Genomic DNA, 56,561 nt, shown 5'->3' on the forward strand with positions numbered 1-56,561 from the left:
CCTCTTCTCCTTCTCGCTCTTTGTTTGGTTGTTGGTTGGTTTTTTTTTTTTGTATATCCGCCGGGGCTAATCCCGGGGCCCGTCTCCGGTTTTGGGCCGGCGCGCCGAGGTGTGAGGTCGGGGTCGAGGTGATTCCCCTCGGATCAGTGATGACGGCCGTGGCCGGGCTGGGGAGCGGTGAGGGTGAATGCTGCGGTTCGGACTACTTCGTTGTGTTCGAAGTCGAGGAACAGGCGGTAAGTTCCGGGGCCGGGAACCGCTGTGTGGAAGGTGATTTCGGGGCCCGCGGGCGTGATTCCATCGCCGGGTTCGCCGTTGGGGTGGACATGGACGTAGGCGAGGTCGCCGGCGCGCAGGATCACGAGGTGGCCGAAAGCTGCCAGGTAGGGCTGTAGATCTGTCACCGGCTCGCCGTCTTTGCGTACGGTGAGCGTCAGTAGATCTCCCTCGGCGCGCAACTCGCCGTCCACGGTCACCTCGTAGCCGTCCACCTCGGTGACGCGGTTCACTGGCGGAACCGGTTGTGGCGCATAGTGTCCCGAGATCGCCAGGTCGGCGCCGAGGGTGACGGTGCGGCCGAGTGCGCGGGGGGCGATGTCGGTGAAGACCCGGTAGGCCCCGGCTTCGGGCAGATCCAGCTGGATCACCCACGTGCCGTCCGATTCTAGTCGCGGGTGTACGTGCCAGAAGCCGGTCAACTCCCGCCGCGCCACGATCAGGTGCAGTTCCCGGTCGTGAATCGTGTCGAACTCGGTCACCGCCGACCCGTCCGGTCCGAGGATTCGGAACCGGAAGTCGATCCGGCCGGGCTCGGCGATCGTGGTGTCGAGGTCGAGGGTGTACCCGTCCTGCGAAATCTGTAGTCCCCCAGGCAAACCCGCCCCGTGCCCGGCATGCGCACCGCCGTGTTCGCCGTGACCTGCGTGCGCCTCGAGCGTGGTGACACTGCCGGTGGCGTGATGGCGCTCGTGATCATGGTGTGCCGCATGCCCATTGGCATCGAATCCGGTGGCGGCGTGGTTCAGGTGATTGTCGGTGGCTGTGTGCTCGACCGTGTCGGTGGTGTGGTGGGCGTGGGCGTTGGTGGTCATCGTTTCGCCTCTCTCGGATCGCTCTGCGTTGATACGAACATATACCCCATGGGGGTATTCAGTAAAGAGGAATGTCCGCGTGAGCTACATCACTGATATCTCTGATGGACGGCGCGGAGAATCTGTCCGCCCGCGAGCCGAGCAGGGGTGATCTACCTGGTCGAACGGGATCAGGCGGAGAGTTCGAGATCCGTCGCGACGAAGTTGTCGTACCGCGCCCAGATCACGTCGACCAACGCGGCGTGCGCCCCGATGACGTCGGCATGGACGACCTCGGGGGCGGTGGCGACCAACCGGTCGGTGAGCAGCCCCGGCGCCAGGAACCACGGCGCGACCACGATGCGTTCGGCTCCGCGCGTCAGCAGACGCTCGACGGCCCGCGAAACACCGGGTTCGACTGTGGCGAAGCAGATTTCGGCGGGGCATCCGGTCAGGGTCGCCAGTCGTCGCGCCACCACTGCGGTCCGTCGATTGGCCGCGGCATCGAGGGAACCGACAGCGGCAACGGCGATTCCCAGCATCGGATCGCCCGACGATCCACTCGCAGGTGTCACCACGCTCAGCGGTGCGAGACCGGAAGGAACTGTCACCGGGGCCAGGGGGTCGGTGACAGTCGAGCGATTCAGCGGGTCGCGACCGGAAGGAGTGGCCGCCGGGAACGGAGAGTGGGTAGCAGTCGGGAGACCGCCCGGCAGGTCGAGTCGGTCGCAGGTCGGCGGCGGGAGGTCCGTGGCCGATGAGCCCCGAGCGCCAGCGGCCGACGCGATCAGCTGAGCCGGGCGGTGCGCGGTCGCGACTCGGTCGGCGAGGGCCGAGATGAGCAGGGGGTCGGGGCCGAGAACCGCTGCTTGGGTGAGGCGCAGGTGAGGATGGCGCCGGGTGGCGTCGGCCAGCAGGGCGGGCAGGTCGACGCGGGCGTGGAAAGCGTTGCCCAGCAACAGGGGAACGACGATCACGTCGACGTGACCCTGGGCGGCGAGGTCGTCGACCACCTCGTCGACAGAGGGTTCACTCAAATCCAGAAATGCGAGACGGACACAGCTGTCCGGCCGAGCAGCGGCCACTTCGGCGACTACCGCCGCCATCGTCGCGGCCGAGCGCGGATCACGACTGCCGTGGGCGACCGCGATCAACGCGGGCCCACCACCGCCGCGCGGCACCGAAACGGCACCACGCGGCGGGGCGGGCAGGCGATACATCAGACCGCGGTACCGACCTCGACCGAAGTCAGCACGTCGCCGACCAGGCCGGCCGCGAGGGTGTTGCCACCGGCGGGGTCGATCAGCAGGAACGAGCCGGTGTGCCGGTTGGTGCGGTAATCGTCAGCCGGGATCGGCTCGGCCAGCCGCAGCGACACGCGACCGATGTCGTTGAGCTCCAACGACTCCGGGCTCGGCTGCGCGGTCAGCGTCTGCTCGTCGAACCGCTCCACGAGCGCGCCGACGATGGCCTGGGTGGTCTTGGCGCCGTGCTTGAGCAGCAGGCGAGCGCCGGGACGCAGACCCTTGTCGCCGAGCCAGCAGACGGTCGCGTCGAAGGTGTCGATCGACTCCGGTGCGTCGTGCACCGAGGCGATGATGTCGCCGCGCGAGATATCGACCTCGTCGGCCAGGATCAGCGTCACGCTGCGCCCGACCTGCGCGACGGCCAGTTCACCGTCGGGGGTGTCGATGCGCTCGACCGTGGTCTTCTTGCCCGAGGGCAGCACCACGATCTCGTCACCGGGCGAGACCGAACCGGCCGCGATCTGACCAGCGTAACCCCGGTAATCGGGGTATTCGGCGGTGCGCGGACGGATCACGTACTGCACGGGGAAGCGCAGACCCAGCGCGTGCGTGCCGGTCGAATCAGCATCGGTCGGAACCGATTCCAGGTGCTCGATCAGCGAGGGGCCGTCGTAGTACGGGGTGTTCTCGGAGCGGCTGGCGATATTGTCGCCGTGCAGCGCCGAGACCGGGATCTCGATGACGTCCTCGCTGGCCCAGCCCAGCTTCGAGGTGAGCTCGTTGAACTCGGCGGAGATCTCGGCGAACACCTCGGCCGGGTTGTCGACCAGGTCGATCTTGTTCACCGCGAGCACCAGCCGCGGCACACCGAGCAGCGCGAGCACCGCGGCATGACGACGGGTCTGCTCGATGACACCCTTGCGCGCATCGGTCAGCAGGATCACCAGCTGCGCGGTGGACGCACCCGAGACCGTGTTGCGCGTGTACTGCACGTGCCCCGGGGTATCGGCGAGCACGAAAGACCGCTTGGGCGTAGCGAAGTAGCGGTACGCCACATCGATGGTGATGCCCTGCTCACGCTCGGCACGCAGGCCGTCGACGAGCAGCGACAGGTCCGGCGTCGACAGCCCACGGTCGACCGAGGCGCGAGTGACCGCGTCGATCTGATCGGCCAGCACGGACTTCGTGTCGTAGAGCAACCGTCCGACCAGCGTTGACTTGCCGTCGTCGACAGAACCGGCGGTGGCCAGCCTCAATAGGTCGGACATCAGAAATAACCCTCTCGCTTGCGGTCTTCCATGGCGGCTTCGGACACACGGTCGTCGCCACGAGTAGCGCCACGCTCAGTAAGTCGTGAGGCCGCGACCTCGGCCAGGATGGCCTGGTTGTCGGCGGCGTCGGAGATGATGGCGCCGGTGGTGGAACCGTCGCCGACGGTGCGGTAGCGCACCGAACGGGTCTCGAGGACCTCGTTCTCGTTCGGGCCACCCCACACGCCGGGCGTCATCCACATGCCGTCGCGCGAGTACACCGGACGCTCGTGCGCGTAGTAGATCGACGCCAGGTCGATGTCCTCGCGGGCGATGTAGCGCCAGATGTCGAGCTCGGTCCAGTTGCTCAGCGGGAACACCCGCACGTGCTCACCGGGAGCGTGCTTGCCGTTGTAGAGGTTCCACAGCTCGGGACGCTGCCGCTTCGGATCCCACTGCCCGAAGGCATTGCGCAGCGAGAAGATCCGCTCCTTGGCGCGCGAACGCTCCTCGTCGCGACGGCCGCCGCCGAAGACCGCGTCGAAGCGGTGCTCGGTGATGGCGTCGAGCAGCGGCACGGTCTGCAACGGGTTGCGAATGCCGTCGGGGCGCTCGGTCAGGCGGCCGTCGGCCAGGTACTCCTCGACCGAGGCCACGTGCAGGCGAAGGCCGTAGCGTTCCACGATCTTGTCGCGGAACTCGAGCACCTCGTCGAGGTTGTGCCCGGTGTCCACGTGCAGCAGCGTGAACGGCAGCGGCGCGGGCCAGAAGGCCTTGAGCGCCAGGTGCAGCAGGACGGTGGAGTCCTTGCCGCCGGAGAACAGGATCACCGGGCGCTCGAATTCGCCCGCGACCTCACGGAAGATGTGGATCGCCTCGGATTCCAGCGCCGCGAGGGTGTCGAACTCGGACAGGCCGAGTTCGCGTTCGGTGGTGTTGGTACTCACAGGCTCACTCCCAGTGGTGGTGATGGTCATGATTGGTGCAATCCGCACTCGGTCTTGGCGATACCGGCCCAGCGGCCGCTGCGCGGATCGGACCCCGGCTCGGGCTTGCGCGTGCACGGTGCGCAGCCGATGGACGGGTAACCCTCCTCCACCAGGGGATTGACGAGGATGCCGTTGGCCTCGATGTAGGCGGCCATCTCCTCGTCGGACCACGGTGCGATCGGGTTGATCTTCACCAGGCCGAAGGCTTCGTCGAACGAGATCAGCGGCGCGTTGGCGCGGGTGGGCGCCTCGACGCGGCGGATGCCGGTGATCCACGCGTTGTAGCCGCTCAGCGACTTCTTCAGGGGCACGACCTTGCGCAGCCGGCAGCATTCGGCGGCGTCACGGGCGAACAGATCCTTGCCCAGCAGTTCGTCCTGCTCGGCGACACTGGCCTCGGGACGCACGTTGATCACGTTCACGCCGTACACGGCCTCGACCGCGTCGCGGGTGCCGATGGTCTCGGCGAAGTGGTAGCCGGTGTCGAGGAACAGCACGTCCACGCCGGGGCGGGTCTGCGCGGCCAGGTGGACCAGCGCACCGTCCTGCATGTTCGACGCGACGATGTAGTTGTTGCCGAAAGTGCGGTCCGTCCAGGCGATCAGGTCGGCGGGCGAGGCGTCGGGGCCGAGTTCGGCCGCGCCCTGCTCGGCGAGCGCGCGCAGTTCGTCTTCGGACAGTTTCGCCGCGAGATTCGTTGTCACAGTGGGGATCTCCTCATCGACTATCGGAGGTCGGCTTCATCGGCGCGAACAGCCCACACCGCGAAACGTTCACCGGATTCCCGGTTCTTGACGAAGTTGCGCACCACGCGCTCGATGTAGTCACCGAGCTCGACACTGGTCACCTTGTGCTGGCGCAACTTCCGGCCGAACGCACTGTCCAGGCCGAGGCTGCCTCCCAGGTGAACCTGGAAACCCTCCACCTGATTCCCGGTGCCGTCGTCGACGAGCTGGCCCTTGAAGCCGATATCGGCGATCTGGGACCGGCCGCACGAGTTCGGGCACCCGTTGATGTTGATGGTGATCGGCACGTCGAGTTCGGCGTTGATGTCGGCGAGGCGCTGCTCGAGTTCGGGTGCGAGCACCTGTGAACGCTTGCGGGTCTCGACGAAGGAGAGCTTGCAGAACTCGATCCCGCTGCAGGCGAGGAGGTTTCGGCGCCACACCGACGGACGGGCCTGCAGGCCGAGCGGTTCGAGCTCGTCGATCAGCGCGTCGACCTGGTCGTCGGCGATGTCGAGGACGATCAGCTTCTGGTACGGGGTGAAGCGGATGCGGTCGGAGCCGTACTTCTCGGCAGCGTCGGCGACCTTGCTCAGGATGGTGCCCGAGACACGACCGGCGATGGGGGAGAAGCCCACGGAGTTCAGACCGTTGCGCAGCTTCTGCACGCCGACGTGGTCGATGGGCTTGGCGGGCTGTTCGGGGGCAGGGCCGTCGATGAGCTTGCGCTTCAGGTACTCGGTCTCGAGCACTTCACGGAACTTCTCGATGCCCCAGTCCTTGATCAGGAACTTCAGGCGGGCCTTGGTGCGCAGACGGCGGTAGCCGTAATCGCGGTAGAGCGCGACGACCGCTTCCCACACATCGGGCACCTCGTCGAGCGGCACGAACGCGCCGACTCGCTGGGCCAGCATCGGGTTGGTCGACAGACCGCCACCGACCCACAGGTCCAGACCCGGGCCGTGCTCGGGATGGTTCACGCCGACGAAGGCGATGTCGTTGATCTCGTGCACCACGTCCTGCTGGCCCGAGATCGCGGTCTTGAACTTGCGGGGAAGGTTGGAGTACTCCTTCTTCCCGATGTAGCGCTTGACGATCTCGTCGATCGCCGGAGTCGGGTCGATGATCTCGTCGAGCGACTCACCGGCCAGCGGCGAACCGAGGATCACGCGCGGGCAGTCGCCGCACGCCTCGGTGGTGTGCAGGCCGACCGATTCGAGGCGGCGCCAGATCTCCGGGACGTCCTCGACCTCGATCCAGTGGTACTGGACGTTCTCGCGGTCGGACAGGTCGGCGGTGTCGCGACCGAACTCGGTGGAGATGCCACCGATGGTGCGCAGCTGGGCGGCACTGAGCGCGCCTGCGTCGCAACGGACCCGCATCATGAAGTACTTGGCTTCGAGCAGGTCGATGTTGTCATCGTCGGTGTAGGTGCCGTCGTAGCCCTCTTCACGCTGGGTGTAGAGACCCCACCAGCGGAAACGGCCACGCAGGTCGGCCTTGTCGATCGAGTCGAAGCCGCCCTTGGCATAGATGTTCTCGATGCGCGAACGCACGTTGAGCGGGTTGTCGTCCTTCTTGGACTGCTCGTTGGGGTTCAGCGGCTCGCGGTAGCCGAGGGCCCACTGGCCTTCGGAACGGCGGCGGACCGGCTTGCCGGTGCGGGCGCGCGGCGCGACCGGTGCCTCGGCGGTGGGCCGGACGGGGCGCTTGGCTGCGTTGGCCTGCTCGGTCGAACCGGCGTCGGTGCTCGACGTCATGTGGGGTCGCTCCTGCGGGGTGGTGGGTCCGTACTGAAGGCGCGAGGGGCTGGCTCGCGTCAGGGAGTCAGCGGGCCGATGAAAGTCGAAGGCACCGGGGGATACCCGGGCGTGGACGCCGCTGCGCTACCGGTGGAAACCGGGCCGACAACAGGCGCTACAGACACGCTGGAAGTCGACGTGGCGACGGGCCACGAGTCGTACTCCAGTTGCGTGCATGTGCCTATTGTGCCACGTCAACCGGGTCGTTCCGACCGCAAGGAGATATTTCCCGCACTTTTGGGGGAAATTCCCTGGACGCTCGTCCCGTTCTGTGACGGGGGTCATAGGACGCCGTACGAAGGCGACCCGTGATACGCACGCCGGTGCGCGTGTGCGGTGCGGCACAGCGGATTGACCTGGATCCTTGTTGAGGTTGCACAGTGATGGCATGAGCAACGACGCCACCGTCACGGGCCAGACCCCCACCGACCTCGACACCGAACTCGCGGCCATCCGCGCCGTCGTGGACACCATCGCGCACGCCCAGGCCAACGAACTGGCCGAGGAATTCGTCGCGGTCTTCCGCGAAGACGCGATCTGGACCACCGGCCACGGCAAGCGCCTGTTCGGCCGCCCGGCCATCGCCGAGTTCACCGCGCAGGTACTGCCCGGCGCCACGACCCACGGCTCCGCGACCTACGAGGTCGAACACGTCCTGTTCCTGCGGCCCGATGTCGCCGCCGTGAAGATCCGGCAGAGCTACTTCACCCTCGACGGCGAGCTGTCCGGCCAGGGCACCCCGATGTACGTGATGACCAAGGAAGACGGCGCCTGGGTACTCACCGCCAACCAGAACACCCCCGTGGTGCCGGACTGACTTTTTCGGTTCGGCGAAGGGGCCGGGCGGGGCGGTCGCACCGCGCCCGGGGAGACTGGAGGGGTGACTACCAGCGCTGCTTCCGGGGCTTCCGGCGTGACACCTGCCGACGCCGATCGGCCGGTGCTGCGCGATTTCGGAGGCGGCGCGTTCGGCGTGTACGTGCACGTGCCGTTCTGTGCAACCCGCTGCGGTTACTGCGACTTCAACACCTATACGGCGGGGGAGCTGGGGACTTCGGCCTCGCCCCAGTCGTGGCTCGAGGCGCTGCGCGGTGAGCTGGCGACCGCCGCTGTCGAGTTCGGTGCCCTGCCGAGCGCAACCCCCGAGGTGTCGACGATCTTCGTCGGCGGCGGAACCCCGTCGCTGCTCGGCGGTGACGGGCTGGCCTCGGTGCTCGACGCCGTGCGCGCGAACTTCACGCTGGCGCCCGATGCCGAGGTGACCACCGAATCCAATCCGGAATCGACGTCGCCGGAGTTCTTCGAGCGGTTGCGCGCGGCCGGCTACACCCGGATCTCGCTCGGCATGCAGTCCGCCGCACAGCATGTGCTGAAGGTGCTCGACCGCACGCATACCCCGGGCCGCGCGGTCGCCGCGGCGAAAGAAGCGCGCACGGCGGGGTTCGAGCACGTGAACCTCGATCTGATCTACGGCACGCCCGGCGAGACCGATGCCGATCTCGATCTGAGCCTGGACGCCGTGCTGGCCGCCGGTGTCGATCATGTGTCCGCCTACTCTCTGATCGTCGAAGATGGAACTGCCTTGGCGCGCAAGGTTCGTCGCGGTGAGCTCCCTGCTCCCGACGACGATGTGCTCGCCGCCCGATACGAGCGCATCGACGCCCGTCTCGCCGATGCCGGTCTGTCCTGGTACGAGGTTTCCAACTGGGCCGCCGACGATTCCGCGCGCTGCCGCCACAACCTCGGCTACTGGGACGGCGGCGACTGGCTCGGCGCCGGCCCCGGCGCCCACAGCCACGTCGGCGGTGTCCGCTGGTGGAACGTCAAGCACCCCGCCCGCTACGCCGACCGCGTCGCCCTCGGCGGCCTACCCGCCGCGGGCTGGGAAGCCCTCACCGACGACGAGCGCTACACCGAACACCTCATGCTCACCGTCCGCCTGCGCACCGGCCTTCCCCTCGCCGACCTGGCCCCGTCGGCGACCCCAGTCCTCGACCGCGTCCTCGCCGAGGGCCTCGCCCACATCACCGACAACAACCTGGTCCTCACCGACCGAGGCCGCCTCCTCGCCGACGGCATCGTCCGCGATCTACTGACCTGACCGCCGCTGTACGCGTTCGCGAACACCACGAGAATCCGGCTGACGAGCCGATGACCGGGTGGGCCGCGAACAATGCCCGATACAGCTCCCCGCACGGGCTCTCGTATTACGCAATGGTGGTGACGCGATCCCCACTGACGCCCTGTTCCGCGATAGCCGTCGACGGGTTCGAATCGCGCGGGTGGTGATGTCATCGTGATCTGAATTTCGAGACTTTTTCGGCTTGGGATCGAAGACAAAGAATGCCCGGTCATCGTGGTGTATTCGACCAATGCACACCTGGTGGGAGGCCTGCAGCAGTGGGGTGCTCTAAGGGTATGTTCGGTGGGTTCGGGGTGGAAGATAACGATTAGGGGCGTAGGCTTCGATTCGATCCTAGGGAGTTATATGTCCACCGAACGGCACATCACCCTCGTCCACGAGCAGAGCGAATTCGCCGAAGCGCGCTCTGCCGAGAAGGCGGAGAACGCTCGTCAGTGCGCGGTCGCCGCGCGGACGGTCGCCTCGCACTCGAACGACGCCGAAGACTGCACGTCGCTGCTGGCGATGCTCGGTCTCGACGCCCTCGCGGGCAAGGAAGTCGGCGCCCCCGACTCCGCCGCCCGCTGTGGCGCAGCTGCCCGCGTCTGATCCGGCACCGGCCGCCCGTCACGGGCGGCCACCGCCGAGCCCTTCGCCGACCCGCTGACCTCACCGTCAGCCCGGGTCGCCGTCGAGTGCTACGCACCGGGCAAGCCATCATCTTCACCACCGATCACCCCACCGGCCACCGCCGGTCGCTGACGGCCGAGCAGTTCCTCGCCGTTCGCGAGCGTGATCAAGTACTCCGGTAGATCGCGCGCGGCATCCTCGCCCGGCGAGCATGTCGTCGGTGCTGCTCCGACGCAGTGAAAGTAGCGATCGACCAACCGGCCTGCGGTGTGCGCTGCTGACGGATTCGCACCGATAACCGACCCCGCTGTGCCGGGACCACCGTGCGCGACCCCTGGCCGCTGCGCATCGTTCGGACCCGACGCGTGGTAGCGCGAGCCACCATCCGACGTCCGATCACCGGTACCCCAAATGCCCGCCGCGGGCGATGACAGTCCGGTGTACGGGCTTGTCGACGCACTGCGCCCGGCCGAGGTGGTCGACGGATCGATAGCCGCGGCGGAATTCCCCCACACCGGTGTGACCGAACCTGCACCTGCCGGGCCCGATATGCCGGTGCCACCCGGCGACGCCATCGCTCCGGTCGCACCGATGGGCGTCGAGGTCACCGCCGTCGCGCTGCCCGGCTGCGCTACTCCGGCCGCGATGGCACGGTCCGGCGGCGCAGACGCCGGCACTGTGCCGCCACCGTGCTCGCTTGCCTCCTCCACAGCGCCACCGTCAAGGTCGGCAGACAACGCCGTTGCGTCGCCATCGAAGCTCGTCGCCTCGCGGTCGGGCTCCGCCTCGCCACCGTCAGGTTCCGTCAGCTCGCGGTCAGGCTTGACGGCGTCGTCCGCGAACGTATCCGCACCGGGAGGCGGATCCTCGGTGCCGTGCACGCCGAGCCCTGCCGATACTGCGTCGGCCGAATCCGCGAGAGCTGAGTCTTCCCCGACTGCGCCGGACCCGATCGGCCCGACCTCCGCGGATCCGTCCGAATCGACCGCTGCCGGTCCACGCCTTTCGCCCGTCGATCGCCCGGCTTCGTCGCTGGAAAGCCGTCGATCGCCGGCTTCGCCCACTGCACCGAAACATCGAGTCGGCATGGGCAGCAACGGAATACGGTCGATCAGCTCACCGAACGGCATCACATATCGCCGCCGCATCTGCGCCCGCGCGTCCTCCTCCGCAGCCGACGACGCACCGTGCTCCGCGGCCGAACCCACGTCCTGCAGCATGCCGCTCACCGACAACGCCGACCCAGTGTTGTACGCCATATTGCCGGCCGACAACGCCGACCCCGCGATGTGCGTCATGCTGCCCGTCGACAACACCGAACCCGTCCCGTGCCCGGTCGCCGACACCGCGTCGACCACCCGCGTAGACGCGCCCACCTCGGCGGCAACCAGTGGCGGAATCGCGTACTTGGTCGCCACGATCGCCTCGGCCGCAGACCGAACGACCTCCGGCAACTTCTCCAGCGCCACACCCAATTCGCGCGCCTGCGCAATATGAGCGTCGACCGCGGACCTCGCCGCCGAGCCACCCGCACTCGACCAAGCCTGCGCGAGCGACTCGCCCACCGCGTCCTGGAAAGCCCGCAATCCCTCGTCCCACCACCGCGCGATCTGTTCGAACAACTCAGCCTGCGCAACTGCGTCGGTCACCTCGAGCGGCGTGAATGCCGCGACGATCTCCCGGTGTCGCCACGAGTGCGTGTTCTCCCCACCGCCGGGAACACCCCATTGCGTCGGGCTCGGCTTCTCGCGTCCGGTCATGCCGACACCGAAGGCGATGGAAGAGATTGTCCCGCAGTTGATTCCACCGAACTGAGCTGAAAGCCCCACTCTTCGTCGGCTTGCACGATCCGATCACGCGCGTCGCGCAATATCCGCCGAATATCCTCGACAATCCGCGAATGCGCATCCAGCGCGGTGACGACGCTGTTCTCCGGCGCCCCTGCCAGACAACGCAATCGCGTCACCAACGTGGCAGCGGATATCAGCCGCGCATTGCCCTCACCGAGCCCCCACTGCGTGTGATCGCCGATCCCGACGGCAAGCGCCCGAATCCGCGTGATCGCCCGCAGGAATTCGTCACACGCATCATCGATCCCCGCGAACTCCGCCGGCCGCACCGCGAGTGCACCCGACCCGAGATTCCACGTTTCGCCACTCGAATGCGCCACAGTTGCCCCCTCGATGCTTGAAAAGTGCTGGTAAACCCCCTGATTCGATTCCGAACCTACGCTGACCACCCGGACCTCGACAACCCCCGATATCCCATCTGTGGATAACTCGGGCCTGTGGATAACTTTCCACCGACCCGCACTGAGCCGACACCGTGAACGCCGCCCCCGAAGCGGGAATTCCCCCACATGACAGTTCGATGCCGGACGACCTTGCGGTCCGGCGATCGGGATCAAGACAATTAGACTGGACAACAAGACGCCCCGAGCGTCGGCGTGCAACCCTGTGCCAACGGGTAGGCATGACATACCGGGCACGAGCGAGGAAGGTGGGGTCGATGGCGTCGAGTACCGAGGATCGGCGTTTCGAGGTCCTGCGAGCGATCGTCGCGGATTACGTCGCCACCAAGGAACCGATCGGCTCCAAGTCTCTCGTGGAGCGGCACAACCTGGGCGTTTCCAGCGCCACCATCCGCAACGACATGGCGGTGCTGGAGGCTGAGGGCTACATCACCCAGCCGCATACGAGCTCGGGCCGCATCCCCACCGACAAGGGCTATCGCGAGTTCGTAGACCGGATCGCCGAGGTGAAACCGCTCTCCGGTGCCGAGCGCCGGGCGATCATGGAATTCCTCGAATCCGGCGTCGACCTCGATGATGTCCTGCGCCGTGGCGTGCGCCTGCTGGCCCAGCTCACCCGCCAGGTCGCCGTCGTGCAGTACCCCACGGTCTCGGCCTCGATCGTGCGCCACATCGAAGTCGTCGCGCTCAATCCGGCCAAGCTGCTGCTGGTGGTGATCACCGACACCGGCCGCGTCGACCAGCGCATCGTCGACCTGGGCGCGGTGATCTCCGACGAGGACCTCGCGGCCGTGCGCGGTGTCCTCGGCAACGCGATGGACGGCAAACTGCTGTCGGTGGCCAGCGCCTCGGTGGCGGGCGTGCCCGAACGCGCACCGGCCAAGATCCGCGACGTGCTGGTCCGGGTCTCCACCGTCCTGGTGGAGACGCTGGTCGAACACCCCGAAGAACGCCTGGTGCTCGGCGGCACCGCCAACCTCACCCGCAATGTCGCCGATTTCGGCTTCCCGGGCTCCCTGCGCAGCGTGCTGGAAGCCCTGGAAGAGCAGGTCATCGTGCTCAAACTGCTCGCCGCCGCGCAGCAGCCGGGCCAGGTGATGGTGCAGATCGGCGAGGAGACCCAGGTCGAGCAGATCCGTGGCGCCTCGGTGGTCTCCACCGGCTACGGCGCGGCGGGCGCCGTACTGGGCGGTATGGGTGTGCTCGGCCCGACCCGGATGGACTACCCCGGCACCATGGCGTCGGTCGCGACCGTCGCCCGCTATATCGGCGAGGTGCTCGCCGAAAGGTGAAGCCAGCTCGGGAACCACGAGTACCGGACTGTTAAGGTCGAGACTTCGGCCGGTAAAGTTGAGTGGATTCGACTAAAGGATGCGCCCGGCGCTCGGCCGGCCCACACCGACCAAGGACTAGAGAACTCACGTGGCACGGGATTACTACGGACTGCTCGGCGTCGGCAAGAACGCCACCGACCAGGAGCTCAAGCGCGCCTACCGCAAGCTGGCACGCGAACTGCACCCCGATGTGAACCCGGACGAGGGTGCGCAGACCCGCTTCAAGGAAGTCTCCACCGCCTACGAGGTGCTGACCGACCCCGAGAAGCGCCGGATCGTGGACCTCGGGGGAGACCCGCTCGAAAACGGCGGCGGCGGAGCAGGATTCAACGGCGCGGGCTTCGGCGGCCTCGGCGATGTCTTCGAGGCCTTCTTCGGCGGGATGAGCGGCCAGGGCGGTGGCCAGCGCAAGCCGCGCGGTCGCGTGCAGCCCGGCGCCGACTCGCTGATCCGCACCCGGCTGAGCCTGGCCGAATGCGCGGTCGGCGTCACCAAGCACCTGACCGTCGACACCGCGATCCTCTGCGATGTCTGCGTCGGCTCTGGCACCAACGGCAACTCCAAGCCGGTCCGCTGCGAGACCTGCGACGGCGCCGGTGAAGTGCAGTCGGTGCAGCGCTCGTTCCTGGGCCAGGTACTCACTTCGCGTCCCTGCCCCACCTGCCGTGGTGCGGGCGAGACCATCCCCGACCCCTGCGGCAAGTGCGGAGGCGACGGCCGCGTGCGCGCTCGTCGTGAGATCGCCGCGCCGATCCCGGCCGGTGTCGCCAGCGGCATGCGGGTTCGCCTGGCCGCCCAAGGCGAGGTCGGCCCCGGTGGCGGCCACGCCGGTGACCTCTACGTCGAGGTCGTCGAGCAGCCCCACGACACCTTCGTGCGCGACGGCGACGACCTGCACTGCACGGTCCGGGTGCCGATGGTCGACGCGATCCTCGGCACCACCGTGGTCGTCGACACCATCCTCGACGGCCCCACCGAACTCACCATCGCGGCGGGCACCCAGCCCGGCGAGGTCATCCAGTTGCGGGCGCACGGCATGCCGCGGCTGCGTTCGGGTGCGCGCGGCGACCTGCTCGCCCACCTCGACATCGTCGTGCCGAGCAAGCTCGACGGCAAGCAGACCGACCTGCTCCGCAAGTTCAAGGGCCTGCGTGACAAGGATCGCGCCGAGGTGATGTCGACCCAGTCCGAGCACAACAGCGGCCTGTTCGCCCGGCTGCGCGCGTCGTTCAGCGGACGCTGAGCCCGTGGCCGCGACGGTCTTCTACCTCGACGAGGTGCCAGAGCCGGGCGCCGTCGCGGTGCTCGACGGTCCGGAAGGTCGCCATGCCGCGACCGTGCGCCGGATCAAGGTCGGCGAGCCGATCACCCTGTCCGACGGACACGGTGTGCTCGCCGACTCCGAGGTCGTCGCGGCCCAGAAAGACCGCTTGGAGCTGGCCGTGCGCAACCGTCGTACCGCCACACCACCCACCCCACAGGTGACCGTGGTGCAGGCCTTGCCGAAATCGGATCGCTCCGAGCTGGCCGTGGAGTTGATGACCGAGGCGGGCGCGGACCTGATCGTCCCGTGGCAGGCAGCGCGGTGCGTCGCCAACTGGGAAGCCAAGGCCGCCAAGGGGATCGAGAAATGGCGTGCGGCGGCCAAGTCCGCGGCTCGCCAGTCCCGTCGCGCCTACATCCCGGAGATCGCAGGCCTGCACCGCACCCGTGACCTGGTGGAACTGGTGCGCGAAGCCAAGGCCGACGGCGCGATCGTCGCCGCCCTGCACGAATCCGGCGCGGGCAAATTCACCGAACTTCCCCTCGACAAGGCGAGCGAAGTGGTGCTGATCGTCGGCCCCGAAGGCGGCCTCGACGACGCCGAACTGACCGCCCTCGAAGAGGCCGGTGCCGACATCGTGCTCCTCGGCCCGACGGTTCTGCGCACCTCCACCGCGGCCGCTGTCGCGCTCGGTGCGCTGGGGGCGTTGACCACGCGCTGGTGAGCAGGAATGGACTGTCGAGGTATCGGGTATTCCCACCGAGGTCGCGCACGGCATACCACGGGCCCGATTTTTAACCGCTGTGCGGTGTCGGTACCCAGCGGTAAACTGATCTCATCGAACACCAGGTCGAAACCGGAAGCAGGCTGTAGCCACTTTTGAAGAACTCAGGCGAGATCGGCAACCCCACCAACCCCGTAGCAGACATCGGCGCAGGCGGTAACAGTGCTGGTCCCGCGCCGCGTTCCGTGCGATCCAGCATCGAGCTCGCCCCCGAGTCGGTGTTCGGCTTCCTCGGCTCGGCCGACCAGAACCTCCGTCAACTGGAGAAACTGCTCCCGGCCGATATCCACGTTCGTGGCAACACCGTCACCATCACCGGTAAAGCGGGCGATGTGGCGCTGGCTGAGCGCGTGATCGAGCAGCTCGTGGCGATGACCGGCCGCAGTCGGGTACTCACCCCGGAGACGGTGCGCCACACCATCTCCATGCTCACCGACGAGGGCATCTCCGAATCGCCCGCCGAGGTACTGAGCCTGGACATCCTGTCGCGGCGCGGCAAGACCATCCGCCCCAAGACGCTGAACCAGAAGCGCTATGTCGACGCGATCGACGCCAACACCATCGTGTTCGGCATCGGCCCCGCCGGCACGGGCAAGACCTACCTGGCCATGGCCAAGGCGGTGCAGGCCCTGCAGTCCAAGCAGGTCACCCGCATCATCCTGACCAGGCCGGCGGTCGAGGCGGGCGAGCGGCTCGGCTTCCTGCCCGGCACGCTCAACGACAAGATCGACCCGTACCTGCGCCCGCTCTACGACGCCCTGCACGACATGATGGACCCCGAAGCCATTCCCAAGCTGATGGCCTCGGGCGTCATCGAAGTCGCGCCGCTGGCGTACATGCGTGGTAGGAGCCTCAACGATTCGTTCATCATTCTCGACGAGGCGCAGAACACCACGGCCGAGCAGATGAAGATGTTCCTCACCCGCCTCGGCTTCGGCTCGCGCATGGTGGTCACCGGTGACATCTCGCAGGTCGACCTGCCGAACGGGCAGCGCTCGGGCCTGCGGGCGGCCGCGGAGATCCTCACCGATATCGACGACATCCACTTCTCGGAGCTCACCAGCGCCGACGTGGTCCGCCACCGGCTCGTCTCCGACATCGTCGACGCCTACGACCGCTTCGAATCCGAGACCCGCGCGCTCCCCGGCCCGCACTACCCGGGCAATCGCGCCCAGCGCAGGGCCGCCGGTCGAACAGATCGCCGGTAACCTACGCAGTGCCCATGGCCGGGCGGGCCGGCGATCGTGTCCCTGACGGGCCCCGATCCTTCCCTCCCGCCGGGCACTCCTTCGTCGCACCCTCCGGTCAGTCCAGAATCGAGGCGGGACACGATCAAGCTGGCCCGATGCCGCTCCCGGCGGCGTCGGGTCGGCACCGTACCCTGAACAGGTGAGCATCGAGATCGCCAACGAATCGGGTATGGACATTCCCGAAGAAGACCTGGTCAGCGTCGCACGTTTCGTGATCGCCCGGATGGATGTGCATCCGGCCGCCGAACTGTCGATGGTGCTCGTCGATCTCGACACCATGGCCGATCTGCACGTACGCTGGATGGACCTGCCCGGCCCCACCGACGTGATGTCGTTCCCGATGGACGAGCTAGAGCCCGGCGGTCGCCCCGACAGCCCGGAGCCCGGCCCGTCCATGCTCGGCGACATCGTGCTGTGCCCGGAATTCGCGATGGGTCAGGCACAGAAGGCCGAGCACTCGCTCGATCACGAGCTGGCCCTGCTCACCGTGCACGGCGTGCTCCACCTGCTCGGCTACGACCATGCCGAGCCGGAGGAGGAGAAGGAGATGTTCGCGCTGCAGGGCCAGCTGCTCGAGGAGTGGTATGTGAGCCTGAGCGAACAGCAGCGCCTCGCCGAGCTGGCCGAGCGCGACGATCGACTACTTGGCAAGGCAGGTTTCACCGCACCCGGTGAAGGACCCGCGTGAGCGCACTGACCCTGATCCCGCTGGCGATCGTGTTGATCGGCATCGGCGGGGTGTTCGCGGGTGTGGACTCGGCACTGAACACGGTGTCACGAGCCAGGCTCGACGACATGGTCCGCGAGGATCGTCCCGGTGCCGCGCGCCTGCGCAAGATCGTCGACGATCGTCCACGCTATGTGAATCTTGTTGTCCTGCTGCGCATTCTGTGCGAGATCACCGCCACCGTGCTGCTGGCCGCGGCGACCTTGGAACTGTGGACCGAGAGCACGGCGCTGTTGGTCACCGCCACGCTGATGGTCCTTGTCTCCTACGTCGTGATCGGCGTCGGCCCGCGTACCCTCGGCCGCCAGCACGCGTACTCGATCGCTCTCGCCGCCGCCGTGCCGCTGCAGATCATCGGCGCGGTACTCAGCCCGGTCAGCCGACTGTTGATCCTGCTGGGCAACGCGATCACCCCCGGTAAGGGATTTCGCAACGGCCCCTTCGCTTCCGAGATCGAGCTGCGCGAAGTGGTCGACATGGCCCGCGAGCGCGGCGTGGTGGCCGACGACGAACGCCGGATGATCCAGTCGGTCTTCGAACTCGGCGACACCCCCGCCCGCGCGGTGATGGTGCCGCGCACCGAGATGGTGTGGATCGAAGACGACAAGACCGCCGCCCAGGCGATGTCCCTAGCTGTGCGTTCGGGCCATTCCCGCATCCCGGTGATCGGCGAGAACGTCGATGACGTGCGCGGCGTGGTCTACCTGAAAGACCTTGTGCCTTACGCCGATCGAGCCCGCAAGGTGTCGGTGCGCGATGTCATGCGGCCCGCGATCTTCATCCCCGACTCCAAACCCCTGGATGCACTCCTCGACGAAATGCAGCGCCACCGCAACCACATGGCGCTGCTGGTCGACGAATACGGCGGCATCGCGGGTCTGGTGACCATCGAGGACGTGCTCGAGGAGATCGTCGGCGAGATCAACGACGAGTACGACACCGACGAAACCCCACCCGTGGAAGACCTGGGCGAGGGCCGCTACCGCGTCTCCTCGCGGGTATCGGTGGAAGACCTGGGGGAGCTGTACGGCCTCGAGATCGAGGACGACGACGTCGACACCGTCGGCGGGCTGCTCGCGCACGAACTGGGCCGCGTCCCACTGCCCGGTTCCAAGGTGACCGTCCACGGGCTGGTGCTGCGCGGCGAAGGCGGCGCCGACGCACGCGGTCGCATGCGGGTCAACACCGTGCTGGTGCGCCGAGCCTCCGACAAAGCCGACAAGAAGACCGACAAGCCCCGCAGGGGCACGACCGACGAGGCAACCGCCGACACCGACCAGGTGCGCGTGCCTGACGACAACGGAGAAAACCATGAGTGAACTGGACGCCGAGGACAACAAACTGCTGGTACTGGCGCGTGGCGCGCTGGGCCGCACCGGGGGCGCGAGCGGCGCCGCGATCCGCGACACCGACGGCCGCACCTACGCCGCAGGCGAGGTGACGCTGACCGCGTTGCGCCTGACCGCACTGCAGGCCGCCGTGGCCGCCGCGATCTCGAGCGGCGCAGAGGGCTTCGAGGCGGCAGTCGTCGTCGGCGGTGACTCCGACGACGCGGGCATCGAAGCGGTCCGCGAGGTCTCACCCTCGGCTTCGATCGTTCGTACCGACCGCAGCGGCGCCGTCCTGAGCGAGGTGCACGGTGGCTGACTCCGGCAAGGAATTCCATTCCGGCTTCGTCTGTTTCGTCGGCCGCCCCAACACCGGCAAGTCGACGCTGACCAACGCCCTGGTCGGCACCAAGATCGCGATCACCTCCTCGCGCCCGCAGACCACCCGCCACACCATCCGCGGCATCGTGCACCGCGAGGACGCCCAGCTGATCCTGGTCGACACCCCCGGCCTGCACCGCCCGCGCACCCTGCTCGGCCAGCGCCTCAACGACCTGGTGCGCGACACCTATTCCGAGGTCGACCTGATCGCCCTGTGCATTCCGGCCGACGAGAAGATCGGTCCCGGCGACCGCTGGATCGTCGAGCAGATCCGTATGATGGCGCCCAAGACCAAGATCCTCGGCGTGGTGACCAAGATCGACAAGGTGGGCCGCGACGAGATCGCCCATCAGTTGATGGCGCTGTCGAAGCTGCTCGGCCCCGAGTCCGAGGTCATTCCGGTGTCGGCCGTGAAGGGCGAACAGGTCGAGGTGCTCGTCGACCTGATCGCCTCGCAGCTGCCCGTGGGCCCGGCCTTCTACCCCGACGGCGAGATCACCGACGAGCCGGAGGAAACCCTCATGGCCGAGCTGATCCGCGAGGCCGCCCTCGAGGGTGTGCGCGACGAACTGCCGCACTCGCTGGCCGTGGTGATCGACGAGATCGAGCCGTACGAGGCGAACGAGGACATGCTCGAGGTGCATGCCCTGCTGTATGTCGAGCGGCCGAGTCAGAAGGCGATCATCATCGGCAAGAACGGTGCCCGCCTCAAGGAGGTCGGCACCAATGCCCGCCTGCAGATCGAGAAGATTCTCGGCACCCGCATCTACCTGAACCTGCACGTGAAGGTCGCCAAGGATTGGCAGCGGGACCCGAAACAGCTGGGGAAGCTGGGCTTTTGACCGTTTGAGTGTCGGTCCTTCGGGGTATCGTTCGGCGAACACGTCGGTTCTTCCGGCGTGCTTCGCTGATCGCCCGGGGAGGCCGAAGAAGTGCCCGATGCCAATGATGTCGGCAAGCTGCTGGAGCTGCTGCGGGCGCTCGAGATTCCCGATACTCGCCCGCGCGTGCTGCGCACCCTGGTACACGGGCGGCGTGCGTTGCCACGCCCGATCGTCGAGGTGGTCGGTGTGCCCGAGCACACGGCGCTGGTCGGCGAAATCTACAACTGGCTCAGCGAAACCGGTGGCAGCCGGGCGGCGCCGCGGGCCAGGGTCGATCTGCACGCGCTGCCGCCCATGGTGCTCACGCCTGATCTCGCCGCGATCGACGCGGGCCCGACCGCCGGTGACTCGGAGATCTCCGGGCACTGCCTGCCGATCGTCCAGCATCTGGTGGCGAATTTCGCCGCCGACGACACCGCGATGGGAGCCATCAAGTTCCCGCGCTATCGCACCGCCGATTGGCTCACCCGCCAGCGGGTGACCTCCGACGAGTCCGAGGCGGCCGACGAACTGCGCCGCAGGCTCCCCAAACTGCTCCGCAGCGGTTCGTCGTCCAACCGCTCCGACGCCACCGAAGGTGTTGCGGGCGGCATGGTTTCGAGCGTGGTCTTCGCTGTGCTGGCGCTGTGGCCGGTGCTGCGGTTGTGGCTGTGGGTGTCCGGGCGCATTCCAGGGATGTCGAAGGTGACCCGGTGGTTTCTGCATCAGCGCTATCTGGCACCCGAATTGTCGGGCAGTTTCCTGGGTTTCGCGTCCCGGCTCACCCTGCCGCACCGGATCGACGAGAACGAGGATCAGGTCGGCAAGCTCCTCGTCCACGCCTTTCTCGAGGACCTGCGCGATGCCTACAAGCGCCGGATCTGGCGGCCGTCGAGCTGGCGGCGCACCGCCTACCCGGTGGCTCTGTTCAGTGGCCTGAGCGAGGGCGGCGACGGTGCCCGCATCCTCACCTGGATCAATGAAATCCGCAACGAGACCGGCCTTTTCGATCCGCTGGTGGTGCTGGCGTTGCGCAACGAAGGGCCGAACCGCGAGGTAGGCGAGATCTCGCACATCAGCGATCTGCGTCCGCTACGCACCCTGGACAGTCTCGCCGACGCCCCGACTCCGCAGCCGCCCGATCCGCTGCAGGAGTGGATCCGCGAGATCGACAACCGGCGCACCCACCGCCGGGCCGACGCCTGGTTCCTGCCGTTGCGCGCGATCCTGCCGCCCGGTAGCACGCCCCGCGTGACCGACAGCCGATTCCGTGGTCTGGCACTGCCGCCCGCGCCGCCGCTGGCCGCGCGCAGCTGGTTCGTCGGACTGTGCGTGCTGATCCCGATCGCGCTCGCCGTGGCCGCGACACTGGTCTACTTCCCGCCGCTGCGGGGTGTGGAGTGCTCGCACTGGCCGTGGACCGGCGGCGTCTCGGTGAGCATGCGCGACGGGGAATGTGTCGGCTACAGCGACAACCCCCGCCAGACCTTCGCCGACGACCCCGAGCTCTCGGCGATGCAGCGAGAAGTGTTCCGGCTCAACGCTGATGCGGTGCGAGCGCGCGAGAGCAACCCGAACCGGCCTCTGATCTCGCTGGTGTATTTCGCGGGTCTGAGCTACGTCGACACCAATGTGCGTTACCCGCATGCCCAGGTCGAGGAACTGGCCGGGCTGGCGGTGCAGCAGCGTAGCGCGTTGCTTGCCTCCGACGAATCGGAACCGTTGCTGCGCATCATCATCGCCAACGGCGGTTCCGATATGCGCCATGCCGGGTGGGTGGTCGACCACCCGTTGCGCGAGCTGGTAGCCGATGACCCCAGCGTGCTGGGAGTGGTGGGAATCGATCGCAGCAACGACGAAACCCGCAGTGCCATCACCCGTCTCGGTGAGCTCGGTGTTCCCGCCGTGGCCACGACCTTGTCCGCCGACGGCCTCGAACAGGCGTCGCCGCTGTATTTCCAAGCGGCACCGAGCAATAGCGTGCAGGCCCGCCTCGTCGCCGACTATGTGCAGGGTGCTCGCGATCTCAATGGCGGCCGCCGCTACGACAGGGTGACGATCTATCACCCCGAGGCCGAGGGCGATCTGTACGTGACCACGCTGGTCGAGGACCTGCAGAAGGAACTCACCAAACGCGGTGTGGCGCAGGAGAGTAAGAGCTGGCGCGAACAACAGCAGCTCTACCGTTTCCCCGCGCCCTGCGAGACCGCCGAATTCGACCGCAACACCCTGCTGTTCTTCGCAGGCCGCAACGACGACTTCCCGACCTTCGCCAAATCGGTGAGTCGCGGCTGCGTGAGCGGCGCGGGCCCGGCGATCCTCGGCAACGACGCGGTGACCAGGCTGATCACCGACCCGAAGGCCACCGGCGCGCTGCCCGCCAACCTCACCGTTCGCTTCGTGTCCAAGGCCTCGACGGTGATGCTCGGCGGCGCCGATTGCGTCAACGGCATCGGCAAACTCGGCGACCAACCGGTGCCGTTCGAACACGAACAGCTGTGCACCGAGCTGGCCAGGCTGATCGAGGACCTGCGCGGCTATCCCGGCCTCACCGACTACCGCCCCACCTGGGCAGGCGACCGCACCGGCCTCGCCTTCGACGTGAGCGGCCTGTTCCTGCAAGCCGTGCGCAACAGCCGAGGCGTCCTCGCCGAACCGAACCGCACCGCCATCGCGGTCCAATTGCGCGAGTCCGACTTCCGCGGCATCACCGGCACCCTCGGCTTCTCCACCAGCCGCGTCGCCGACGGCTCCTCGATCGCGGTCCTGGTCACCACCGCGGTCGGCGGTGGTGGTCCACAGCGCTGCCTGATGATGTTTCCCCGGCAGCCCGGCCAGGACGGATGTCCCTCGGGCACGAAGAGCAACCTCGAAGGGTGGACCGAACCGGGGCGGTAGGGCTCGAACATCGCAATTTACCCACCGCACAGCCTGATTGGTGCTGTTATAGTCGCTCGAAAGCGGCCGGGAGCAGCGATTTCCGGGCGCCGCCGCCGGAAGGGTCCCGGCGGCGCGTTGGACTGTGGGAGACCGGCGGGTGAGTATTGCCGAAGGCGCGGAATTCGCCGGCTATCTGATCGAGCGGCGACTCGGCGCGGGCGGGATGGGCACCGTCTACCTGGCCCGTCATCCGCGTTTGCCGCGCTACGACGCGGTGAAGGTGCTGGCCGAGGACAACGCCACCGACGCGGAATTCCGGGCCAGATTCCTCCGCGAAGCCGAACTGGCTGCCGCACTGCAGCATCAGAACCTCGTGGCAGTACGAGACCGTGGTGAGTTCGACGGCAAACTCTGGATCGCCACCCAGTACGTAGCGGGATTCGATGCCGCCGAGCTGTTGCGTCGCGCGGGTGCGGGGCTCGAACCTGCTCGTGCGGTGCACATCATCGGTGAGGCCGCGCGCGGTCTCGACGAAGTCCATCGCGCCGGATTGCTGCACCGCGACGTGAAACCGGCCAATATCCTCGTCGCCGAGGAGCCGGGGCAGCCGGATCGGGTGCTGGTCACCGACTTCGGCATCGCCCGCCGCGCCGAGGACACCGCCACCCTCTCCGCCGGCGGTCTCACCGCGACGCTGTCCTATGTCGCACCCGAGCAGCTGGCGGGCGGCCGCGTCGATCACCGCGCCGACGTCTACTCCCTCGGCTGCACGCTGTTCCAATTGCTCACCGGCACAGTGCCGTTCCCTCGGCAAACGCCGGCTGCGGTGATGTACGCGCATCTGCACGAGCCGCCACCCCGCCCGTCGTCACTGCGTCCGGAACTGCCCGCCGCATTCGACGAGGTGATCACGCGGGCCATGGCCAAGGACCCCGCGCACCGGTACCCCTCCTGCGGTGCGTTGGCCGCGGCCGCTCGTGATGCGGTAGCGGCCGGGCAGGATCGGCCGGCTCCTGACCCGGTCGGCGCGATGCCCAACGCCTCCAGCCAACCGCCGCCCGCCGCCGACATACGGCCGCACGACGCACTCGATGCTCGCGCGAGCGTGGGTATCAGCTCGGCGGACCCGTTCGCTGTCGCGCTCCTGCCGCGCCGCTCGGCTTTCGGTCGGTTCATCCGCCGCCGTGCGTTTCTGACCCTGACAGCGGTATTGCTCGTCGGTATCGTGACGGCCGCCGCGTTCGGCGCCAGCCGATCCGACGAAGCGTCGACGAGCGCGCTGGTCACCACCTCGCCTCCGCCGCTGCCGCCCGCCACCGCGTGGGGAGTCCACAGCTTCATCGCCGACACGTTCCCTGATCTGTTGCCCGCGTTCCAATTCGGTGCCGGCTATCAAGAGCTGACCGGCTGCTTCGTCTACGACGAGAAGTTCACCACGCTCGCGCTGGACAAGGCCGCGCCGGTCGCCGTGCTCGGCTGCGCGGGCAACCGGGATCCGGCGCTGACGGTGAAGGCGGTCTGCAATTCCGATCGATCCCGGATTCTCGCGCCGCTGAGTACCGATCAGGTCGAGGGCAGCCGGCAGTGGCAACGGCCGACCGGTAGCGGAACAGTGCAGTGGGGCACCAACGTCGGGATCGAGAAGATCCGAATCGGTTTCCTGCACGTATTTTTCGACGATCCGGCTCGTTCGTTCTGCCGGATCGAGGTGACGGGCGGAGATTCCGGCGTCCAGCTGCGAGAACGGTGGTGGACCGATGCGCCGCTCTGACATCTGCGACGGATTCGGCGCGCTGATGGTGGTGGCGCTGCTGAGCGCGTGTACCGTGCCGGGGTCCGCGACCGCGCTACATCCCGATCTCGACCGGCTGGATTATGGCTCGTATCAACATATTCCACTGGTGGCCCCGGTCGATCACGATCTCTACACCGGCAAGGTCGTGGAGTCGATGCGGCTGGGGGAGGTGATGATCAACCCGGCAAAGGCCGACGTGGCCTTGTCGCAACCCGCCGACACGATGGCCGCGGTGCCGCTGCCGACTCCGGCCAAGGTCGCGGGCGTGCTGTCCGAGCAGGCGCGTGCGGTATTGGAACGGCACGGCATGCTCGCCGGATTCGCTGTCGCGGGCAAGGATTCGGCAGGCACGCGCAGCTTGACGATCGTGGCACTGCGGATGCCCGACGCTGCCGCGGCGACGAAGGCCGCGGCAGAAATCGATGCCGCCGATGCCGCTGTCAACCATGAGAACGTCGCTGTGCAGATCGCGCGACATCCAGCCGCCCACGCACACTGGCGTCCGACCGTGCCCAGCGTCGCCGCCACCGTCGTCGAGGGCGCCTACGTCGTGAGCGTGCTGGCACAGCACCCCACGACAGATCTCGCCGCACTGACCACTTTGGTTGGCAAGGCGTTCGATGCCCAGCTCCCCGAACTGGGCCGTTTCGTCGCCACGGCGCCCGAGCAGCTCACCGCCCTGCCGGTGGATACCGACGGCATGCTCGCCAGGTTGGTACCGGAGAAGCTCGGCCGTTGGTCCGCACCGGCGGTCCTGCTGATGGATCTCGACCGGATCGCCGGGGGAAAGGTGCTGCTGCAGGCCAGCGGCGTGGTCTTCGGCCCGAATGCCGCCTACCTGTGGGGTAACCGCGAATCACGCTCGACGACCGAGCGTTTCGCGATGATCGGATACGACGCACTGAAGCGTGAGCCCGACGCGGTGACGGCCCGGCACGCGTTCGAGCGCAGCAAACGGGCGTTCGCAGCCGAAGGTATGCGCTCCTGGCCCGGCCCTGCGGGCACCGACGACATCCTGTGCTTCAACGACGCGGGCAGCCTCGAACACGTTCGATACTTCTGCCGGGTGCTCCATGGACGTTATGTCGCAACAGTATTCGCGCCGACCGAGCAGCAGGTGATGCAGAAGGCGGCCGCCCAGTACAGCCTGCTCGTCCGGGCGCAGTGACGGTGGTGAACTTGCGGCCCGGCGCGGTTTTCGCCGGATACCTGATCGAACGCGTGCTCGGCAGTGGCGGAATGGGAACGGTGTACGCCGCGCGCCACCCTCGGCTTCCCCGACTCGACGCACTGAAGGTGCTCAGCGAAATACACAGTGCTGAACCGGAATTCCGTGCGCGCTTCATCCGCGAAGCCGAGCTGGCTGCCCGGATCGACCACCCGAATGTCGTCGCGGTGCACGATCGCGGCCTGGACGAGGGCGCCCTGTGGATGACGATGCGGCTGGTCGCGGGTACCGACGCTGCCGCATTGCTGCGCACGGGCCCACCCGATCCCCTGCACGCCGTCCACATCGTCACCGAAGCGGCGGCGGGCCTGGACGCCGCACACCGCGCCGGGCTGCTGCACCGCGACGTCAAACCGGCCAACCTCATGCTCGAACGACGCCCCGGCGAGCCGGACCGGGTGCTGGTCGCCGATTTCGGCATCGCCAAAGCAGGCGCCGACAGCACCGCCCTCACCGAAGCGGGCACCTTCGTCGCCACCCTTGCCTACGCGGCCCCGGAAGTGATCGTGATGGGTCACGTCGACCACCGCGCCGACGTCTACGCCCTCGGCTGCACCCTGTTCGAACTTCTCACCGGTCGCAAACCCTTCCCGCGCGAAACCCCGGCCGCCGTGATCGCCGCCCACCTGTACGAACCCCCGCCGCACCCCACAGACCTCAACCCCGACCTCCCACCCGATGTCGACGCGGTGCTCACCCGGGCACTCGCCAAGGACCGCGACGCCCGCTATTCCACCTGTGGCGCCCTCGCGGCAGCAACGAACGCAGCCTTCGGCACCCCTGTCGCGCCGACCGCTCGAGCCCCGCACAGTGCGCCACCGCTGCCGCCGGATGCTCGGTCGGGTTCGGCTTCGAGGCCGACCGCGATATCGGTCAGCGGCCAGGCCGCGACATCGAGTCCCGTGTCGGTGGCGCCGAACGGCGGGCCAGGGGCGCAGGCGCCGGGGAGCACGCGTCGGCCTCGTGCTCGGCTGACGATGGCGCTGACCGCGGCGATCTGTCTTTCGGTGGTGCTGGTGGGTGTTGTCGTGGCGAACCGCGATGCGGGCACGGTGACCCAGCCTCCCACCCCGCCAACGACAACGGTCGCCACCGAACAGGGTTGGGAGCGTTATCAATACGTCGCGAACGCGCTGCCGACGCTGCTGCCCAGCGGCCCTTTCGCCAGCGGATACCAGGGAATCCGTTGCGTCGCAGTAGATCGCGAGCACAAGCCGGTGCCGCTGAATCAGCATCCGGACCGGGTCGGCACCCTCACCTGCAATGGTGACCGCAACCCAGTCGAGCGAATCTCGGCGAACTGCAACGCCGATCGCACACCGACCACGGCCGCTCCGCTACCGGAGAACTCGACGGTTCTCGACGAGCCATGGGAGCGGTCGTCGAGTCGCGGGCGCGTCATCGTCCAGGACGCCGAGGGCCTGACCGCGAACACCACGGTCGGTGTCATGTTCGTGACGTTCGAGGACGTGGCGAGGAACTTCTGCATACTCACCGTGTACGGCGGTGCGTCGGGCCGCGATCTCTACGACCGCTGGTGGCCGTACGCACCGCTGTGACTCACCACCACTGCGCGGGTCGTTCCCGATCCCAGTGCAACGCCGATTCCAGTTGCGCGGCAAGCGAAATCAGCAGCGGTTCGGTGTTCGCCGTGCTCATCAGTTGCGCGCCGATCGGCAGTCCGGTGTCGGTGAATCCGGCAGGTACGTTCACACTCGGCCAGCCGAGAACGTTCCACGGCCACGTGTACGGGCACGCCGCGGTGATCAGGTTGTTGGTCGCACCGGCTCCGATTCCGTCGATCTCCTCCACGCGTGGGGGAGGGGTCGCGGTGGTGGGCGCCAGCACCAGGTCGTAGTCGTCGAAGAACGAACCGATCCGCTTGTGCAGCAACGGTTCCGCCCGCCGTGCCGCGGCGAGAACGGGCCCGCCGAGAACGCGGCCGATGCGTGCATTGGCCGTGGTCCGTGGGTCGACGACGGACCCCGGCATGTTCCGGTGCACCCGGCTGATCCCCGCCAGCGAGCGCGGCAGGAAGGACGCGCCGATCATCAGCCCGTAGTGCAGGTCCGTCACGGTGACGCTATGGCCGAGCGAGCGAAGGGTGGTGGCGAGCGCGTGTACCGCCGCCGCGATCTGTGGATCGAGCGCGGTCTTGGTCGCGGTGTACGGAATGTTCAGGGAGAGCGCGATTCTGAGCTTGCCGGGGTCGCGCCCGACAGCCGCGCTCGCGTCGATCGGCGCGGGCTTGTGCCGGTCGCCGTCGTGCGGTCCGGCGGCGATGTCGAGCAGCAGTGCCGCGTCGCGCACGGTGCGCGCGAGTGGTCCGTTGACGGTGAGCCCGTTGAACGACTCCGCCAGCGGCCAGGTGGAAATCCGCCCACGCTGCGGTTTGATCCCGACCAGATTCGTCCACGCCGCCGGAATGCGCACCGACCCCGCACCGTCGGAACCCAGTGCGGCAGGGACCAATCCGGCCGCGACCGCCGCCGCCGACCCACCCGATGATCCACCCGGCGTATATGCCTGATCCCACGGATTGCGCGTATAGCCGAACGCATCACCACTGGTGAACGGCAACTGCCCCAGTTCACAGGTATTGGCCTTGCCCACGATCACCGCGCCCGCCGCCCGCAACCGGCGCACCGATTCGGCGTCGGTGGTTTTCGGCGCGAACTCCCCGCCACAGCCGAACGCGGTGACCTCGCCGGTGATGTCGGTGTCGTCCTTGACCGCGATCGGCACGCCGAGCAGCGGCAGTCGCACACCCGCGGCCAACCTGGCATCGGCCTCGGCGGCCTCCTTCAGCGCCGCCGCGCGACGCACGACCCGAAACGCGTTGAGCGTCGGCTGCGACGCCTCGATCCGGTCGAGCGCGTCGGTCACGGCCGCAACCGAGGAAACGCTGCGCTCGGCGAGGGCAGCGGACAGTTCGGTGAGTCCGAGATCGGCCGGGGAATTCGGCGCGATGGGGTCGGGCGCGGACATGTGAGCTCCGTCTCTGCAGGTGGTGGCTCGACCGTAACGCGAAACTGGTCACTCGTCCACATCCCCTAGGGTGGGTATAGACATACATACTGCATGTATGTAACAGTGAGTGGGCCCAGCATTCGACCAGGGGAGGACCCCATGGGAATCAGCTCAGCACTCGGCCCGGCGCACGAAATCGCCCTGTCGTCCGGCCGGATCCGCTATCACGACACCGGCACGGGATCGCCGGTCGTGTTCGTGCACGGCTTGCTCGTCAACGCCGATCTGTGGCGTGGTGTGGTGCCCGGCGTCGCCGCGGCCGGACATCGCTGCCTCACACCGGACTGGCCGCTCGGTTCGCATTCGATCCCGGTACCCGACGCGGACCTCACGCCCACCGGCCTCGCCGACCTCATCGCCGAGTTCCTCGACGCACTCGACCTCACCGATGTCACGATCGTCGCCAACGACACCGGCGGTGCGCTCACCCAGATCCTGATGACGCGCAGACCGGAACGGATCGGCCGCGTCGTCCTGGCCGCCGTCGATTGCTATGAGATCTGGCCGCAGCCTTTTACGACTCTGCTGAAGATCGCGAAGATCCCGGGCACGATCGCCCCGCTACTGGCTCCGATGCGGTGGCGGTTCGCGCAGCGGTTGCCGCTCGGCTTCGGCTGGCTGACCCAACATGATCTGCCGCAAGAGATCGTGGAGTCTTTTCTGCAGCCGGCTCGGCGTAGCGCCGCGATCCGCGCGGACCTGCGCCGCTTCGCCGCCACGGCCGACAAGGGATGCACCCTGTCCGCCGCCGAACACTTCGCCGAGGTCGACCTCCCGGTGCTCGTCGTCTGGTCGACCGAGGACAAACTGTTCCCGATGACCCTGGCCGAACGGCTGGTCGCCGAGCTACCCCGGGCGACCCTGCGCACCGTCGACAATTCCTACACCTTCCTGTCCGAGGACCGCCCGGAGTTGCTCACCGAACTGATCGTGGAGTTCACTCGGCTGCATGCAGCGCCGTAGTCAGGAGGATCGCTCCCGCACCACCCGAGCCGCGCTCGAGCTGGCAGGTCGCACCCTGTTCGCCGAGCGCGGCTTCGCGGGTACATCGGCCGAGCAGTTGGTAGCTGCCGCCGGGGTCACCCGCGGCGCCCTGCACCATCACTACGCCGACAAGCGCGGATTGTTCCTCGCCGTCCTCGAACAGATCGAAACGGAGGCCACCGCGGAGATCGAGGCCGCTGTCGCCGCTGTCGACCGTGCCGACGTCATCGGGGGCATGACCGCGGGTCTGGCGCGTTTCCTCGAGCTCTGCGGCCGCCCGGAAATGGTGCGCATCGTGCTGATGGACGCCCCCACCGTGCTCGGCTGGCCTGCCTTCCGCGAGTTCGAGGCCCGCCACGGCCTTGGCCTGATCACCGCCGAACTGCAACGCGCCACCGACGCGGGCCTGATCCCGGCCGCCCCCGTTCCGGTGCTCGCGCAACTGCTGCTCAGCGCCATCACCGAAGCGTCGCTGATCGTCGCCCATGCCGCCGACCCCGACCGCGCCCGCGCCGAAACCCAGCAATCCCTGCTGCTGTTGATCGGCGGACTGCTCCGCCAGGACTGACTGTTTGCGCGCTCGTGCGGGACTTGATGGCGACGACCGCACACGCGGGTCGCGACCGCACTGTCGGGCCCGCATGGAAGACTGGCCCCGTGCGTTTGTATCGGGATGAGGCGGTGGTGGTTCGCCAGCACAAGCTGGGCGAGGCCGATCGCATCGTCACGCTCCTGACCAGGCAACACGGCCTCGTCCGTGCGGTGGCGAAGGGGGTGCGCCGCACCAAGTCGAAGTTCGGCGCGCGGCTGGAGCCGTTCTCCTACATCGACGTGCAGCTGCACCCGGGCCGCTCACTCGACATCGTCACCCAGGTCATCACCGTCGAGGCGTTCGCGTCCGACATCATCGACGACTACGGCCGCTACACCACCGCGTGCGCGATCCTCGAAACCGCCGAACGCCTCGCGGGCGAAGAACGCGCCCCCGCCCCGAAACTGCACGTCCTCACCGCGGGTGCCCTGCGCGCCATCGCCGCCAAGCAGCGCCCCCACGAACTGATCCTCGACGCATACCTGTTGCGCGCCATGGGTTTCGCCGGTTGGGCGCCCGCGCTCGACGAATGCGCCCGCTGCGCCACCCCCGGCCCGCACCGCGCCTTCCACGTGGCAGCGGGCGGCGCGGTGTGTGTGCACTGTCGCCCGCCCGGTGCGAGCACGCCGGTCACCGGGGTGCTCGATCTGCTGGTCGCCCTGTTGAAGGGGGAGTGGGCCTACATCGACAGCGTCCCCGACAATGTCCGCCGCCAGGCCAGCGGTCTGGTCGCCGCCCACCTGCAGTGGCACCTGGAACGGCAACTGCGGACGTTGTCGATGATCGAACGGTCCGGCGCCCAACCCACTGTCGTCGCCGGCTGATCGCAGCCGGGCCGGCGTAGTCGTGCACTCTGCCTGCGTTCGGTCGAAATACTGATTGCTCGGCCGCGGATTGCGCGATTACGCCGGTCTTGGACCGCCCTCAGGCCCGCACCCGGCGATCAGGCAGGATGGACGCCGTGATCCTGCGTCGTGACCCCGCCCCCGCGAGCAAGGCCGGCCGCACCGTGCGCCCGCCGTCCCAGCATCCCTCCGGCGCGCGCCCACCCGCGATCCCGCCGGAGCTCGTGCCCAACCACGTCGCGCTGGTGATGGACGGCAACGGCCGCTGGGCCCAGGAGCGTGGCCTGCCGCGCACCGCCGGACACGAACGTGGCGAGGCCGTGCTCATGGACTCGGTCGAAGGCTGCATCGAGATCGGCGTCAAGTGGCTCTCGGCCTACGCCTTCTCCACCGAGAACTGGCGCCGCAGCCCCGACGAGGTGCGCTTCCTGATGGGCTTCAACCGCGACGTGATCCGCCGCCGCCGCGACGAGATGCACGAGATGGGTGTGCGGGTGCGCTGGGCTGGTCGTCGACCGCGCCTGTGGCGCAGCGTGATCAAGGAACTGGAGGTGGCCGAGGAGCTCACCCGCGACAACGACGTGATGACGCTGACCATGTGCGTCAACTACGGTGGTCGCGCCGAAATCGCCGATGCCGCAAGGGAAATCGCGCGCCGGGTGGCCGCGGGCGAGATCGACCCGGAGAAGGTCGACGAGGCCACCGTCGCGAAGTACCTCGACGAACCCGATATGCCCGACGTCGACCTGTTCCTTCGCCCGTCCGGTGAGTTCCGCAGCTCGAACTTCCTGATCTGGCAGGCCGCCTACGCCGAATTCGTTTACCAGGACACGCTTTTCCCCGACTTCGACCGGCGTAACCTGTGGGACGCGTGCCTGGAATACGCCAAGCGCGATCGCCGCTTCGGTGGCGCGAAATGAGTCAGGAAATGAGCGAAGAAGCCAACGTGGTCAGCCCCGAGATCGACCTGCAGGCGCGCACCGGCGCCTGTCTGCAGATGCAGGAAATCGACGTGCGCGTCGACGCCGACGGATCGCTGGGCTTCGAATACAACGGCGCCCTGTGCTCGATCCGCGCCGTCACCCTGGCTCCTGGCCTCACCGTATTGTCGCTGACCAGCGTGTTGGCGTGGGATCGCCCGCTGAAGCCGCAACTGCACAAGCGAGTTGCCGAGCGCAACAACGAGATTCAGTTCGGCTCGGTCACCCTGATCGCCCGCGGCAAACTCGGCGACGTCATCCTGCGCTACACCTTCCCCGCCGAGGGGCTCGACGACGGGGCGCTCACCACCATGCTGCTGCTGGCGCTGTCCGGCGCGAACAAGGCCCGGCAGGGGCTGCTCGCGCCGTAACGCGTCAGGGCTTCCAGGTGATCTTGCCGCCCTGGAAATCCTGGGCCTTGCCGCCCTGGTAGTCGTATTCGTCGCTGGTCGGGTAGCCGTAGCGGCCGCCCTCGGCGCCCGCGCGGATCCAGTCGGCCTGGATGCTGCCCCACACCGCGTGCGCGCCGGTCTTCGACGACCAGTAGATGGCGCCGGTCGGGAACATGGTGAACTGGCCGTTGTCCTTGCCCGCCGCGGACACGTCGGTGAGCGGGAAGCCCAGCGGGCTCGACTCCCAGCCAAGTGCCGCCCACTTGTCGCGGATCGGGCCGCTGATCTGGTGTGCGCCGGTGCCGACGGACCAGTAGATCGAGCCCTTCTGGAAGTGGTTGAAGCGGCCGCCGCCCGCGGGTAGCTCGCGGGTGACCGGATAGCCGAGATGGCCCGATTCGTTGCCTGCCTGGGCGAACTTGTCGCGGATCTGGCCTGCGACGGTGTTGGCGTTGGTATCGGGATGCCAGTAGATGGCCGCGTTGTTGGCGAAGGTCTGGTACTTGCCACCGGCCGCCGCGTCGGATTCGGGAGAAGTGGGGTCGCCCAGTGCAGGCCCGCCCGCCTGGTCGTATTCGATCTCGATCGCGCCGCCCACCTCGAATTCGCCGATCATCCGGGCCTGCGCGGTACCCGCCATGGCCGCGGCCGCGACGGTGGTGGCCGCGAGGGCGGCGAAGACGGTTCTTTTGTGTGATGCCACAGGAAACTCCCTGGTCGGATCGATATTCAACGATGTCCGGCGCTCGGGACCCCCTCCGGTGCCGCACCCGAACCTACCCGTTGGGAAGCAGTGGCAACAGTGGGATTACTCACCGTGGATGGTGCGGCGGCCCCGGCAGCATGATCTCGAGGCCGCGGGCGAAGTCGTCGGGTTCGACGTCGCCGAGCAGCAGGTGCTGCAGGATGAACCCGGGCAGCAACCCGATGAGCGTCTTGGCCATCGCGTCGGAATCGGTCCCAGGGGGCAGCCAGCCGGATTCGCACAACCGGTCCGCGTACTCGAACCACAGCTCGCGCATCGAGGCGATGGCAGCGCCCACCGGGACCGCCGTCTCGTTCGAGACCAGCGCCAGCGCCCACGCCTGCGGGGCCAGCCGCAGCGGCCCGTCGGGTCCACTGCGCTTGATGATCTCGGTGGTCAGCAGCCGGATGACTTCCGCTGGGGGAGGGACGGTTTCGCTGCGAATGATGTCGGCGAGCCGCTCGCGCAGTGGCCCCATCGTGCGGTTCACCAGCGCGCCGATGATCTCGTTCTTGCTGGTGAAGTACCGATACACCGCGCCCGCCGACATCCCGGATTCGGTGAACACATCCTGCATCGAGGTCTCGTGGAACCCCTTCCTGGCGAAGCACAGTTGCGCGGCGTCGAGGATCTGCTGCCTGCGGCGTTCCAGGTGTTCTTCGCTGACTCGGGGCATGGGTCAAAAGTAAAACGAATATCCGTTCTTGACAAGCGGGGCTCGATGGTGTCACCGTAGAAACACCAAAAAGAACGAACATTCGCTTTAAGGGGAAACTGCCATGACGATCACCCGCCGAGCAGTCGCTCTCGGCCTCGCGGCCACCGCGATCCAGGCCCTGATGCTGATCGCCTTCGCCTGGCCCGCCGTCAATATCGCCCCGCGCGACCTGCCGATCGCCGTCGCGGGTCCTGCCTCCGCCCAACTCACCCACCAACTCCAGCAGCGCGATCCCGGCGCTTTCGAGATCACCACCGTCGCCGACGCGGCCGCTGCGCGAAATATGCTGGCCGACAGGGAAATCTACGGTGCCATCGTCACCGGCAACGGCGCACCGCAGGTCATGGTCGCCTCCGCCGCCGCACCCGCCGTCGCCCAGCAACTCACCGCCGTCGCCCAACAACTCAGCGGTGTACCGGCCGCAGCGGTCCAAGACGTGGTCGCCACCGATCCCGACGACCCCCGCGGGGCCGGTTTCGGCTCGATGGTTCTGCCGCTGGTCATGTCCGGCCTCGCCGCAGGTGTGCTGCTCACCCTCCTCGTCTCCTCCTTCGGCGCCCGTCTCGCCGGCCTGGCCACCTTCGGCATCGCAGGCGGCCTGCTCAGCACCCTGGTCTTCCACACCTGGCTCTCGATCCTGCCCGGCTCCTACCTCGAACTGGCCGCCATCGCCGGCCTCGCCTCTTTCACTGTCGCGGCAACAATCGTCGGCCTCGCCACCGCCATCGGCCGCCCCGGCATCGGCCTCGGAGCCCTGACCATGCTCCTGATCGGCAACCCGTTCTCCGCCGCCACCTCAGCCCCCGAACTCCTGCCCCAGCCCTGGGGAACCCTCGGCCAACTCCTCCCACCCGGCGCAGCGGCCTCCCTCCTCCGCTCCGTCGCCTACTTCGACGGCGCGGGCGCGGCAGGACCCCTCGCGGTGCTACTCGTCTGGGCCGCAGCAGGTCTCGCTCTGCTCGGCGTGGGCACACTCCGCGCACGACGTGAGACCGAACCAGCAGCGACCACCGAGCCGGTTGCCGTACCCGCCTGACATCCTCCGCAAAGATGCTCCGCACGAACACCATTCGCGCGGAGCATCTTCTGTCTGCCAGGGATAATGCTGACACCTTCATTTGCTGGACAACTCGGTGCCGGTGAAGACTGACGACCGGAAAGTGGTGCGTGATGAGTGACGATGGGACGACGTCGGCTGGTAAAAGGTGTCATTCAGACGAGCTCGCACGGATATTGTCGCACTCGTGGAGCGATCCAACCGCGACGTTGTTGGTCTTTTCAGTGCGCCCAGCTGTCTCTTGTGAGTTATATGTCGAGCGATTGCGCGCACTGATCTCGGCGGCAGTCATGATCGCGCGGGACGTGAACTTCGATGACGATTCAGAAATCGCGCTCGACTCGTTGCCGGAATGGTTCCGGGTGATGTCGGACGCAGTGAGTGCTGAGGGATCCAGCAACTACCTCATAGCAGACCTTGGTGATATTTGGGATCCGGCGGAATGGATCTACTGCTTCGATCCCGACCTTCGTGCGTGGACCTGGTGGGATGTCACCGTGCGGGCAGATGGCGTGGCTGTATGGATTGACACCCTCGGTGAGCCGCACGTACCGCACGGTGAACTGCTGTGGGCGCTGTACGTTTCCGGTGCTGACAGGGTGGACCTGCCGTACGCGGAGGATGCTGCCGTTTGGGTAGATGAAACAGATATCGAGTCAGGTCCGGATTAGGTTATCGGCGCGGATCAGTGGACTCCGTCAGTTCGTATGAGGTACTTCGGCCGCTGGCGGCGGAGCGGCGCAGGACTCCGAGGTCGAGTAGTTCGTTGATGTCGCGGAGGGCGGAGGCCTGGGATGTTTTGGTGATGATCGCCCATTTGCGGGTTGTCACGTTTCCGTTGAAACCGTCGAGGATTCGGTTGAGCATGTCGATCTGGCGGGGGTTCATCGGTGTCCCGTGCCAGGTGCGCCAGAAGTGGGATTTTGTGAGGGCGGCGTCGATTGTGTTGTCGGCGTTGTCGATCGACTGGTGTAGGGCATCGAGGAACCACAGGAGCCAGGGGGTGACGTCGAGGTTGCCGCGTTGGGTGCTTTCGAGGATGGCGTAGTAACTTTTGCGGTCGCGCTGGATCTGGGCGGACAGGCTGTAGATGCGGAGGGGGCTGTTTTCGGAGCGAGCCAGTGCGAGATCGCCTATGGCGCGGGCGATTCGGCCGTTGCCGTCGTCGAAGGGGTGAATCGTCACGAACCACAGGTGTGCCAGACCTGCTTTGAGTACCGCCGGTTCGGGAGTCTCCGCCTCGAGCCAATCCAGGAAGAGGCGCATGTCGTCATCGAGGCGGGCTGCGGGTGGTGCCTCGAAGTGGACTTGCTGTCGACCGTACGGTCCGGAGATCACCTCCATCGGGCCGGTCTCATCAGTTCGCCAGCCGCCCACTCGAATTCGCGAAATACCGGAGTACCCCGTCGGGAAAAGGGCTGCGTGCCAGCCGAACAGGCGCTCCGCCGTCACCGGTTGGTCGTGATGGCGGGTGGCGTCCAGGATCATGTCGACCACGCCGTCGACCCGGCGGTCGGAGGGGGTCATCGCGCCGATATCCACGCCGAGTCTGCGGGCGATGGACGATCGGACCGACGCGGCGTCGAGCTGCTCACCTTCGATGGCGCTCGATTTCACGACGTCGGCGGTGAGCACTTCCAGTCCGGCGCGTTCCTGTGCGGCGTCGTCGGCGTGGGCGAGTCGACCGTGCAGGCGCCCCTGCGCGAGCGCGACCGCTGCGGTCGGCTTGGCAAGCAGTGCGGCGTCATAGGTGAAGCGTGGCCACTCGGCTGCTTCCCAGATGTACCTACGGCTCGGCATGCAGCGATAATACCCGCTATTCGCTGCACAATATGAAGCGAATAGCGGGTATTATCGCTGCATCCACCGGCCGACGAGTACGTTTTACGGAGTGATCGCGGTGACTCCGGGCAGGTCGCCGAACTTGGCCTTCGTGTCGAGGGACACGACAGTTCGACCCGACTCCGCCGCGTGTGCCGCGATGATCAGGTCGTGGGCACCACGTGGTCTGCCGGATCGGCGGACGTGCGCGAGTAGCTGTGCGTGACGATTCGCCGTCTGCTCGGTGTACTCGAGGGTGTCTATGTCATCGAGGAGTACGGCAAGACGACGGGAACGCTGTGCGGCACGCTCCGCTGTATCAGCGAGTTCGATACCGACACGGAACTCGGCGACTGTCACTGCAGCTATTGCCAATTCGTCTTCGTCGTACGCTGTGCGATCGATGGTTCCACGTTCATAGGCGATCAACACGCCGGTGTCGAGGATCAGTCGTCGCCCCACGGGTCCTCCAGATCGTCGGTGACCATGGCGAGCGCCTCGTTGATGTCAGAAGCGAAGTCGTCGTCGAAAGGTGGTGCGTCAGAGGCCTCCAGCGCGCGCCGAAGTGCTAGTCCGGTCTTCTTCGTCGGCGGAGAGATAGTTGCTACCGTCCGCCCGTGGCGGACGATCCGGATCGTCTCACCGTGTTCGGCCCGGCGTAGAACTGCGGAGAAGTTTCGGGATGCCTCGGCGGCAGACATCGTGGTCATGAAATCAGATTATCTGAATTCTCCGTCTCTGGCCAGGGTTCAGGAGGGGAACTCCTGGTGATAGCGCTGGGCTCGGGTGAGCATGCGGTGGATGCCGGCGATCATGCGGTCGGTGGGGAGGGGTTCGGCGATGATGGGGTCGCCGGTTTTCACGTAGTAGCGGCCGTCGGGGTAGTCCATCCACCAGAAGGTGCGGGCGGGGGTGGGGCGGGCGTCGAGGGCGGGGCCGGAGAGGGCGGAGATCTCGCCGAAGGCTTGGCGGGGGCGGTGGAAGATCTGGTTGAGTTGGTCGGCGGAGCTGAGGCGGCCTGCTCGGTATTCGAAGTGGTCTTCTTCGGCGGCCAGCTGGTCTCGGCGGACCTCGACCGGGGGCTTCTTGCCCGGTTTCGTGCGGGGGAGGGCGGCGACCGTCAAAGCGGCTACCTGGATGGGGGTGCAGGAGGTCAGGGTGACGTTGCCGCCGGTGTCCTCGTCGGCGCCCGGTGCCTGGGTGAGGGTGGCGCCTGCTGCGCCGCGGATCGCGCCGTGGAAGCGCAGGATGTTCGAATTGTCCTTGCCTACATACCCTTTGGATTCGACTCTGGCTTCGGGGTCGAGCAGGACGGCGATGGCGCGTTCGATCGCCGGGTCGTATTTGCCGAGCAGGCTCTCCACGGCTGCCTCGCGATGCCGCTTCAGTTCGTCGAATTCGACTATGTCGGTGCGGTATTGGAGGGGGTAGGGGAGGCGGTCGCGGCCGTAGCCGGACCACAGGATGTCGAATTCGGTGCCGGTGAATTCAGCTCGGTGCACTGTCGTCGTCTCCGCCGATCACTGGGGGTACGGTTCGGATCTCGTTCGTGCCGAGCAGGAGGTCGCCGTTTTCCTGGGTGATCAGGTAGTCCGGGATGCCTTTGGTGCGTTCGTCATCCGAACCGCCCCGAGCGCCCGGCGCACCCATGCCGCCCATACCCGCTACACCGCGACCCGCACCTGATGTCGCTGTGCCCGAACGGGTTCCGGCCGCCGCCGCTGCGGGGGACTGGCTGCCAGGAACGGCTTTGCCCGGTGTTGCGCTGCCCGGAGCACCCGTTCCGCGTGGAGTGCCACTCCCACCCTGACCGCTTGCACCCCTGCCACTGCCACCGGGCGTGCCGACGACGGGGCTGCCGACGCCAGGACTGCCGGTGCCGGGAGTCGCCGAACCAGGGCTGGTCGGCGCGGTGGCGGTTGGTGTTGCGGCGGTCGGTGTAGTGGATTGCGGTGTCGTGCTCTGGGGTGTGGTCGAGCCAGGATCGGTGGAAGTCGGTGTGGTCGAGGGGGTTTCGGTGCCGGGATCCTCGGTGGTGCCATCTCCTGGTGTGTCCGCTGACTGATCACCGGTGCTGGTACCGCCGTCGGTCGAACCACCCTGGGTGCCGCCGGAGTTCGTCTCGCCGTTGACCCCTTGGTTACCGTCGCCGCTGGTAATGGTCGGTGCCGTCGGCAGAAACGGGACACCGTTGTCGGTTTGGCCTGCGACCTGGGCGTACACGGTCCGCAGGATCCGCCTGCCTTCCTGGGTGGCCTCGTCGCGGTTGTGATCATCGACCTTCATCACGCCGTCGGCGGGCAGCGACTTGCCGGTGACGTTGGCGCGCTCGGTGAGGCCGGGCATCAACGCTTGGGTCTGCTCGATCCCGGTGCGCATCTCGTTCAGCTTCAGGCTGATCGCGGTCGCGGCCTGGGAGAGCGGGAGCGATTGCTGCGCATAGTTGTTCACGGCGGCGACCGCTGCCGAGGCGGCCGCGCCGGTCCAGCCGCTGTGGCCGTCGGCGCCGGTGACGGTGCGCGCGAACTGCTGGTTGAACCCGACGAACGTGCCCATCAGCGCACCACCGATATTCGCCCACGCGGTGACCGCGTCATCGACGAGTTGCGGTTTCATCGCCGCGACCGCTGCCTGCATCTACTCGAGCGTCATGCTGTCGTAGTTGTCCGGGGTGGTGATGTGCGGTGGTTGGGTGTCGCCGTCGAAGATCGTGGAGTAGTTGCCCGAGCGCTGCCGGTCGTAGATCTTGGCCCGTTCGGTGTTCCACTGCTCCTGCGCGGCGATCACCTTCGCTTTGTAATCCTCGTACGTCACAGGTGTTCTCCTGTCGCGGAGATCTTGGCGCCGGTCGCTTCGTCCTGGGCGATGAAGTTCGCAATTGCCTTGGCGACAACCTCTTTCGCGGTCTTGACGGCCTCGATGTGCTTCTTGAGGACTTCGTCGAGCGGGCGATCGCCCCCAGATGCGGTCAGCGAGAACTTCCGCTCCAGCGTCTGACTCGAGTTGAACGAGCCGAAGCCAGAGATGTTGCGGACAAGGTCAACTTGAGCGAAGACCTCATCCAGCCGTTCCAGGTGGTCGTCGCAGACTCTGTCCAGGTCCTTGCCGATCTCTGGATCGAGCGAGAGCTGACCTGCTTCGGCCTGGACCAGAAGCCGACTCCACTCGCCAGGGTCGATGCTCTGCAGCATTGCTCCCTCAGCTCTCGGGAAGGTACTGGGCGAAGCTGTCGGTGAGTCTGCGAACCTCTGGGCAGGGCGAAGGTGGGGAGGAAGCGCTGACGCGGTTCAGCAGCCTGAACAGAACCGACCCGTTCGGAACCTCAACGGCCAGTGTGCAACCGAGGTCGTATGTCGCACCAGTCGTCCGCAATTGGAGCGCTGGGTGCGAGCCCACGGTCGTCTCGGTGAAATCGGTGAAATCTGTCCGCGCCCGGGACTCAGCGAGTGTGTGTTCTGACGACAGGATCGAAAACGTGTACTGCTTGGCCGAATCCTGCCAACTGCATGTCTTCCAGCCAGTGAAGTCGACTCCAGCGACCTCGTTTTTGCGGGTGCTCACATTCAGTCCTGCCCCGCTCACAGCCGATTCCGGGACTGAACACGGATCCCACACCTTCGCCTCGGCATCCACCGAAGTAGGACTAGCCGCCACACTCACCGAACTCGTCTGCGGCCCAGCCGTCCCCTGCTCCCCACCCCCACACCCCGCGACAGCCAACCCCACCGCCACGAGCACACCGACCATCCGAACCACGCTGCCTCGAACTGCCATACCTTCGTCCCTCCCACAGAACCGGTGCTCGTTCATGACGTCCCCGCTCCCGAGATCGTAGTCACTGCATTGCTCATCGCGACAGGTCCGTCCTACTCCGCCGCGCAGGGTGAGGTCGCGGTCATCGAGAACTGCACTTCCTTTTTCGGCCCGACAGCGGTTTCGAAGGATGACGAGACGGTGTAGCCGCGTGAATCGCGGTAGAACCGATCCGCCGGGTCGGCGTCGGGCCGCTGGCTCGGTTCGAAGATGAATCCGCGTGTGGTCATCGCCTCGAGGTTGGCCACCGCACGGTCGATGAACTCCTGGGGCGGGTTCACCTCCACCTTCGTGACGCGAACATGCCACGGCGGCCCTTCCGACATCATCGAGTCGTTGGTTCGACAGCCGAGGCCGGAATAGGGCAGCTGGGCTCGTTTGACCGTCACCTGTTCCGGCCAGACGAGTTCGAGATTGCGCTCGACAATCGGACTCGCCTCGTCGACGGTCAGCCCGGTGGTGTCCTTTATTTCCTGATTGGTCGGACCTCTGTCGACGAGGCCGCTGCATCCGGTCAGCGTCGCGATGGCGAGCACTGCGAGTGCGGTCATGATCCTCATTTGATGTCGATCTTTTCGCCGAGTTGGGGATTGTCGGTGATGCGAGGGTTCGCATACGGGTCGAGGTTCGGGTTGCCGAAGGCGTCCGCGAGAGCTGCGGCGGCGGCTGCCTTCGAGGCATCGAATCCTTCTTTGCGACCGTCGCCGTTGTCGCCCAAACCGATGTCGACGTACCGTGTTTCGATCCCACGCTCGACATAGGCTGTCGCGTCCGATCCATTGATGACGCCGACGATGTTCTGGAACGCTGTCGAGTTCCGGTCGTCCCAGTAACCGCCGTGCCCGTCGCTTCCGAACACGACCTCGTTCCGGTGGTCGGTGTTTTCCTCGCTGTAAAAGCCGGTGTCCAGGCGGGTCACGCCGGGCACCTCATCGGGATCACCACCGAGAACCTCCGACGCATGCGGGTTTCCGGGCAGGTGGATTCCACCGGGAAGGGTCAGGCCACCATCCGGATAGGACTGCACGACGCCGATCAGATCGCCGGGCGCTGTCATCGAATAGCGCTGAACATTCGGGTTCGGATTGTTCCAACCACCTTCGAACACACCGGTTCCCGCAGATGACGCATGTAGCACGCGGTCGGCCCGCAAACCCAACTGCTCGGCCGAGCCGACGATCGATCCGCCGTAGGAATGACCCACATAGGAAACTGGCGTTCCCGGTGCGGACGCTGCGACCTCTCTGTCGATTTCGCGACCGAAGTCGACCAGCCTGGGTGCCATATCCGCCGCGAACCGCGGACTCGGCGCACCGTCGGACACACTTGTCAGACTCTGCGGGAAGTCACCTTCCATGTACAGGAACACCGGGCTCCCGGATTTGTCCGCCAGGTTCCAGGCGGCCACATGATTGGAACCGGAACCGTTCAGGTTCGTACTCGTGCCAGGCACATAGACGCCGACACCAGGCGCACCCGACTTCATATCCCCGATCATCTCGATCATCCGACCGTTGCCCTCGGTGCTGAACATGACGAACTTGCGATCGACCATGCCCAGCTGCGGTGTCGCGTCCTTGCCGGTTGCGGCGGCCGTATCCGTGTGAGCTTGCGCGGTGTCGGGATTCGGGATCGGCGACAGCATCGCCTCCAACTGCTTGACCCGGGATTCGTCCCGATTCGGCTTGGCCTTCTCGCGGGTCAGCGCATTGCGGATATTGATCTCGTTGGCATCGATCCGCATCACGAACGGCACCCCGTTCAGACTGCCCAACTTCTCCGGCGCCGCGATCACCAACTGACGTTGCGCTTCGGGACTCAACCCGGCGAGGAAAGTAGCCCGATCGTCCGCCGACATCGATGCCAACTGAATCGCCACCGCATCCGGATCCTGGACCGACCCGTCGGCAAGGGTGATGTCGGGTTGACCGTCACGCATGGCGCCGAGGTCGCCGACTGACTCGCGCAGACGCGCACCGAACAGCGTGTCGAGACGTTCGAGTTCATCCAACCCACTCAACAGATTGAGCTGGAAAACTCCTGCGTCGCCTTCTTTTTCGGGATCGAGATGGGTCACATGCCCGTCGGGCGCGACTGCGAATCCTTGCGTGACGGCGAGGTTCTTCTGTTCCAGCACATAGGTTTTGGAGTGTTTCAAGCCTGCGTAGGCATCCGCGGCATCGTCGGCGACCCGCAGCAGCACCGTGCGCACCTCATACCCGTGATCGACTTCCTCATCGATGCGCCGAGCGGCCGCGTCCTTGGTCTGCCCGTGCCAGCCACCGGCCGCCGAGATAGCGCGCGAGCAGTCGTCGACCGAGGTCGAGAGCACATCGGCATTGGCGCGGGCGGCTTCGGCGGCGCGATGCAGACCCTCGAGGTTCCAGGTGTCGAGTTGGGGGATCGTGGGCCGCATCAGCGGGCACCGAGCTTCCCGATTTCACCCGCGGTCTCGACGTCGCGAGCCTGGATGTCGGCGGAGAACTTGTCGACGAGGTCGGCCAGCGTCGTGTAGCGGGTCGCGATCGAGTCCATCGCCCGCGAAGCCGGGTCGGACAGTCCGCGAACCGCGGCGAGCACGTCACTGCCGTCGCCGGTCGCTTCGCTCGAAGTCGCCCAGCTCAGCGCGTCGACCTCGCCGGCCTCCCGACGCCACGTCGTCGCCATGGTCTTCAACTGATCGGGCTCGACGCCCAGAGTCCCACTCACGATGCCCCTCCTTCGATGCCGAAGGACTACGCGTCCGGGTGGACCGGTCCCTTCGTGAAGGTTGGACGGGGCACGCGTAGCGAAGGTTCCATCATGTGACTTGAGTCACACGGATGCGGCCTCGGATTCGGCTCGGTTGCGCACGCACTCGCGGCAGGTGCCGAAGATCTCGAGGGTGTGGCTGACCTCGGTGAAGCCGTGGTCGCTGGCGATGGCTTCCGCCCACGCCTCGACCGTCGGGCCCTCGACCTCGACGGTGCGCCCGCACTGGCGGCAGACCAGGTGGTGATGGTGGCCGCTCGAGCACTGGCGGTAGACGGACTCGCCGGTGTCGGTGCGCAGCACGTCGACCATGCTCGCGTCGGCGAGCGACTGCAGGGTGCGGTAGACGGTGGTCAGGCCGATGTTCTCGCCGCGTTTGCGCAGTTCGTCGTGCAGTTCCTGCGCCGAACGGAACTCGTCGATATCGCTGAGCAGCGCCGAGATGGCACTGCGCTGACGGGTGCTGCGAACACCCACCTGCTTCGCGGAGGCGTTGTCTGTCAACGGTTTACCCTTCCTCGGCATGGGCGACGGCATCGACCACGATATGCGCCAGATGATCGTCGACGAGTTCGTAGAGCACCTCGCGGCCCGAACGTTCGCCGTGCACGACGCCCGCCGATTTGAGAATGCGCAGGTGCTGGCTGACCAGCGGCTGGGTGACGCCGAGCGCGTCGACCAGCTCGTGCACGCAACGCGGCGACTCACGCAACTGCAGCACGATGGCGATGCGGACCGGCGCGGCCAGTGCCCGCAGCAGCTCGCCCGCGTCCTCGAGCACCGTGCGCGATGGCACGGCGGCGGGGGCGGGGGAGTGGTACGGGTTGTGCGGATGCGCGGGCGCGGCATCGGTGGTCATGAACCAACTCCTTAATGGAAACAGATTCCATTTTGATATGCATAATTGCGCATGTCAAATGACGCGCCGCGCGGAGACCTCGGCTGCTGCAAACCCACTGGACCCGTCCCGATACGCTGGACCCACTTACGTACGGTAGGCCGCGTCGAACACCGGTACGACCTACCGAACAATTCCGACTCGCAGTGGATGGAGAAATCTCGCGTGGCACCCAAGTCGAAGGTGGACACCGTTGCCAACCTCGCCAAGCGCCGGGGTCTGGTCTACCCGTGCGGTGAGATCTACGGAGGCACCAAATCGGCGTGGGACTACGGTCCACTCGGCGTCGAACTGAAGGACAACATCAAGCGGCAGTGGTGGCGGACCATGGTCACCAGCCGCGACGATGTCGTGGGCCTCGATTCCTCGGTGATCCTGCCGCGCCAGGTCTGGGAAGCGTCGGGCCACGTGGCCACCTTCTCCGATCCGCTGGTCGAGTCGCTGCACACGCACAAGCGTTACCGCGCAGACCATCTCATCGAGGCCTACGAGGCCAAGCACGGCCACCCGCCCGCCAACGGCCTGGCCGACATCAACGATCCCGACACCGGCCAGCCCGGCAAGTGGACCGAGCCGCGTAACTTCTCCGGCCTGCTCAAGACCTTCCTGGGCCCGGTCGATGACGAAGAAGGCATGCACTACCTGCGCCCGGAAACCGCGCAGGGCATTTTCGTCAACTTCAAGAACGTGCAGGAGACCGCGCGTAAGAAGCCGCCGTTCGGCATCGCCCAGATCGGCAAGAGCTTCCGCAACGAGATCACCCCCGGCAACTTCATCTTCCGCACGCGCGAGTTCGAGCAGATGGAGATGGAGTTCTTCGTCAAGCCCGGCGAGGACGTGGAGTGGCACAAGTACTGGATCGACACGCGTCTGTCCTGGTACACCGACCTCGGCATCGACCCGGAGAACCTGCGCCTGTTCGAGCACCCGAAGGAAAAGCTGTCGCACTACTCGGCGGGCACCACCGACATCGAGTACCGCTTCCGCTTCCAGGGCAGCGAGTGGGGCGAGCTGGAGGGCATCGCCAACCGCACCGACTACGACCTCAAGACGCACTCGGAGCACTCCAACGTCGACCTGAGCTACCGCGACCAGGCGTCGGGTGAGCGCTACACGCCGTACGTCATCGAGCCCGCGGCCGGTCTGACCCGTTCGCTGATGGCGTTCCTGGTCGACGCCTACACCGTCGACCAGGTGCCGACCGCGAAGGGCACCACCGAAGAGCGCATCAGCCTGCGTCTGGACCCGCGCCTGGCGCCGGTCAAGGCCGCGGTGCTGCCGCTCTCGCGCAACGCCGACCTGACCCCGAAGGCGAAGGATCTCGCCGCCCAGCTGCGTCGCAACTGGAACGTCGACTTCGACGACGCGGGTGCCATCGGCCGTCGCTACCGTCGTCAGGACGAGATCGGTACCCCGTTCTGCATCACGGTCGACTTCGACACCATCGACGACCACGCGGTGACGATCCGCGAGCGCGACTCGATGGCGCAGGAGCGCATCGCCCTGGACAAGGTCGAGTCCTACCTGGCAGCCCGCCTCATCGGCGCCTGATTTCCCAGCTGTAAGGAACCCGCATCGGCCACCCGATGCGGGTTCCTTCGCATACACGGTCTGGACGGTTGATCACCATGTAACCGTGCGAGCATCGGTCGAGTGGGCACCTGCGTGAGTGCATGTTGATCTTGATCGAGCTGCGTTGATCACACTGCGTAGCTGACGGTTTGCGTTGGGTGGGCGCTTGCCTCACGATTTTCGTTGTGCTGTGGGAAACCGATGATGTGGTGCGGGTGCTCGACCCGTCGGAACAACGATTCGTGCGGCATGCGACCTATACCGGACGTTCTGTCACGGTGCTCGGTGAACTCGACGCGGCTGCCCTCGGGGCGGCGTTCGCGGCCTTGCAGCGGGCGTTTCCGATTCTGGTGTGCCGGATCGTCGAGGACGATGACGGCAACGGGATCCTGTTGCGGCCCGGGCACATCGACGCTGTGGGCGCCTGGGTGAGTTTCGGTGATCCCGACGAGGTGCCGATCCCCGCCGAATCGGTGGACCCCGGCGATCAACTGGCCTATCTGGATGTGGTTCTCGCCGAAGAGGATCGGGCGCGGGTCACGTTGTTCGTGCACCACAGCGTGGCCGACGCGGGGCATTGCGTCGAGCTGTTCGCGCGGTTGTGGGAGTACTACACCGACTATGTCGAGACCGGTGCGATCGCGACCCGCGCGGACGTGTCGGCGAGGGAAACGACTGCGGCTCAGGAACAGACTCGACCGGGCACGGTCCCGGAGTACCCGGCGTCGCTGGAAGCGTTGCTGGCCCAGCGGGGGATCGAGCGTGGGGAACGGTCGGGGCTGGAGCTGGTGACCAGGCCGCTCGTGGTCGCCGAGCAAGCTCGCGCCGAGCGAACCGATCCGGCGCAGCCCACGCTAGCCCGGCCCGCGCGAGTTCAGCTCGATCCCGTCGCTACCGCCCGCGTGCTCGAGATCGCTCGCGCGCATGCGGTGAGCGTGAACGGGTTGGTCACCGCCGCGGTGTTGCGGGCCTACGCCGATCTCTCCGGCGCCGACCGCGTCTCGTGCGTGTATCCCGTCGACCTGCGCAGGCGCCTCGACCCGCCGGTAGCGGCGGATGCGGGCACCAACCTGTCCGGTCTGGCCGCCTTCGTCGCGGACGCCGCCGACACCGAGGACCTCGTCGTCCTCGCTCGCCGGATCGGCACCAGCCTGCACAACGACCTGGCCGACGGCGTGATCGAACAGTCCGTCCTGCACTTCCCGGACTTCTACGGGCCGAATCGAATTCACTCCACCGCGGGTCACATCGCGTTGACCAACACCGGAACCGTGCCCACCTTCCGCGCCCCCGCCGGCCTGATCCTCGACGACTACGAGATCGTCTACCTCTCCGCACACCCCCGCCCGTCGACGGGCGCGTCCGCGGCCGTCACCTTCCTCGTCTACACCTACCTCGGCAGGCTCACCATCGGCCGGTTGGGCGGCGGCGCGCTCGCCGGCGAACTACTGGACGCGGTTGCCGCGGAACTGTCCTGGGCGCCCGCGGACCGCGAAGCCGCGACCGCCTGAGTTCGCCGACCGAGGAACCGCGTAAGTCTGCTGTGTGGCGTCGGCTGACCGGCCACCGGGCCACCGCTCGACCACGGCGCTTCACGGTCCGCGGGCGACTGTCACGGACGTTGCCCGACCGTCGCGGACCGTGCCCGACCGTCGCGGACCGTCACCGACTGCGGGCGATTGTCACTGAGCGCGGGCGACTGTCACGGACCGTGCCCGCCTGTCACGGTCGCCGTAGCCTCAGCGCGGTGCGAGAGGTTCCTGCAGTTCGGTGACCCAGCCAGCGGGGTCGGGAGTCCATTCCAGGGTGACTTCGCGCACGGGCGCGCCGGTGCGATGCCCGTTGTCCTCCACCCAGCGACCCAGTGCCTGCCACGCCGCGCCGATCCCGCTCACATTTCCGTGATAGACGGTGGTCGCCACGTGCTCGAGCGCGGGCAGATCGACGATCGAGAAGTCCGGTGCCGCAGCGGGTTCCACGTTCACCGGTACGCAGGCGTGCACGCCGACCGTGCCGTCGTCGCGCAGGTCGTAATAGGCGATCGCCGGACCCGCGATCGCGATCCCGGCCTTCGCCAGCCGGTCCGACAGTTCGCTGAACAGCGGTCCGACCACTGGACTGATCGCCTGGGGCTCGAATCCCGAAGCCCAACTGGACGATTCGGCCACCCTGACCGCGGGCACCGACTTGATCACCACATCCTGATCGGGCATGACGCCCTCCTTCTCGATGATTCGGAGTCTCGCTTCCACCTCGGTCAACCGCGAACGGTCCGCCGCGATCCGCTGTTCCAACTCGGCTCGACGCAACGTGAGCATGCCGCGCAGTCCTGCCGCGTCCGGCCCTGGCTCGAGCATCCGGCCCACCTGTTCCAGCGTGAACCCGAGTTCTTTGAGCGCGACGAGCCGGTTGAGCCGCGCCAGCTGCGCGGCGGTATAGAACCGGTAGCCGGTGGCCGCGTCGACCCTGGCAGGCGGCAACAAACCCACCGCGTCGTAGTGACGCAGCATGCGCACCGACACCTGACCGTGTCTGGCGAAATCTCCGATACTGAACATGACGCCTTCCGGTGTACGGCCTCACACAGTGAGAGAGTCAAGCGCAACTGTCGTGTCACCGCATCGGTGCTGCTCACGGCCTGGCCGGTCTGCCGCGACAGCCGATGGCAGGCCCCGCGACCGGGATCAGAATCTGCCGCCTCGGCTGACTCGCCGCGATCCCGATGAACCGCCGTAGGACCCCGGCCGGTAGCCACCGCCATACCCTCCGCGCCGAGACCCTCCGCTCATCGCGCCGCGTAAGAGCCCGTCCAGGAGGATGCCGCCAAGCACCGCACCGGACTGCGAGCCGCCCGACATCGGCTGACGTGTCTCCCATGCCCGCACGCTGGCCTGCGCCTGCTGCATGGCCCGGCCGCCGAGATCGGCCGCGGTCTGTGCGCTGGCGAGTGCGCGTTCGGGGTCGCTGCCCGCGAGCCCGCGTGCTTCGGCGAGGTGGCGTTGCGCTTCCGAAAGCCGAGTGCGGGCCTCGGCGTCCACACCGCCGCGCCGGGTGGTGATGAACGACGACGCCGCATCGATTCGCGCGGCCGCGTCGGTGAGGGTGCGATCGAGCCGACGGCGCAGATCCTCCACGGCCAGTTTGCGATCCGAGGCCGCCGCGATCGCCCGGTCCAGTTCGGTGTCGGCGGTGACCGCGGTGTGGAACGTGCCGAGGGGATCGGTCTCGGCGTTCGGGTTGTTCAGGGCTGCGGTGGCGGACGCGACCGCTGCGGTGAGGTCGGCCCCGCCGAACTCGGTGAGGCTCTTGGCCGAGCTCAGATCGGCGCGCAGTTCGTCGAGGGCGGCGGGCAGACCGTCGCGCGCCTGCTGGATATTCGTCGCGGCTTGATCGACGGCATCGAGCAAGGTCCTGGCTTGACCGATCGCGCCCTCGGCCGCCCGGATCGCCGCGACCGCCCCGCCCTGTTGGCCAACGGGTTGGGTGAGTGCGGTGTGGGCGCTGTCGATGCTGGTCTGGGCGAAGGTGATTCGTTCCAGCGCCATCCGTACGTTGTCGTGGACCGGCGCGATGACCGAGGGCGGGTAGGTCGAATTGAGCCGGGCCAGTTCGGCTTCGGAGCCAGGCATGCGTGCGGTGAGCTCGATGATGTCGCGGGTGAGGGCGTCGAGCCGGGCGGGCGCATCGATGAGCAGATCACGCATCGCGTCGAAATCGGCGACCTGCGCGTCGAGTTCGCGATCGGCCTTGCCCGCGGTGGCGAGGAGTTCGATGAGCATCGCGCGCTGCTGGTCCGGGGTCTCCGGGACGGCGTCGTCGAGTTGCTGGCGAATCGTGAACGCCTTCGCGGTGGCGGCGCGGGCGGCGTCGAGCGCGGTACGGAACGGTGTAACCGCGGTATCGCCGAATTCGCTGGTGGCCAAGGTCAATTCCTCGGCGCTGGTTCGCACCGCGTCATCGATCTCGACCAGTCGCTCGCGGGAGAGCGCGTGCAAGGTCGGCAGCGAAAGTCGCGCCAGCGCAGCCGAATCGGTCGGGTCCATCTCGCGCGCGGTGGTCAGCTCGGCACGGTCCCGGTCACCACGTCGCTTGCGCGAGAACAACACCAGACCCCCGGCCACCACGATCACGGCCAGCGCGATAAGAATCAGCACACCCCACGGCACCCCACCACCGTGCATCGCCGAACCGAGACCCTCGGCCGTGTCGATCGCGGCCTTCGCCCATTTCTGGTCGCGCAGATCGGGTTCCACCGAACCCGCGAGCAACGAGTCCAGTTCGGAATCGCTCACACCCTCGGGCAGGGTGCCGTCGAGCCAGTACCCGCGGTCGTCGACGGCCACCGCAAGCAGCAGGTCACGCTCGCTGAAGCCGGAGAGGGCGGACGTGCGGTCGGCCCAATCTTGCGGTGCCATCGACGCGAAGTCGCGCACATAGATGACCCATAGTTTCACCTGATGCTCGCGATACAACGTGTCGGCCGCATCGAGCACCTGGCGCTCGTCGGCGGCACTCAACACACCCGCCGAGTCGACCACCTGCGGACCCATCCGCGACGGTGGCTCCGCAACAGCACTCGGCGCGCACAATACGACGAGCGCGGCGATCATCGCCGCGATCAGTGCCCGCTGACCACCACGACGGACAGCTCCGCCCGGTCGACGCGGGTGTTGCTCGGCGTGGGGTTGGTGGCCCCGCACACCGCTGTGCCGCGCGATACGCAGACGCACAGTCAACGCGCGGAGTTCGGCCGATCGCTTCCTCGACAGCGGCATGTGTCGAATCTAACCGTCGCGACCGACAAGAACACGACAGTGTGACGCGCGGCTTCTACGATCGGGGCATGGTCTCAGTCGATCGCCACTACACCGGCCACGTCACCGCGGGCGGCGACGCCGAGCAGCGCGACATCCCCGGCGCCCACATCGTGAAGATGTCCGTCGGCCCGATGGACAACAACACCTACCTGATCCAGAGCACCACCACCGGCGCCACCGTCCTGATCGACGCCGCCAACGACGCCGACCGCATCATCGAACTCACCGCCCTCGAAACCCCCGGCCAGGTCGAACAGATCATCACCACCCACCGCCACCCCGATCACTGGCAGGCACTGACCGCGGTAACCAAAACCCTCGACGCGCCCACCGCCGCGCACACCCTGGACGCCGACCACATCCCGGTCCGCCCCGACCGCCTCCTGGAAGACGGCGACACCATCGAACTCGGCGACCTCACCCTCCACGTCATCCACCTGCGCGGCCACACCCCCGGCTCGATCGCCCTCGCCCTCACCGACAACGAAGGCCACACCCACCTCTTCACCGGCGATTCCCTTTTCCCAGGTGGGGTGGGCAAAACGCACAGTCCCGCCGACTTCGACACCCTCCTCACCGACGTCACCACCAAACTCTTCGACCCCTACCCCGACGACACCGTCGTCTACCCGGGCCACGGCGACGACACCACCCTCGGCGCCGACCGCGCGAACCTGCCCGAGTGGCGTGCGCGCGGCTGGTAGGTCAGGGCTCGGCGAACGTTGCCCTGGCCCGGCGCAAGTCGACCTTGTCGCCGACCAGGGGAGTGCCCTCGGCCACGAGTAGCGCCCATGCGCCCCCTTCGTGGCAGGTGGCAGGTGTGTTGTCGGTGTAGGTGACCCGCCACGACGGCACATCGTCACCGAGCAGCTCATCGCCCCGTCCGCCATCTCGTCATCTTCGACGTAGGAACACGCGAGGGCGGTCCAGTCCAGTCGCCCCGACCGCACGTTCACCGGAACGGAATCCGGTGGTGACCGCTGACCACGCGACACGTCGGACCGACCTGGCAGACTGACGAAGGTGAAATCGGGTTACTCGCGAACGGCAGCGCCCGCCCCGGATGTCAGGCATCCGCGCGGGCTGGTGTCGACGGTCTCGGTGTGGTTCGTCCGGTTGGTCGTCGGTGCGGTGCTGATGGGGTTGGTCCTGGTCGCCGGGACGGCGTTCCGGGTGTGGCAGGTGGCGCGGATCGACGACTACACCCCCGCGAACGCGATCGTGGTGCTCGGCGCCGCGCAGTATTCGGGGACGCCGTCGTCGGTGTTCGAGGCGCGGCTGTATCAGGCGTGGCGGCTCTACGAAGCCGGGGTGGCGCCGATGGTGATCACCGTCGGCGGCAAGCAGGAAGGCGACCTCTATACCGAAGCCGCTTCGGGCAAACAGTATTTGGCGGACAAGGGCGTCCCGAGCGAGAACATCCTCGCGGTCGAGACCGGCTCCGACACCCTGCGCAGCATCGAGGCCGTCGCCGCGGCGATGGGGGAGCGCGACATGTCATCAGCCGTACTCGTGAGCGATCCGTGGCATTCACTGCGAACCAGAACGATGGCTCGAGACGCCGGCCTCCAGGCGTGGACCGCACCCACCCGCACCGGACCGGCCGTCTACACGAGGGAGTCACAATTCCACGGCATCGCCCGCGAAACCGGCGCGCTGCTCTGGTACCAGCTCACTCATTTCTCGGCGGATTTCCCTTATGAGGCGGGACAGTGAGATGACAGAGACCTACACCGCGCACGACCAGGAACGCATGGTCCACGAGCCCGGCAAGACCGCATGGCCGGGCGCTGCGGGCAAGGGCCATCGCAGTGAGTTCTCCCGCGACCGTGCCCGCGTGCTGCACTCCGCCGCACTCCGCCGCCTCGCCGACAAGACCCAGGTCATGGGCCCGCGCGAAGGCGACACCCCGCGCACCCGGCTGACTCATTCGCTCGAAGTGGCCCAGATCGGGCGCAGCATCGCCGACGGTGTCGGCGCCGACCCCGACCTCGTCGACCTGGCAGGCCTTGCCCACGACATCGGCCACCCGCCCTACGGCCACAACGGCGAACGCGCCCTCGACGAATTCGCCGACGCCTACGGCGGTTTCGAAGGCAATGCGCAGAACCTGCGCATCCTGACCCGCCTCGAACCCAAGATCCTCGCCCCCGACGGAGAGAGCTTCGGGCTCAACCTGACTCGCGCGGCTCTGGACGCCACCCTCAAATACCCGTGGGGCAGAAGCGGTTCCGGCACCAAGTTCGGCGCCTACGACGACGACCTCGAGCGCCTGGCCTGGGTGCGCAAAGACGCGCCCGACCGCAAACAGAGCCTGGAATGTCAGATCATGGACTGGTCCGACGACGTCGCCTATTCGGTGCACGACGTGGAGGACGGCGTGATCGTCGGCCGCCTCGACCTGCGTTCCCTGGCCGACCCCGCCGAACAGGCCGCCCTGGCCGAACAGGGGCACGGCCAACACCCCGACCAGTCGATCGACGCGCTCGCCGCCGCCGCGCAACGCCTGTCCGAACTCGACATCGTGCGCGACGCCGCCGACTACGACGGCAGCTTCACCGCCTCGGTGGCCCTGAAACGACTCACCAGCGAACTGGTCGGCCGCTTCGCCACCGCCGCCATCTCGGCCACCCACGAACGCTACGGCGAGGGCCCGCTGAGCCGCTACGAAGCCGATCTGATCGTGCCGCGGATCGTGGCCGCCGAGGTCGCCGTCCTCAAAACCATGGCGTTGCGCTACGTGCGCTCCGACCCCGGCCACCTCGCCCGGCAGCAGACCCAGCGCGAGCGCGTGCAGGCCGTCGCCGACCGCCTGCTCACGACCGCGCCCGCCCACCTCGACGATCAGATGCTGCCGTGGTTCAACGCCGCCACCACCGAGGCCGCCCGCGTGCGCGTGGTGATCGACCAGATCGCCTCCTACACCGAGAGCCGCTTCGAACGCGTCGCCGCCTCGCTGGACTGCCGCTGAGCAGACCCGACTAGACTCGCCTCCGTGGCCGGACGAATCCCAGATCGCGATATCGCGGCGATCCGTGAACGTGTCCGGATCGAAGATGTAGTCGGTGAGTACGTGGCGCTCAAGCGCGCGGGCGCCGACTCGATCAAAGGTCTGTGCCCGTTCCACGACGAGAAATCACCGTCGTTCCATGTGCGGCCCAACCATGGGCTTTTCCACTGCTTCGGCTGTGGCGAGGGCGGCGACGTCTACAAGTTCCTGCAGCAGATGGAACACATCGGGTTCGTCGAGGCCGTCGAGCAGATGGCCGACCGCATCGGCTACCAGATCAACTACGAGGGTGGCGGCACCTCGGTGCAGCGCGATCGCGGCACCCGCTCGCGCCTGGTCGCCGCCAATGCCGCCGCGCAGGAGTTCTACGCGGCGATGCTGCACGAACCCGAGGCCGAGACCGCGCGCAAGTACCTGACCGACCGCAACTTCGACAAGGCGGTCTGGCAGCAGTTCGGCTGCGGCTACGCGCCCGCGGGCTGGGACGGTCTCACAAAACACTTGCAGCGCTTGGGTTTCGAGTTCAAGGAGCTGGAAGCGGCCGGGTTGTCCAAGCAGGGCAAGCGCGGCCCGATCGACCGGTTCCATCGTCGCCTGCTGTGGCCGATCCGCAATCTCGGCGGTGAGGTGATCGGGTTCGGTGCGCGCAAGCTCTTCGACGACGACACCATGCCCGGCAAGTACGTGAACACCCCGGAAACGTTGCTGTACAAGAAGTCTCAGGTGCTGTTCGGTCTCGACCACGCCAAGCGCGACATCTCCAAGGGCCACCAGGCCGTGGTCGTCGAGGGCTACACCGACGTCATGGCCATGCACCTGGCCGGTGTGAAAACCGCAGTTGCCTCCTGTGGCACCGCTTTCGGCGAAGAGCACCTGCAGGTGCTGCGTCGCCTGCTGATGGACGACAACTTCTGGCGCGGCGAGATCATCTACACCTTCGATGGTGACGCGGCGGGGCAGGCTGCGGCGTTGAAGGCGTTCAGCGGCGATCAGCGACTGGCCGGCCAGACCTACATCGCGATCGCGCCCGACGGCCAGGACCCGTGCGAGCTGCGCCAGCACTCCGGTGACGGTGCTGTGCGTGATCTGGTGGCGCGACGAACTCCGCTGTACGAGTTCGTGATTCGCGGACTGCTCGCCGAGCACAATCTCGACGATGTCGAGGGGCGTGTCGAGGCATTGCGTCGCACGGTGCCCGTGGTGGCCCAGATCAAGGACAACGCCACCCGCAAGGGCTACGCCACCAAGCTGGCCGGCTGGGTCGGCTGGGACGACATCCAGCTCGTCGTGCGCCGAGTCGGTGAAGAGGCGAAGAAGAACCGGATGGGCGGCAACGCCACCCCCGCGTTGAAGCAGGGCGCCGCGGCGCTCCCCGCGCCACGCGTCGAGGAGAGTTCCTCGGTCCGCCCCGCCCCGAACGACCCGGTGCTCTACGCCCAACGCCAAACCCTCAGCGCTGCACTGCAATACCCCGGCATCGCGGGCGTCGCCTTCGACGCCATCGACGCCGCCGCCTTCACCCACCCCGCCTACGTGGCCGTGCGCCTGATGATCGCCCAGGCAGGCGGCACGGCAGCAGGCCTCAGCGGCGCCGAATGGGTCGCCGCCGTCGCCGACCACACCGACGACCTGATGATCCGCGCCCTGGTCTCCGAACTGGCCAACGAGCAACTCCCGGTCCGCTCCCAGAACGACACCCCCCGCTTCATCACCGCCATCCTCGCCCGCACCCAGGAAGCCTGGGTCGGCCGCCAGATAGCCGAGCTCAAATCCAAGCTGCAGCGCCTGTCCGCCAGCGAGGAACCCGACACCTACATGACGCTGTTCGGCGACCTGGTGGCCCTGGAGCAGTACCGCAAGAGCCTCGCAGCCCAGGCGATGGGCAACGAGGGCTACGCCGCCGGGGCTTGAGTCAGGTTTGGTGACTTCGGTAAGCGTGCGGGAGGAGTACGCGACGAACAGCCTCTCCTGCTGGATCCGATCCTAGTCGGCAAACAGCAACGGTGGCTCGTTGGCCGCTGATACCCCTACGGAGACCGCGCGTCACTGGCCCGCCCATGGATCCAGGAGAAGTCCTACCCGCCGAAGCCGCCGTCGCGTCCTCGACCAGATCCTCGAGACTCTGTCCTGTGGGGAATCAATCACTGTGCCAGCGATCCGCCTACGGTTCAGGCTTCAGTTTCGGCCGCTTTTCGAAACCATGTTTCAGCTTCACTCGCCTTGCCACGGCTGCGAAGCAAGTTTCCCAGGCCATACATCGCTTTCGTGTGGCCTGCTTCGGAAGCGCGCCGCAACCAACTCTCGGCCGCGCCAGTGTGGCCTCGATCGAGCAATAGGATCCCGAGGCTGTACATCGCGGGGAGGTAGCCTGTTTCGGCGGCTTTGCGGAACCAGGTTTCGGCTTCACCGGCTCGATCTTGCTCGTGAAGTAGGACTCCGAGGTTGCCCATCGCTGTGGTGTTGCCTGTTTCGGCGGCTTTGCGGTACCAGGTTTCGGCTTTGTCGAGGTCGCCACGATCATGGTGCAACACGCCGAGGTTGAGCATTGCTTTGGCGTGGTTGCCTTCGGCGGCTTTTCGGTACCAGGTCTCAGCGTCGCCGCTACGCTCACCATGT

56 protein-coding genes are annotated in these 56,561 nt (G+C 67.1%); 28 read left to right on the forward strand and 28 right to left on the reverse strand.

The features are described 5' to 3' along the window. Window positions 1–143 precede the first annotated feature (143 nt). From ACFW6D_RS14940 to ACFW6D_RS14965, 6 genes are all read right to left on the reverse strand, one after another. Window positions 144–1,091, reverse strand: coding sequence for a hypothetical protein (locus ACFW6D_RS14940; RefSeq protein ID WP_379328396.1), 948 nt, complete (start codon window positions 1,089–1,091; stop codon window positions 144–146). 170 nt (window positions 1,092–1,261) lie between these two features. Beyond that, window positions 1,262–2,290, reverse strand: coding sequence for a CbiX/SirB N-terminal domain-containing protein (locus tag ACFW6D_RS14945; protein WP_379328398.1), 1,029 nt, complete (start codon window positions 2,288–2,290; stop codon window positions 1,262–1,264). Then, a complete protein-coding gene (locus ACFW6D_RS14950; protein ID WP_379328400.1) occupies window positions 2,290–3,585 on the reverse strand; it encodes a sulfate adenylyltransferase subunit 1 in 1,296 nt (431 codons plus the stop codon). Before ACFW6D_RS14950 ends, ACFW6D_RS14945 begins: the two co-directional genes overlap by 1 nt. Then, complete coding sequence (cysD, locus tag ACFW6D_RS14955) at window positions 3,585–4,544, reverse strand: sulfate adenylyltransferase subunit CysD (RefSeq protein WP_379328402.1); 960 nt, start codon at window positions 4,542–4,544, stop codon at window positions 3,585–3,587. Before cysD ends, ACFW6D_RS14950 begins: the two co-directional genes overlap by 1 nt. Continuing rightward, a complete protein-coding gene (locus tag ACFW6D_RS14960; RefSeq protein ID WP_379237544.1) occupies window positions 4,541–5,260 on the reverse strand; it encodes a phosphoadenylyl-sulfate reductase in 720 nt (239 codons plus the stop codon). Before ACFW6D_RS14960 ends, cysD begins: the two co-directional genes overlap by 4 nt. Window positions 5,261–5,280: 20 nt before the next feature. After that, the gene (locus ACFW6D_RS14965) at window positions 5,281–7,041 is read right to left on the reverse strand and encodes a nitrite/sulfite reductase (RefSeq protein WP_379328404.1); all 1,761 of its coding nucleotides are present in this window, start codon (window positions 7,039–7,041) and stop codon (window positions 5,281–5,283) included. A gap of 430 nt (window positions 7,042–7,471) precedes the next feature. On the opposite strand from ACFW6D_RS14965, the gene ACFW6D_RS14970 reads away from it, so the two are divergent. The 3 genes from ACFW6D_RS14970 to ACFW6D_RS14980 all read left to right on the forward strand — a co-directional run bounded on the left by ACFW6D_RS14970 (window position 7,472) and on the right by ACFW6D_RS14980 (window position 9,814). Further along, a complete protein-coding gene (locus tag ACFW6D_RS14970) occupies window positions 7,472–7,900 on the forward strand; it encodes an SgcJ/EcaC family oxidoreductase (protein ID WP_379328406.1) in 429 nt (142 codons plus the stop codon). Between the two features lie 96 nt (window positions 7,901–7,996). Continuing rightward, window positions 7,997–9,184, forward strand: a complete 1,188-nt coding sequence (hemW, locus tag ACFW6D_RS14975) for a radical SAM family heme chaperone HemW (protein WP_379328499.1) — start codon at window positions 7,997–7,999, stop codon at window positions 9,182–9,184. A 387-nt stretch (window positions 9,185–9,571) separates the two neighbouring features. Next, a complete protein-coding gene (locus tag ACFW6D_RS14980) occupies window positions 9,572–9,814 on the forward strand; it encodes a hypothetical protein (protein ID WP_266298616.1) in 243 nt (80 codons plus the stop codon). An 89-nt stretch (window positions 9,815–9,903) separates the two neighbouring features. Here the strand turns inward: ACFW6D_RS14980 and ACFW6D_RS14985 are convergent, their stop codons facing one another. Both ACFW6D_RS14985 and ACFW6D_RS14990 read right to left on the reverse strand, forming a co-directional pair. Beyond that, window positions 9,904–11,595 carry a hypothetical protein gene (locus tag ACFW6D_RS14985; protein WP_379328408.1) on the reverse strand — a complete coding sequence of 564 codons (1,692 nt, stop codon included), beginning with the start codon at window positions 11,593–11,595 and terminating at the stop codon, window positions 9,904–9,906. Then, window positions 11,592–12,074, reverse strand: a complete 483-nt coding sequence (locus ACFW6D_RS14990) for a hypothetical protein (RefSeq protein WP_379328410.1) — start codon at window positions 12,072–12,074, stop codon at window positions 11,592–11,594. Before ACFW6D_RS14990 ends, ACFW6D_RS14985 begins: the two co-directional genes overlap by 4 nt. A 269-nt stretch (window positions 12,075–12,343) precedes the next feature. Between ACFW6D_RS14990 and hrcA the strand changes: the two genes are divergently transcribed. From hrcA to ACFW6D_RS15050, 12 genes are all read left to right on the forward strand, one after another. Then, a complete protein-coding gene (gene hrcA / locus ACFW6D_RS14995) occupies window positions 12,344–13,378 on the forward strand; it encodes a heat-inducible transcriptional repressor HrcA (RefSeq protein WP_379328412.1) in 1,035 nt (344 codons plus the stop codon). A gap of 130 nt (window positions 13,379–13,508) precedes the next feature. Then, a complete protein-coding gene (gene dnaJ, locus ACFW6D_RS15000; RefSeq protein WP_379237556.1) occupies window positions 13,509–14,663 on the forward strand; it encodes a molecular chaperone DnaJ in 1,155 nt (384 codons plus the stop codon). 4 nt (window positions 14,664–14,667) lie between these two features. Continuing rightward, window positions 14,668–15,408, forward strand: coding sequence for a 16S rRNA (uracil(1498)-N(3))-methyltransferase (locus ACFW6D_RS15005; RefSeq protein ID WP_379328414.1), 741 nt, complete (start codon window positions 14,668–14,670; stop codon window positions 15,406–15,408). Window positions 15,409–15,611: 203 nt separating this feature from the next. Then, the gene (locus tag ACFW6D_RS15010) at window positions 15,612–16,676 is read left to right on the forward strand and encodes a PhoH family protein (protein ID WP_379328501.1); all 1,065 of its coding nucleotides are present in this window, start codon (window positions 15,612–15,614) and stop codon (window positions 16,674–16,676) included. A gap of 181 nt (window positions 16,677–16,857) precedes the next feature. Then, window positions 16,858–17,406 (forward strand): rRNA maturation RNase YbeY, encoded by a 549-nt coding sequence (gene ybeY / locus ACFW6D_RS15015; protein WP_379237560.1) that lies wholly within the window; start codon window positions 16,858–16,860, stop codon window positions 17,404–17,406. Further along, window positions 17,403–18,764: a hemolysin family protein gene (locus ACFW6D_RS15020; protein ID WP_379328416.1), complete on the forward strand. Its 1,362-nt coding sequence runs from the start codon at window positions 17,403–17,405 to the stop codon at window positions 18,762–18,764. Before ybeY ends, ACFW6D_RS15020 begins: the two co-directional genes overlap by 4 nt. Beyond that, complete coding sequence (locus ACFW6D_RS15025) at window positions 18,757–19,092, forward strand: cytidine deaminase (protein ID WP_379328418.1); 336 nt, start codon at window positions 18,757–18,759, stop codon at window positions 19,090–19,092. The genes ACFW6D_RS15020 and ACFW6D_RS15025 overlap by 8 nt, the downstream gene beginning before the upstream one ends. Continuing rightward, window positions 19,085–19,996, forward strand: coding sequence for a GTPase Era (gene era, locus ACFW6D_RS15030; protein ID WP_379328420.1), 912 nt, complete (start codon window positions 19,085–19,087; stop codon window positions 19,994–19,996). Before ACFW6D_RS15025 ends, era begins: the two co-directional genes overlap by 8 nt. 90 nt (window positions 19,997–20,086) lie before the next feature. Next, on the forward strand, window positions 20,087–22,915 hold the full coding sequence (locus ACFW6D_RS15035; RefSeq protein WP_379328422.1) for an ABC transporter substrate-binding protein: 2,829 nt from the start codon (window positions 20,087–20,089) through the stop codon (window positions 22,913–22,915). Window positions 22,916–23,054: 139 nt separating this feature from the next. Beyond that, window positions 23,055–24,668 carry a serine/threonine-protein kinase gene (locus tag ACFW6D_RS15040; RefSeq protein ID WP_379328424.1) on the forward strand — a complete coding sequence of 538 codons (1,614 nt, stop codon included), beginning with the start codon at window positions 23,055–23,057 and terminating at the stop codon, window positions 24,666–24,668. Beyond that, the gene (locus tag ACFW6D_RS15045) at window positions 24,655–25,860 is read left to right on the forward strand and encodes a hypothetical protein (RefSeq protein ID WP_379328426.1); all 1,206 of its coding nucleotides are present in this window, start codon (window positions 24,655–24,657) and stop codon (window positions 25,858–25,860) included. The genes ACFW6D_RS15040 and ACFW6D_RS15045 overlap by 14 nt, the downstream gene beginning before the upstream one ends. 5 nt (window positions 25,861–25,865) lie before the next feature. Continuing rightward, entirely contained in the window at window positions 25,866–27,479 is a 1,614-nt protein-coding gene (locus ACFW6D_RS15050; protein ID WP_379328428.1) for a serine/threonine-protein kinase, read from the forward strand. A gap of 1 nt (window position 27,480) precedes the next feature. On the opposite strand, the gene ACFW6D_RS15055 is transcribed toward ACFW6D_RS15050, so the two are convergent. Continuing rightward, on the reverse strand, window positions 27,481–28,908 hold the full coding sequence (locus tag ACFW6D_RS15055) for an amidase (protein ID WP_379328430.1): 1,428 nt from the start codon (window positions 28,906–28,908) through the stop codon (window positions 27,481–27,483). 141 nt (window positions 28,909–29,049) lie between these two features. On the opposite strand from ACFW6D_RS15055, the gene ACFW6D_RS15060 reads away from it, so the two are divergent. From ACFW6D_RS15060 to ACFW6D_RS15080, 5 genes are all read left to right on the forward strand, one after another. Further along, window positions 29,050–29,913 (forward strand): alpha/beta fold hydrolase, encoded by an 864-nt coding sequence (locus tag ACFW6D_RS15060; protein WP_379328432.1) that lies wholly within the window; start codon window positions 29,050–29,052, stop codon window positions 29,911–29,913. Next, a complete protein-coding gene (locus tag ACFW6D_RS15065; RefSeq protein WP_379328434.1) occupies window positions 29,900–30,502 on the forward strand; it encodes a TetR/AcrR family transcriptional regulator in 603 nt (200 codons plus the stop codon). The genes ACFW6D_RS15060 and ACFW6D_RS15065 overlap by 14 nt, the downstream gene beginning before the upstream one ends. Before the next feature lie 89 nt (window positions 30,503–30,591). Next, window positions 30,592–31,350: a DNA repair protein RecO gene (gene recO / locus ACFW6D_RS15070; protein WP_379328436.1), complete on the forward strand. Its 759-nt coding sequence runs from the start codon at window positions 30,592–30,594 to the stop codon at window positions 31,348–31,350. A 128-nt stretch (window positions 31,351–31,478) separates the two neighbouring features. After that, window positions 31,479–32,291 carry an isoprenyl transferase gene (locus ACFW6D_RS15075; RefSeq protein WP_379328438.1) on the forward strand — a complete coding sequence of 271 codons (813 nt, stop codon included), beginning with the start codon at window positions 31,479–31,481 and terminating at the stop codon, window positions 32,289–32,291. A 77-nt stretch (window positions 32,292–32,368) separates the two neighbouring features. Further along, entirely contained in the window at window positions 32,369–32,722 is a 354-nt protein-coding gene (locus tag ACFW6D_RS15080) for a YbjN domain-containing protein (protein WP_378608421.1), read from the forward strand. 4 nt (window positions 32,723–32,726) lie between these two features. Here the strand turns inward: ACFW6D_RS15080 and ACFW6D_RS15085 are convergent, their stop codons facing one another. Together ACFW6D_RS15085 and ACFW6D_RS15090 are read right to left on the reverse strand one after the other, a co-directional pair. Continuing rightward, on the reverse strand, window positions 32,727–33,446 hold the full coding sequence (locus ACFW6D_RS15085) for an LGFP repeat-containing protein (RefSeq protein ID WP_379328441.1): 720 nt from the start codon (window positions 33,444–33,446) through the stop codon (window positions 32,727–32,729). Window positions 33,447–33,555: 109 nt separating this feature from the next. Next, window positions 33,556–34,164 (reverse strand): TetR/AcrR family transcriptional regulator, encoded by a 609-nt coding sequence (locus tag ACFW6D_RS15090; protein WP_379328443.1) that lies wholly within the window; start codon window positions 34,162–34,164, stop codon window positions 33,556–33,558. Window positions 34,165–34,267: 103 nt separating this feature from the next. Here ACFW6D_RS15090 and ACFW6D_RS15095 point away from each other — a divergent pair, with 103 nt between their 5' ends. After that, window positions 34,268–35,242 carry a hypothetical protein gene (locus ACFW6D_RS15095; RefSeq protein ID WP_379328445.1) on the forward strand — a complete coding sequence of 325 codons (975 nt, stop codon included), beginning with the start codon at window positions 34,268–34,270 and terminating at the stop codon, window positions 35,240–35,242. Between the two features lie 134 nt (window positions 35,243–35,376). Then, window positions 35,377–35,934, forward strand: coding sequence for a hypothetical protein (locus tag ACFW6D_RS15100; RefSeq protein ID WP_379328448.1), 558 nt, complete (start codon window positions 35,377–35,379; stop codon window positions 35,932–35,934). A 1-nt stretch (window position 35,935) separates the two neighbouring features. Here the strand turns inward: ACFW6D_RS15100 and ACFW6D_RS15105 are convergent, their stop codons facing one another. The 13 genes from ACFW6D_RS15105 to ACFW6D_RS15165 all read right to left on the reverse strand — a co-directional run bounded on the left by ACFW6D_RS15105 (window position 35,936) and on the right by ACFW6D_RS15165 (window position 44,507). Further along, on the reverse strand, window positions 35,936–37,063 hold the full coding sequence (locus ACFW6D_RS15105; protein WP_379328450.1) for a Fic family protein: 1,128 nt from the start codon (window positions 37,061–37,063) through the stop codon (window positions 35,936–35,938). Between the two features lie 84 nt (window positions 37,064–37,147). Then, entirely contained in the window at window positions 37,148–37,546 is a 399-nt protein-coding gene (locus ACFW6D_RS15110) for a PIN domain-containing protein (protein WP_379237586.1), read from the reverse strand. Further along, window positions 37,531–37,794 (reverse strand): type II toxin-antitoxin system Phd/YefM family antitoxin, encoded by a 264-nt coding sequence (locus ACFW6D_RS15115; RefSeq protein ID WP_379328452.1) that lies wholly within the window; start codon window positions 37,792–37,794, stop codon window positions 37,531–37,533. Before ACFW6D_RS15115 ends, ACFW6D_RS15110 begins: the two co-directional genes overlap by 16 nt. Before the next feature lie 39 nt (window positions 37,795–37,833). After that, the gene (locus tag ACFW6D_RS15120; protein ID WP_379328454.1) at window positions 37,834–38,586 is read right to left on the reverse strand and encodes an ESX secretion-associated protein EspG; all 753 of its coding nucleotides are present in this window, start codon (window positions 38,584–38,586) and stop codon (window positions 37,834–37,836) included. Next, window positions 38,573–39,721 (reverse strand): hypothetical protein, encoded by a 1,149-nt coding sequence (locus ACFW6D_RS15125; RefSeq protein WP_379328456.1) that lies wholly within the window; start codon window positions 39,719–39,721, stop codon window positions 38,573–38,575. The genes ACFW6D_RS15120 and ACFW6D_RS15125 overlap by 14 nt, the downstream gene beginning before the upstream one ends. Further along, entirely contained in the window at window positions 39,722–39,898 is a 177-nt protein-coding gene (locus ACFW6D_RS15130) for a hypothetical protein (RefSeq protein WP_379328458.1), read from the reverse strand. Further along, a complete protein-coding gene (locus ACFW6D_RS15135; RefSeq protein ID WP_379328459.1) occupies window positions 39,895–40,275 on the reverse strand; it encodes a hypothetical protein in 381 nt (126 codons plus the stop codon). The genes ACFW6D_RS15130 and ACFW6D_RS15135 overlap by 4 nt, the downstream gene beginning before the upstream one ends. Before the next feature lie 7 nt (window positions 40,276–40,282). Beyond that, the gene (locus ACFW6D_RS15140; RefSeq protein ID WP_379328461.1) at window positions 40,283–40,894 is read right to left on the reverse strand and encodes a DUF3558 domain-containing protein; all 612 of its coding nucleotides are present in this window, start codon (window positions 40,892–40,894) and stop codon (window positions 40,283–40,285) included. Window positions 40,895–40,950: 56 nt separating this feature from the next. Beyond that, complete coding sequence (locus ACFW6D_RS15145) at window positions 40,951–41,448, reverse strand: hypothetical protein (protein WP_379328463.1); 498 nt, start codon at window positions 41,446–41,448, stop codon at window positions 40,951–40,953. 5 nt (window positions 41,449–41,453) lie between these two features. Next, window positions 41,454–43,313, reverse strand: a complete 1,860-nt coding sequence (locus tag ACFW6D_RS15150; protein ID WP_379328465.1) for a hypothetical protein — start codon at window positions 43,311–43,313, stop codon at window positions 41,454–41,456. Then, window positions 43,313–43,606 carry a type VII secretion target gene (locus ACFW6D_RS15155; RefSeq protein WP_379328467.1) on the reverse strand — a complete coding sequence of 98 codons (294 nt, stop codon included), beginning with the start codon at window positions 43,604–43,606 and terminating at the stop codon, window positions 43,313–43,315. Before ACFW6D_RS15155 ends, ACFW6D_RS15150 begins: the two co-directional genes overlap by 1 nt. Before the next feature lie 105 nt (window positions 43,607–43,711). Further along, complete coding sequence (locus tag ACFW6D_RS15160) at window positions 43,712–44,152, reverse strand: Fur family transcriptional regulator (protein WP_379328469.1); 441 nt, start codon at window positions 44,150–44,152, stop codon at window positions 43,712–43,714. A gap of 4 nt (window positions 44,153–44,156) precedes the next feature. Continuing rightward, window positions 44,157–44,507, reverse strand: a complete 351-nt coding sequence (locus ACFW6D_RS15165; protein WP_379328471.1) for an ArsR/SmtB family transcription factor — start codon at window positions 44,505–44,507, stop codon at window positions 44,157–44,159. Between the two features lie 189 nt (window positions 44,508–44,696). Here ACFW6D_RS15165 and ACFW6D_RS15170 point away from each other — a divergent pair, with 189 nt between their 5' ends. Together ACFW6D_RS15170 and ACFW6D_RS15175 are read left to right on the forward strand one after the other, a co-directional pair. After that, window positions 44,697–46,097, forward strand: a complete 1,401-nt coding sequence (locus tag ACFW6D_RS15170) for a glycine--tRNA ligase (RefSeq protein ID WP_378637754.1) — start codon at window positions 44,697–44,699, stop codon at window positions 46,095–46,097. A gap of 206 nt (window positions 46,098–46,303) precedes the next feature. Beyond that, a complete protein-coding gene (locus ACFW6D_RS15175; RefSeq protein WP_379328473.1) occupies window positions 46,304–47,629 on the forward strand; it encodes an acyltransferase in 1,326 nt (441 codons plus the stop codon). 228 nt (window positions 47,630–47,857) lie between these two features. Here ACFW6D_RS15175 and ACFW6D_RS15180 read toward each other — a convergent pair whose 3' ends face one another. Next, entirely contained in the window at window positions 47,858–48,676 is an 819-nt protein-coding gene (locus tag ACFW6D_RS15180) for a MerR family transcriptional regulator (RefSeq protein ID WP_379328475.1), read from the reverse strand. A gap of 126 nt (window positions 48,677–48,802) precedes the next feature. Continuing rightward, entirely contained in the window at window positions 48,803–50,893 is a 2,091-nt protein-coding gene (locus ACFW6D_RS15185) for a TPM domain-containing protein (protein ID WP_379328477.1), read from the reverse strand. Between the two features lie 68 nt (window positions 50,894–50,961). Between ACFW6D_RS15185 and ACFW6D_RS15190 the strand changes: the two genes are divergently transcribed. Further along, complete coding sequence (locus tag ACFW6D_RS15190; protein ID WP_379328479.1) at window positions 50,962–51,639, forward strand: MBL fold metallo-hydrolase; 678 nt, start codon at window positions 50,962–50,964, stop codon at window positions 51,637–51,639. A 1-nt stretch (window position 51,640) separates the two neighbouring features. Here the strand turns inward: ACFW6D_RS15190 and ACFW6D_RS15195 are convergent, their stop codons facing one another. After that, entirely contained in the window at window positions 51,641–51,790 is a 150-nt protein-coding gene (locus tag ACFW6D_RS15195; RefSeq protein WP_379328481.1) for a hypothetical protein, read from the reverse strand. 282 nt (window positions 51,791–52,072) lie between these two features. Here ACFW6D_RS15195 and ACFW6D_RS15200 point away from each other — a divergent pair, with 282 nt between their 5' ends. The 3 genes from ACFW6D_RS15200 to dnaG are packed head-to-tail and all read left to right on the forward strand — an operon-like array spanning window position 52,073 to window position 55,856. After that, entirely contained in the window at window positions 52,073–52,651 is a 579-nt protein-coding gene (locus ACFW6D_RS15200) for a YdcF family protein (protein ID WP_379328503.1), read from the forward strand. A gap of 1 nt (window position 52,652) precedes the next feature. After that, window positions 52,653–53,906 (forward strand): deoxyguanosinetriphosphate triphosphohydrolase, encoded by a 1,254-nt coding sequence (locus ACFW6D_RS15205; protein ID WP_379328483.1) that lies wholly within the window; start codon window positions 52,653–52,655, stop codon window positions 53,904–53,906. A gap of 24 nt (window positions 53,907–53,930) precedes the next feature. Further along, window positions 53,931–55,856, forward strand: coding sequence for a DNA primase (gene dnaG / locus ACFW6D_RS15210; RefSeq protein WP_379328485.1), 1,926 nt, complete (start codon window positions 53,931–53,933; stop codon window positions 55,854–55,856). 257 nt (window positions 55,857–56,113) lie between these two features. Here dnaG and ACFW6D_RS15215 read toward each other — a convergent pair. Continuing rightward, a partial coding sequence (locus tag ACFW6D_RS15215) for a tetratricopeptide repeat protein (protein WP_379328487.1) occupies window positions 56,114–56,561 on the reverse strand: 448 nt, incomplete at its 5' end.

Origin of the sequence: Nocardia sp. NPDC058705, from assembly GCF_042749305.1 — a bacterium.
Lineage (GTDB): Bacteria > Actinomycetota > Actinomycetes > Mycobacteriales > Mycobacteriaceae > Nocardia.

Excerpts from the sequence above, each read along its gene's own strand:
- ACFW6D_RS14940 (WP_379328396.1), bottom strand. The coding sequence starts at position 1,091 with ATGACCACCAACGCCCACGCCCACCACACCACCGACACGGTCGAGCAC.
- ACFW6D_RS14945 (WP_379328398.1), bottom strand. The coding sequence starts at position 2,290 with ATGTATCGCCTGCCCGCCCCGCCGCGTGGTGCCGTTTCGGTGCCGCGC.
- ACFW6D_RS14950 (WP_379328400.1), bottom strand. The coding sequence starts at position 3,585 with ATGTCCGACCTATTGAGGCTGGCCACCGCCGGTTCTGTCGACGACGGC.
- cysD (WP_379328402.1), bottom strand. The coding sequence starts at position 4,544 with ATGACCATCACCACCACTGGGAGTGAGCCTGTGAGTACCAACACCACC.
- ACFW6D_RS14965 (WP_379328404.1), bottom strand. The coding sequence starts at position 7,041 with ATGACGTCGAGCACCGACGCCGGTTCGACCGAGCAGGCCAACGCAGCC.
- ACFW6D_RS14970 (WP_379328406.1), top strand. The coding sequence starts at position 7,472 with ATGAGCAACGACGCCACCGTCACGGGCCAGACCCCCACCGACCTCGAC.
- ACFW6D_RS14980 (WP_266298616.1), top strand. The coding sequence starts at position 9,572 with ATGTCCACCGAACGGCACATCACCCTCGTCCACGAGCAGAGCGAATTC.
- ACFW6D_RS14985 (WP_379328408.1), bottom strand. The coding sequence starts at position 11,595 with ATGACCGGACGCGAGAAGCCGAGCCCGACGCAATGGGGTGTTCCCGGC.
- hrcA (WP_379328412.1), top strand. The coding sequence starts at position 12,344 with ATGGCGTCGAGTACCGAGGATCGGCGTTTCGAGGTCCTGCGAGCGATC.
- ACFW6D_RS15025 (WP_379328418.1), top strand. The coding sequence starts at position 18,757 with ATGAGTGAACTGGACGCCGAGGACAACAAACTGCTGGTACTGGCGCGT.
- ACFW6D_RS15045 (WP_379328426.1), top strand. The coding sequence starts at position 24,655 with ATGCGCCGCTCTGACATCTGCGACGGATTCGGCGCGCTGATGGTGGTG.
- ACFW6D_RS15055 (WP_379328430.1), bottom strand. The coding sequence starts at position 28,908 with ATGTCCGCGCCCGACCCCATCGCGCCGAATTCCCCGGCCGATCTCGGA.
- ACFW6D_RS15060 (WP_379328432.1), top strand. The coding sequence starts at position 29,050 with ATGGGAATCAGCTCAGCACTCGGCCCGGCGCACGAAATCGCCCTGTCG.
- ACFW6D_RS15065 (WP_379328434.1), top strand. The coding sequence starts at position 29,900 with ATGCAGCGCCGTAGTCAGGAGGATCGCTCCCGCACCACCCGAGCCGCG.
- ACFW6D_RS15075 (WP_379328438.1), top strand. The coding sequence starts at position 31,479 with ATGGACGCCGTGATCCTGCGTCGTGACCCCGCCCCCGCGAGCAAGGCC.
- ACFW6D_RS15080 (WP_378608421.1), top strand. The coding sequence starts at position 32,369 with ATGCAGGAAATCGACGTGCGCGTCGACGCCGACGGATCGCTGGGCTTC.
- ACFW6D_RS15090 (WP_379328443.1), bottom strand. The coding sequence starts at position 34,164 with ATGCCCCGAGTCAGCGAAGAACACCTGGAACGCCGCAGGCAGCAGATC.
- ACFW6D_RS15095 (WP_379328445.1), top strand. The coding sequence starts at position 34,268 with ATGACGATCACCCGCCGAGCAGTCGCTCTCGGCCTCGCGGCCACCGCG.
- ACFW6D_RS15100 (WP_379328448.1), top strand. The coding sequence starts at position 35,377 with ATGAGTGACGATGGGACGACGTCGGCTGGTAAAAGGTGTCATTCAGAC.
- ACFW6D_RS15105 (WP_379328450.1), bottom strand. The coding sequence starts at position 37,063 with ATGCCGAGCCGTAGGTACATCTGGGAAGCAGCCGAGTGGCCACGCTTC.
- ACFW6D_RS15115 (WP_379328452.1), bottom strand. The coding sequence starts at position 37,794 with ATGACCACGATGTCTGCCGCCGAGGCATCCCGAAACTTCTCCGCAGTT.
- ACFW6D_RS15125 (WP_379328456.1), bottom strand. The coding sequence starts at position 39,721 with ATGCAGGCAGCGGTCGCGGCGATGAAACCGCAACTCGTCGATGACGCG.
- ACFW6D_RS15135 (WP_379328459.1), bottom strand. The coding sequence starts at position 40,275 with ATGCTGCAGAGCATCGACCCTGGCGAGTGGAGTCGGCTTCTGGTCCAG.
- ACFW6D_RS15140 (WP_379328461.1), bottom strand. The coding sequence starts at position 40,894 with ATGAACGAGCACCGGTTCTGTGGGAGGGACGAAGGTATGGCAGTTCGA.
- ACFW6D_RS15145 (WP_379328463.1), bottom strand. The coding sequence starts at position 41,448 with ATGACCGCACTCGCAGTGCTCGCCATCGCGACGCTGACCGGATGCAGC.
- ACFW6D_RS15150 (WP_379328465.1), bottom strand. The coding sequence starts at position 43,313 with ATGCGGCCCACGATCCCCCAACTCGACACCTGGAACCTCGAGGGTCTG.
- ACFW6D_RS15165 (WP_379328471.1), bottom strand. The coding sequence starts at position 44,507 with ATGACCACCGATGCCGCGCCCGCGCATCCGCACAACCCGTACCACTCC.
- ACFW6D_RS15170 (WP_378637754.1), top strand. The coding sequence starts at position 44,697 with ATGGAGAAATCTCGCGTGGCACCCAAGTCGAAGGTGGACACCGTTGCC.
- ACFW6D_RS15180 (WP_379328475.1), bottom strand. The coding sequence starts at position 48,676 with ATGTTCAGTATCGGAGATTTCGCCAGACACGGTCAGGTGTCGGTGCGC.
- ACFW6D_RS15185 (WP_379328477.1), bottom strand. The coding sequence starts at position 50,893 with ATGCCGCTGTCGAGGAAGCGATCGGCCGAACTCCGCGCGTTGACTGTG.
- ACFW6D_RS15190 (WP_379328479.1), top strand. The coding sequence starts at position 50,962 with ATGGTCTCAGTCGATCGCCACTACACCGGCCACGTCACCGCGGGCGGC.
- ACFW6D_RS15200 (WP_379328503.1), top strand. The coding sequence starts at position 52,073 with ATGGGGTTGGTCCTGGTCGCCGGGACGGCGTTCCGGGTGTGGCAGGTG.
- ACFW6D_RS15205 (WP_379328483.1), top strand. The coding sequence starts at position 52,653 with ATGACAGAGACCTACACCGCGCACGACCAGGAACGCATGGTCCACGAG.